Raw genomic sequence first — 44,927 nt, forward strand, 5'->3', positions numbered from 1 at the left:
CGACCAGCCGAGCGGCCGGACGCGCAGCGGGGCGCCGACCCGCGGGGAAGCGAGGCATGGCGCGGGGTCCGCGACGGCCGGACGGGAGCAGGTCTGGCAGCCCACAGGCCAGCAGGACGAGCGCCCAGAACTGGACGTAGTGCCAGAGAGAGTCGGGTGTGTGGACATCCGGCGACGTCAGGACGGTGACCACAAAACGCAGCGAGTCCAGCAGCAGGAAGCCCACGACGCCGAGGGCGGCGAGCAGCGCACTGCCCGTGAGCGCGCGGATCAGAGCGGCGATACCCGCCGCCAGCACAGCGATGAGGCTCAGGGTCAGCCAGCCCTCCAGATGGAAGGTCAGCCAGCGGAAGGAGGAGGGTGCCGCCGCGTGGAGACTGACCGCCAAGATGACGGTGTCGACCGTGGCAGCCAGCAGGGCCAGACCGATCCGCTGCCACAGCAGCATCGGGGCAGATCCGAGGCGCGGCGGCAGGGAGCCGGGGGCCGGTCCGGCGCCGAATCCGAGATTGTCGGGCGCCGGGGCTGCCGGGTGCTCCGGCGGCCGGCGGTGCGGCTGGTCGGTCATCGGCTTCTCCTCGGGGAGTCGTGCGTGCAGCGTGTCCCCGGACCCTAGCCGGAGGTCCTCACAACCGGCTCACATCGCAGGCCCATGCGCGAGGAGCTGCCCGGCAGAGCCGCCGTCCCCGGTAGGATTGCCCCGATGACCACACCGCCTCTGGACCCGTGGACCAACGGGACGCCCGCCTACCGACGCACGCTGCTGCTGGGGATGGTCTCCACCTTCCTCGGCGTCGTGTGCGTGGTGCTGGCGGCCGTCGCCGTCGGGCCGGACCTCGAGCCGACCCTGCGCGGGCTCGGGCTCGGGCTCATCGGCCTGGGCATCATCAGCCACCTGATCGCCATCCTGCTGCGCAAACGGCAGGCCAAGCAGATCATCCAGGCCCGGGCGGACCAGTCGAAGAAGAGAGGGCGCTGACGCGTTGAGCATCACCACCGAGGCGGAGGGCCGGGTCTACCCGCGGCCGCGCCGTATCAGGTCAGCCGGGAGGCGATCCGCGAGTTCGCCGTCGCGGTCAAGGCCGAGCACCCCGCCCACCATGACGTCGACGCCGCCGCGGTCCTGGGTCACCGTGACCTGGTCGCCCCGCCGACCTTCGCCGTCGTCGTCGCCCAGCGCGCGGAGGCCGCCGTGGTGGCCGACGATGAGGTCGGCATCGACTTCTCCCGCGTGGTGCACGCCGACGAGCGCTTCACCCACCACAGCCCCATCCTGGCCGGCGACACGCTGCACGCCCAGGCAACCCTGGACCGGATCCGGGTCATGGGTGCCGGGGCGATGGTCACCACCAAGGTCGAGATCACCACCGCCGAGGGCGAGGCGCGCAGCACCGTGACCTCCTCCCTGCTGGTGCGTGCCGAGGAGGAGGACGCATGAGCACCCCGGACACCACCACCCCGGACATCAACACGCTGGAGAAGGGCCAGGAGATCGGCAGCCGGGAGGTCCGGCTCTCCCGTGCGGACCTGCTCCGCTACGCGGCCGCCTCCGGCGACCACAACCCCATCCACTGGAACGAGCGCTTCGCCCGGGAGGTCGGCCTCGACGGTGTCATCGCCCACGGCATGCTCACCATGGGCCTGGCCGTGGACCTGGCCACCGACTGGGTGGGCGACCCCGGCCGGGTGGTCGACTACCAGGCCCGCTTCACCAAGCCGGTTCCTGTCCCGGATGCCGAGGCCGGACCCCCGGACACACCCACCGCCACGCTGCTGATCAGCGGGAAGGTCGGAGCGGTCGACGTCGGGGCCGCCACGGCGCGCGTCGATCTGACGGTGAGCCTGGAGGGCGCCAAGGTCCTGGCGAAGTCCCAGGTCAGCGTCCGGCTCTGAGGATCACGCCTGATCACGGGCCCGAGGATCCCGTCCGCGGGCCGGTCAGCACCGTATAATCGCCACACGGATTCGCCGCGCCCGCACCGGCGCGGCCCACGAGCACCAGCGAACAGGGGACCTCTCATGCCCAGCACCACGGAGATCGAGACCGCGGAGGGCGCCGTCGCGCCCGTCGCACGCCCTGCCGCCCCGCGGCGCACCCACGTGGCCAGAGGGCTCGGCGTGACGGCGATCGCCGCCCTGGCCCTGACCGCCTGCGGCGGCGAGGATGAGGGAGAGGGCGACGTCGAGGCCGAGCCGCAGGTGGAGACCGAGCTCGACCTCGAGGTCGGTGAGGTTGAGCTGATCTCCGAGGGCACCTTGACCGTCTGCTCGGACGTGCCCTACCCGCCGTTCGAGTACTACGACGCCGACGGCGCGGTCGTCGGCTTCGACATCGACATCGCCGAGGGCATCGCGGAGGTGCTCGACGTCGAGCTCGAGGTGGTGCAGACCAGCTTCGAGGGCATCCAGTCCGGTGTGGCGCTCAACGCGGCGTCCTGCGACCTGGCCATCTCTGGGATGACGATCACCGAGCAGCGCGCCGGCAACATGCTCTTCTCCGAGCCGTATCTGGACGACAACCTGGGTCTGCTGGCCGCCTCCGACGCGGGCATCGGCTCCCTGGAGGACATCGACGACTCCATCACGGTGGGCGTGCAGGCGGACACCACCGGAGAGACCTACGCGGAGGAGCAGGGGTACCAGATCCGCTCCTACCCCGATTCCGGGCTGCTCATCCAGGGGCTGGAGTCCGGCCAGGTGGAGGCCGCCATCGGCAACATCTCCATCCTCGGCTACCAGGCCGGTGAGCACGAGGGCTCCGAGTTCGTCGAGGAGATCGACACCGGCGAGCAGCTGGGCATCGCCGCCCAGTCGGACAACCAGGACCTCATCGACGCGGTGGACGAGATCCTCGCGGAGATGGAGTCCAGCGGCTTCATGGCCGAGGCCGAGGACCTGTGGTTCGGCGGCGGCGAGACTCCCGAGGAGGGTGACGTCGACGAGGAGGACGCCGAGGAGGCTGACGACGCTGACGACGAGATCGATGACGCGGACGACGCTGACGACGCCGATGACGCTGACGCCGACGAGGACGACGACTGACCCGCATGGCACTGACGACCCGTGACCGAGCACGGCTGAGCCTCGGGATCCAGGCCGGCCTCTTCGTCGCGGTGCTGATCGCTCTCCTGTTCATCATGGACTGGAGTGCGATCCACCGCAGCTTCTTCGACATCGAGCGCATCGGCCCGATGTTCCCCGACATCATCACCGTCGGGCTGGTCAACACCCTGCAGTACACGGCGGTCGGCTTCGTGCTCGGCCTGCTGGGCGGCACGGTGCTGGCCCTGATGAAGCTCTCCAGCTTCCCGGTCTACCGGTGGCTGGCGACCGCCTATATCGAGTTCTTCCGCGGGATCCCTGCGATCCTGGTGTTCCTGGCCCTGGGCTTCGGCGTCTCGATCGCCTTCGGCTGGAACCTGACCTCCCTGCAGATCGCCGGCTCGGCGCTCGGCCTGGTCGCCAGCGCCTACATCGCCGAGACCCTGCGCGCCGGTCTGCAGGCGGTGCCGAAGGGCCAGGTGGAGGCCGCACGGGCCCTGGGCATGCCGGCCTGGCGGGCGATGGTCTCCATCCAGATCCCGCAGGCCTTCCGCATCGTGCTGCCGCCGCTGACGAATGAGGCGATCCTGCTCACCAAGGACTCTTCGCTGATCTTCGTGGTCGGGCTGACCGCGGGCGCGGCCGAGCTGACCAAGTTCGGACGCGACGGCATCAACATCTACCAGGCGGGTCTGACCCCGCTGGTGGCCGCCGGCGCCTGCTATCTGATCATCACTGTGCCGCTGTCCATCCTGGCGCGCCGCATGGAGCACCGCTCGCCGAGGAAGAAATAGGGAGGCCCGATCCGCATGACCGAGCCTGAACTGGCCGAACATTCCTCTGCGGAGGACGGCCCCGCCGGGGTGACCATCACGGGCCTTCACAAGGCCTACGGAGACAACGAGGTGCTCAAGGGCATCGACATGTCGGTGCGCCCCGGGGAGGTGGTCTGCCTCATCGGGGCCTCCGGGTCCGGGAAGTCCACGCTGCTGCGCTGCGTGAACCGGCTGGAGGACCCCAACGCGGGGACCATCACGGTGGGCTCCTTCGAGGCCACCGATCCCGACGTCGACCTGGACGCCATGCGCCGACACATCGGCATGGTCTTCCAGCAGTTCAACCTCTTCCCGCACCTGTCGGTGCTGGAGAACTGCACGATCACCCCGCGCCGGGTGCTCAAACAGCCGAAGGAGGACGCCGAGGCGGAGGCCATGACCCAGCTGCGCCGGGTCGGGCTCGAGGAGCTCGCCCAGCGCCGTCCGGACCAGCTCTCCGGAGGCCAGCAGCAGCGGGTGGCGATCGCCCGCGCGCTGACCATGCGCCCGGCGCTGATGCTCTTCGACGAGCCGACCTCCGCCCTGGACCCGGAGACGGTCGGGGATGTGCTGGCGATCATGCGGCAGCTCGCCGAGGCCGGGATGACCATGATCGTGGTGACCCATGAGATGGCCTTCGCCCGGGAGGTCGCTGACCGGGTCGTGTTCATGGACCAGGGACGTGTGGTCGAGGAGGGCCCCGCCGCCGAGGTCATCGGCGACCCGCAGCAGCCCCGCACCCAGGACTTCCTGCGCCGAGTGCTGAACCCGACCGACGTGGACATCCGGGACTGATGCGGCAGACCGTCATGCGCCGGTTCAGCGACCACACCACCGCCCGAGTGGGCGGCACCGCAGGGGAGTGGGTCGATCGCCGGCACCGAGTTCGAGGCCCTGCAGACGCTCTCCCGCCATCCGCTGCCGTCCGAGGAGGACCGCGCCGCCGGCGGGGACACCCTGCTGGTGCTCGGAGGCGGCTCCAACCTGCTGGTGGCCGACGACGGCTTCGCCGGCACTGTGCTGCAGCTGGCCTTCACCGGCATCACCGCGGCACCGGTGAACGACGACGACGGCGACGTGCTGGTCACCGTCGCGGCCGGACATGAATGGGACGACGTCGTCGCCTGGACCGTGCAGCGCCGGTATGCGGGCCTGGAGGCCCTCTCCGGGATCCCCGGGGCCGCCGGGGCGACCCCGGTGCAGAACGTGGGCGCCTATGGGGCCGAGGTGTCCCAGACGCTGGTGGACGTCCGCGCCTGGGACCGGCTGCTGGGCGAGGTCGTGACGCTGAGCAACGAGGAGCTGGACTTCGGGTACCGGGACTCGGTGCTCAAGCGCACCACGCTGCACGGTTCGCCGCGTTACGTGGTGCTCTCGGTGCGGTTCCGTCTGACGCACCGAGGTGAGGCCACGCGGTCGTCGCCGGTCCGCTATGCGGAGCTGGCGCGCTCCCTGGGCCTGGACGTCAACGCGGCGGAGGATCAGCGGCGTGCGCCGCTGGCCGACGTGCGCACCACGGTGCTGGCCCTGCGGGCCGGCAAGGGCATGGTCCTGGACCCCGAGGACCACGACACCTGGTCCACCGGTTCGTTCTTCACCAACCCGATCGTGGGGGAGGATGTGCTGGCCACCCTGCCCGAGGGGGCGCCGCGCTTCCCTGCCCTGCCGGATGTGGACGGATCCCCGCGGGTGAAGCTCTCCGCGGCCTGGCTCATCGACCGCGCCGGCTGCCAGAAGGGCTTCGGGGCGGAGCTGGTGGAGGGCCGTGCGTCACTGTCCACCAAGCACACGCTGGCCGTCACCAACCGTGGTGAGGCCTCCACAGCGGACCTGCTGGCGGTGGCTGGAGCGGTCCGCGACCGGGTCCGGGAGACCTTCGGCATCGAACTGCACCCCGAGCCGGTGCTCATCGGCTGCGAGCTCTGAGCAGCGCTTCGAGGAGAGTTCTGAGCAGGGCTCCTGGCTGCGGCTCTCGGAGCGCGGTCGTCACTGCCCGACCACACGACACGGCGCCTGCTTCGCTGAGGAGGCAGGGCGCCGTCGTCGTGTGGTGGCGCGGGGTGCCGGAGAAAGCGCCGAGGCGTCAGCGGGAGTGGGGCGTCCTCAGAGCTTGCCGACCGCGATCAGCAGCATGCGGCGCAGCGGCTCGGCCGCACCCCAGAGGAGCTGGTCGCCCACGGTGAAGGCGGAGATGTACTCCGGGCCCATCTCCAGCTTGCGGATGCGGCCCACCGGGATGGTCAGCTCGCCGGTGGCGGCCACCGGGGTGAGCTGCTCCATGGTGGCCTCCTTCTCGTTGGGGACCACCTTCGCCCAGTCGGAGCCGGCGGCGATGATCGACTCGATCTCAGAGACCTCGAGGTCCTCGCGCAGCTTCAGGGTCAGTGCCTGGGAGTGGGAGCGCAGGGCGCCCACCCGCACGCACAGGGAGTCGAACGGGATCCTCTCCCCGCGGCGCTCCACCCCGGGGGCCAGTGAGTCGCCGCGGCCCAGGATCTTGTTGGTCTCCACCCCGGCCTTCCACTCCTCCTTGGCGACGCCGTTGCCGAGGTCCGCGTCGATCCAGGGGATGAGCGAGCCGGCCAGCGGCACTCCGAACTGGGAGGCGTCCAGGCCGCCGCGCTGGGACTCGAGGACCTTGCGGTCGATCTCCAGGATCGCGGAGGCCGGATCGGCGAGCTCCTCGCCCACGGCGCTGTGCAGGTCGCCGAACTGGGTCAGCAGCTCGCGCATGTGCTTGGCGCCGCCGCCGGAGGCCGCCTGGTAGGTCATCGCCGTGCCCCACTCGACCAGGCCCTCGGAAAACAGTCCGCCCAAGCCCATCAGCATGCAGGAGACGGTGCAGTTGCCGCCGATGAACTCCTTCACGCCGGCGGCCAGGCCGGCGTCGATGACGTCCCGGTTGATGGGGTCGAGGGTGATGATGGAGTCCTCGGCCATGCGCAGCGTCGAGGCGGCGTCGATCCAGATGCCGTCCCATCCGGCCGCGCGCAGCTTCGGGTGGACGGCCTTCGTGAAGTCGCCGCCCTGCGCGGTGACGATGATCGGCAGCTTCGCCAAGGTGTCCAGGTCATAGGCGTCCTGGAGCGTGTCCTCGGCCGGCTGCACGCCGTCGAAGCTCGGGGCGGGCCCGCCGGCGTTGGAGGTGGAGAAGAACACCGGGGAGATGTGGTCGAAGTCCCCCTCGTCGAGCATGCGCTGGATGAGCACGGAGCCGACCATGCCGCGCCAGCCGACGATGCCGACGGACGGGGTCGCGCCGGTGGCGTCGGAGAGGGCCGAGACTGCGGGGGATGTCGTAGAAGCCATGCCTACCAGGGTAACGAACTCGGTCCGTGAGACCGAGTGGTGAGCATCACGTCCGGCTCATGCGGCGTCATCATCCGGGCCGACCCCGGCTCGAGTCAGAGGCCGCGGCGCCAGCTCCAGATCAGCCAGGCGGCGACGACGGCGGGCACCACCACGAACAGGAACCCGCCCAGCAGCATGCCGATCAGGTAGACCCCGAGGGGGTCGCCTGCGGCGAATCCTGAGGAGGTGTCGCCGATGTACTGCGCCGCGGCGCCGATCACCACACCGACGGCGACGAGCAGCAGAAGGACGCCGAGCAGCAGCTTCCACAGCTTGCGGTGGGGCGCGTCGGCGCTCCAGTCCTCCGCCTCGCCCAGCCCTGGCATCGTGCTCATGACACGACGGTAGGCCGCCGGTGGGTCAGTGTCACGGTTCCCCGGCCGCCGGTCCGGCGCCGGAAGGCTCAGTCGCTGTCGGGATCCTCTTCGCCGTCGTGGCGGCAGAGAGTCTCGAAGCGGTAGCGCTGCCCGTCGGCGGCGGTGTGCCAGCCCTCTGCGGGGTCTGCGGCGCAGAGCTCCCAGCGCGACGGCGGCAGCTGCGGGGCGTAGGTGTCGCCGTCGACGTCGAGGTCGATGACCGTCACCACCGCGGCGTCGGCGAGGTCCTGCTCCACGGTCTCCGCGTAGATGCGCCCTCCACCGAGGATCCAGACCTTCGCAGGCGGCTGCCCGTCGGCACCCGGCGAGCAGGCCAGATCGAGGGCGGCGTCCAGGGAGGACGCCGTCTCGGCGCCGGCGGCGGTGATCGTCGCGGCCCGGTCGGCGTCACCGGTGATGACGATGTTGCGCCGTCCCGGCAGGGGACGGACGGACTCCGGCAGCGACTCCCAGGTACGACGCCCCATCACCACCGGGCGGCCGCGCGTCTGGGCGCGGAAGTGCGCGAAGTCCTCCGGAAGGTGCCACGGCATGTCGCCGTCGCGGCCGATCACGCCGTCGCGGGTCTGCGCCCAGATCATCCCGACCCAGGGGCGGGCGGCGGACTCGGGCGTCGTCATACGGCCACCGGTGCGGAGATGGTGGGGTGGTGCTGGTAGTCGAGGACCTCGAAGTCCTCATACTCGTAGGCGAAGATCGACTCCGGAGTGCGGCCGATCCGCAGGCGCGGATACGGGTAGGGGGCCCGGGAGAGCTGCTCGGTGACCTGCTCCACGTGGTTGTCGTAGATGTGGCAGTCCCCACCGGTCCAGATGAACTCTCCAGGCTCCAGGCCGGTCTGCTGGGCGACCATCAGGGTCAGCAGGGCATAGGAGGCGATGTTGAACGGCACACCTAGGAACAGGTCCGCGCTGCGCTGGTACAGCTGGCAGGACAGCCGACCCTCGGCCACATGGAACTGGAACATCACATGGCAGGGCGGAAGGGCCATCTTCTCCACCTCGGCCGGATTCCAGGCAGTGACCACGTGGCGGCGCGAGTCCGGATTCGTGCGCAGCGAGTCGACCACCTGCGCGATCTGATCGATGGAGCCGCCGTCGGGAGTGGGCCAGCTGCGCCACTGCACGCCGTAGACCGGGCCCAGCTCGCCGTCCTCGTCGGCCCACTCGTTCCAGATCCGCACACCGCGCTCCTGGAGCCAGCGCACGTTGGAGTCTCCGCGCAGGAACCACAGCAGCTCCAGCGCGACCGACTTGAAGTGCACACGCTTGGTGGTGATCAGGGGGAACGAGTCATGCAGGTCGAAGCGCAGCTGCCGGCCGAAGACGCTGCGCGTTCCGGTGCCGGTGCGGTCCGACTTGGGCGTGCCCTCGGCCAGCACCTCGGCCAGCAGGTCCTCATACGGGGTGGGGATCGCGTCGCTCACGGTGCCCAGCATACCGGCCGACGCCGGAGGCGCGCCGGGTGCGGACGGGCCGACGTCGACCGTCCCGCTCAGCTCACCGGCGCCTGGTGCTTCCGGTACTCCGGATAGCGGTGCAGGTACTGATCGATGTAGCTGCACTCGGAGAGGAACGCCCACCCTTCGGCGACGAGCTCGTCCAGCAGCAGCGTGACCAGGCAGCGGGCATAGCCGCGACGGCCGAACTGCGGATCGATGATCGTGTGCTGCAGGCGCTTCACCTGCCGGCCGCCGATGGTCTCCTCGGTGTAGCCGATGAACCCGATGAAGGTCTCGACGCCGTCCAGGGTGTCCCACAGCTCGGCACGGCCGCGGTCCTCATCCCGACGAAGCACCGCAGTGGGGTGGACGTTCTTCTCAACGCTCATACGGTGAGACTACCGTCACGTTCGACCGGCTGTCAGTCCTCGAACGGCTCGTAGACCTCCACGGAGACGATCTCGCCGCTGCGGTCCACCGCCTGCTGGGCGACCAGCACCGCGCCTGGCTTCAGGAAGGGGTCGGCCTCCGGCATGGCCTGGAGCAGGCGCTCGTCGTGGATCCAGCTGCGGACCTCCCCGAGCACGATCGGCAGCACCGGACGGTGGGTGCACAGCACCGTGGGCTGCAGGACCTCCAGGCACTTGCGGGTGCGGTGGAGGGTCTTGCGCGGATCCTCTTCGGCACGCTTCTCCGTGAGGGACTTGCGGTGCTTGAGCTTGTGACGGTGACGCTTCACATAGGGCGCCACGGTCTCCACGCAGCGACGCCACGGGGAGGTCTCGATCAGCCGCGGCCGCCAGGCGGTCAGCAGCCGCTCCACGGCCTTGGCCTGGCGCTTCCCGGTGGCCGCCAGGGGGCGTTCGCCCTCGGCGCGGGACCAGCTGGCCCGAGGCTTGGCCTTGGCGTGGCGCAGCACCACGAACGGGCTGGTGTGCAGCCGCAGGTCCGCATGCAGCCGCTCGAGCTCGTCCAGCGGCTCACGGTCCGTGACATTGGTGAGCATCTCGCGGGCGGTGTCCACCGAGACCCACCGGACCTCGTCGGTCTCGGAGCCGTCCGGCGTCGGGGTGCCCTCCATGATCCGGGCCGCCCAGTACCAGACCTCCTTGGGCTTGGCGCGCCCGTTCTTCCTCACGTCGTAGCGGGTGATCGGCAGCGGCACGCCCAGGCGGACTTTGAGCCCGATCTCCTCGGCGACCTCCCGCACGGCACATTCGGGCAGGGTCTCGCCGGGGTCGAGCTTCCCCTTGGGGAAGGACCAGTCGTCATAGCGGGGCCGGTGGATGAGCAGCACCTCCAGCTCCCCGCGGTGCAGGCGCCAGCAGAGGGCTCCGGCGGCGAGGATCTGGGCGTCGGTGCCGTCGTCGGCGTGGGCCGGCGTGCGGCGGCGGGGGACTCGGCGCAAGGGACCTCCTGCGGCGGCGGGCGTCTCGTCGGAGTCGGTGAGGCTGGCAGGGACGTCACCGGAGGTGGTGCCGGTGCTCTCGGCGCGGGCGCTCGGCCGGGGGTTCATCGGATGGATGCTCGCTGTCTCACGCAGTCGGGATGGGTCAGGCGGGCTCCGCACCGGGCTCGGTCACCGGGGCGTACATGGTGTCCACGTCCCAGCGGGTGAACCCGAGCTTGCGGTAGAGCTCCACGGCGGCGGTGTTGTCCGCGTCCACGTAGAGCATGATCGCGCCCAGCCCCTGCGAGCGCAGATGCTCGATGCCGGCCAGCGTCAGAGAGTACCCGAGTCCGCGGCCCTGCGCATCCGGGACGACGCCGACCACGTAGACCTCGCCCAGCGGTTCGGCTCCGCCGTCCTCGCCGGGGTGGACCTTGGTCCAGTGGAAGCCCAGCAGCTGACCGTCCTCCTCGGCGAGCAGGAAGCCGGACGGATCGAACCAGTCCTCGGCCATGCGGGCATCGAGGTCCGCCCGGGTGAGGCGGCCCTGCTCGGGGTGGGTGGCGAAGGCGGCGGCGTTGGCCCGCAGCCAGTCCTCCTCGTCACGGCCGGGCTCGAAGGCCCGGATGGTGACGCTCTCCGGCAGGCGGGGGGAGGGGACCTCGTCCAGCGAGGTCAGGCGCATCCGCCACAGTTCGCGGACCGGGGCCCAGCCGTAGCGGGTGGCCAGGCGGGCGGCGGCGTCGTGCTCACCGTGGGCCCAAGCCCGCTGGACGCGTCCGGGCTGCGGAGCGAGGACGTCGTCGGCCAGGGCTGCGGTGAGCTGCCCGCCGATGCCGTGCTGGCGGCAGTTGGGGCGGACCACCAGCTCGAGGACGTCGGGGGCGTCCTCGGCACCGAGGACGACGACGCCGGCGCCGGTGAGCAGATGCTGATGATCGGTGCGGTGCTCGTCCGGGGCGGCCCAGGCGTAGGCGATGCGCAGCGGGGCCTGGGGGTCGCCGGAGTCGGCGGCCTGGTGCAGCTCCACCAGGGTCTGCTCCGAGAACGGCGGATTGGCGTCCGCCTCCTCTGCGGCGCGGGCCAGTTCGACCAGGGCGTCCACCTGGTCTGCGGTGGGGGCGCCTCCGCACAGTTCGACGGTCGTCTCAGGGGCGGTCTGGGTCTCCTGGGGCCTCATGTCTCCACTGTATCCGAGGACGGGCGCCGTATCGGAGGACGGGTGCCGGGGTCTCAGCCGAGGAGGGCGCCCTTGGCAGGCTGGCCGATCGGCCGAGGGGTCAGCCGAGTGACCTCCACCGGGCGGGCGAGGGACCCCTCCAGGTCCCGGTTCAGCTCCGCCACGGGCTCGCCGGCTCCGTGGGCGTCGAGCGCCTCCGCGGAGTCCCAGTGCTCGATCATCAGCAGCGTGCCGTCCGGGGCGTCCTGGATGCAGTACAGGTTGCAGCCGGGCTCCTCGTGGACGCGGGGGATCGCCTTCTCGAGGGCGGCGATGACCTCGTCGCGCCGACCTTCGGCGGGGTGGAAGGAGGCGGTGACGACGACGGGCTGGGCAGTGCTCATGGGGGAGATCCTCCTGGACGTGGGCGGACGGGGACTGGTGGTCTGTGGTCAGGCGTCGGCGTCGTCGTCGCTGTCCTTGCCGGCGTCGGCGACCACCAGCCGGTAGCCGACGTTGCGCACCGTGCCGATCAGCGACTCGTGGTCCGGGCCGAGCTTGGCGCGCAGGCGACGGATGTGGACGTCCACGGTCCGGGTGCCGCCGAAGTAGTCATAGCCCCAGACGTCGTGGAGCAGCCGGTCGCGGGTGAAGACCTGGCCGGGGTGCAGCGCCAGGTGCTTGAGCAGCTCGAACTCCTTATAGGTGAGGTTCAGGAGTCGCCCGTCGATGGTGGCCATATAGGTGGTCTCGTCGATGGTGATTCCCCCGGCGCGGATCTCTCCGGTGGGGGCCTCCTCCTCGACTTCGACGGCGGCCAGCCGGATCCGGGCGTCGACCTCGCCGGGGTTCGCGTCGGCCAGCACGAAGTCGTCGATCTGCCAGGACTCGTTGAGGGTGGCCAGCCCGGCCTCGGAGACGATGACGATGATCGGGGTCAGCATCGAGGACTTCACCAGCTGGCACAGCGAGCGGGCGTGGGCCAGTTGGCGACGGGCGTCCACCAGGGTGATGTCGGCGTTCGGCGCCCGCACGATGGAGGAGGCTTCGGCGGGGAAGACGCGGACCCGGTGGGTCAGCAGCTCCAGGGAGGGCAGGGCGTCGTCGGGGGCGTCAGAGAGCAGCAGCACCTGAGCCATCCGGGTCCCTCCCTCGCGTGAGTCGTCTCCCAGTGTGACCGCCGGCGCGTCGTCGGCGCCGACTATGACGTCGCCGTCTCGTGCGCCTGGGACCGCACGACGACGAGTATATCGGCACCGCTGGTCAGCGGCCCGCGGGCCGCGTCACGGAAGGACCGCGGGCCACCTCTGGCAAGATGGCGTGATGTGAAGTACTTCCCGGTGGCCGCCTCGGCCCTGCTCTCGGCGATCGCCCTGGTGGCGGGTTCCTGGGCGGGCACCGCCGCGCTCACCGCGGTCGTCTGCGCCATCTGCGTGATCCTGGCCCTCGGCTGGCCCCAGCTCATGGGGGTGACGGCGCGGCGCTCGCTGTCGGCGGTCATCCTGCTGGCAGGCGTCGTCGCCGCCCTGGGTGCGGCCATCGTCAACGAGGTGGAGTCCCTGTTCTTCTGGTCCTCGGTGGCGTTGGCCTTCGGGGTCATGGCGGTGTTCGTCATCCAGGTGCTGCGCGGCACCGGCCGGCCCCACCGGTTGGAGTCCACCCTGGGGGCGAGTGCGGGTGTGGTGATCTCCACGACGGCGGCCGGATGGGTGGCCGGCCTGCGCTATCCCGCCGAGCTGGTCGGCCTCGCTGATGGTGAGGACGCCCTCGGCGTGCTGGCGGTGCCCGGGCTGGCGCTGTTCGAGGACTGGGCCCTGTTGGACGTCACCGGCGCGGGGGGCGACCTGTCGGTGGTCGGGCTGGCGGGGATCAGCCTGGCCGTGTCCGTGCTGATGGCCTGCCTGCCGGTGCGAGACGCCGTCGCCCTGCCGCTGGTGCTCCTCGGCGGTTTCGCAGGATCTCTGGGCACGGCGCTGCTCTGGGGCGAGCTGACCCTGCTGTTCTCCGGACTGCTGGGTCTGGTCGCGGGGGCGCTCATCGCGGCGATGCGCCGTTTCCTGATCATTCAGGGGGCGCCGGCGCCACGCTGTCCGCGATGGCGGTGGGGGCGGCTCCGATCGCCGGCATGGGAGCTCTGGTCTACTTCACCGAGCGTCTGCTGTTCGTCTGAAGCCGCCACGGGCTCCACGGGCTCCACGGGCTCCACGGGCTCCACGGGCTCCACGGGCTCCACGGGCTCCACGGGCTCCACGAGCGTCGGACGGGGCGCAGGTCATCTGCGGTCGGGCGCGGCGCACGGGGCCGGCGTCGGAGGTAGACTCTGCGGCATGGAATTCGCACTGCAGAACGTCTCGCTGCTGGCCCTGGAGATCTTCTTCATCGGGCTGCTGATCCTGGCGACGCTGGTCATCGCCGGCATCTCCTGGACCGTCGTGTCTCGCCTGTACAAGGGGCAGCGCTGACCCTTGGCACCTATGGAGCTGCCCACTGACCTCACCCCTGAGCTGGCTCCCCTGTACTGGCTGCTCGGCAGCTGGGAGGGGCAGGGCCGCCTCGGCTCAGGGGAGGAGTCCGACCCGACCTTCACCCAGCACGTCACATTCCGGGACTCGGGGCTGGAGTTCGTGGAGTACCGTGCCGTGTCCTGGCTCACCGATGAGTCCGGCGCCCGGCTGCGCCCGCTGAGCGTGGAGACCGGCTTCTGGTCCCTGGACCGTCCGCGCGCCGACGCCGACGTCGGCCCCGGGCTGAGCCCTGCCGACGTGGTGCCGGCCTACAAGACGGCCTCCGAGGTGGAGGACCTCGTCAATGACGACGGCTCCTACCCGATCACGGCGACGATCTCCCACCCTGGCAGCCTCACGGAGCTGTACTACGGCCAGATCAAGGGTCCGCAGCTGCAGATCGCGACCGACGCGGTCATGCGCGGCGAGCACGCTGCGGAATACGGCGGGGCCACTCGCATGTTCGGCCTGGTGAACGGCCAGCTGTTCTGGCGCTGGGACACCCGCGGCGTCGACGGCGAGATGGAGCCCCACGCCTCCGCGATCCTGGATCGCCGGGCGACGGCGGCCGAGTCGGCCGACTGATCACCCCGCCGAAGGAGCATCCCCGTGAGCACCGAGAGCACCAGTCCGCTGTTGGCCCGTGAGCGCGGTCGCCGCAGGAGGCGTGGACGCCGCCGTCGCCGCCCACTACGGCGACCCGACCGGCGAGCAGCGCGCCCTGGACCAGGGCCGCGCCGTCGTGGACCTCTCCCATCGAGCGGTGGTCACCGTCACCGGGCCGGACCGGCTCTCCTGGCTGACCACGCTGTCCTCCCAGCAGGTGGCGTCGCTGCCTGCCGGGCAGTCCACCGAGCTGCTGCTGCTCGACGTCTCCGGGCGCATCGAGCATGACGCCGCGGTGATCGACGACGGTGAGACCGCCTGGCTGATCACCGAGGGCGGCCACGGCGCCCAGCTGGCCTCCTGGCTGGAGTCCATGAAGTTCATGCTGCGCGTGGAGATCGCCGACCGCACCGGCGAGGTGGCGGTGCTCGGCTCCACTACGGCGCTGCCGCAGGACCTCCCCGGGGAGCTGCCGGTGCGCTGGGAGGATCCGTGGCCGCGACTGGGGCCCGGTGCGGCCAGCTACGCCGCCGTCGACGAGGCCGACCACCCGGGCTCCGACTGGTCCTGGCACCTGACCCTGGTGGAGCGCCCCCGGCTGACCGACGCCGTCGACGCGCTGGAGGTCCAGGGCCTGCGCCTGGCCGGAGTGCTCGCCGCCGAGGCGCTGCGCATCGCCTCCTGGCGGCCTCGACTGGCCACCGAGGTGGATGAGAAGGCCATCCCGCACGAACTCGACCTGATCCGCACCGCAGTGCATCTGGAGAAGGGCTGCTACCGGGGGCAGGAGACGGTCGCCCGGGTGCACAATCTGGGGCACCCGCCGCGCCGTCTGGTGTTCCTGCACCTGGACGGCAGCGAGCACACGCTGCCCGCGGCCGGATCCGCCGTCCTGGCGCCGGCCGACGTGGACGCCGCCACCGCGGAGAGCCTGTCCTCCGAGCGGTCCGTGGGCACCGTGACCTCGGTGGCCCGGCACCACGAGATGGGTCCGATCGCTCTGGCGCTGCTCAAGCGCCGGGTGGATCCCGAAGCCCGCCTGGTGGTGCGTGACACGTCGCAGGCCGAGGCGGAGGTTGAGGCCGAGGGCAAGGTTGAGGCCGAGGGCGCCGGCGATGCCGCCGCACCCGTGCAGACCTTCTACGCCGCCGCCCAGGAGCTCATCGTGCGGCCCGACGCCGGCAAGACGGTCGGGCGTCCGCAGGGCGACTTCCTGCGCGGCCCCCGCTGAGCCCCACACACCGCGGGCGGCGGCCGGGTCCGGGCAGGACCCAGTCTGCGCGTCGCCTCAGTCCAGCAGGACTGTGGTCTGGGAGCCGGCCTCGCTGAAGCCGAGCCGGATGGCGGCCCGATGTGAGGCCTCCGTGTCCATGGCGGCGCGCCACTGCGGGACGAGGCCGTCGACGAACGCCTCCTCCACCGCCACGGAGGCGATGTAGCGTCCGTGGCCAGACCCGCGGTGGGCCGGATGGGTGAGCACACCCAGCTGAGCGATCATCTGCTGCCAGACCTCCCGGCCTGCGGCGGCCAGCACCTGCTCCCGGGAATCGGCCCCGGCAGAGCCCTCGCTGTGTCCCGGTGCACCGGGAGCGGACGAAGGCCGCTCCTCCACCAGGGCGGCCGCCCAGCCGGCCTCCGCGAGCCCAGAGGCGGCGACGTCGTCGGCCGGGGAGGCGGCCATGAGCCCGGTGACATGCTCCGGTTCGAAGGAGACGGCGACGTCGGCGCGCGGTCTGATCTGCGGAGGCTCCTCGCAGTAGAGCAGGTGGGCGGCACCCAGCGCTCGGGCGCCGGAATGATGTGCGCGCACCAGAGACAGCAGTGTGCGTTCCCGGGCCAGCTCCGCATCGCTGTACCGGCGGGCCTCGCCGATGACCTCGGCGGGTCCGAAGATCACGGTGCGGTCGAACAGCCGGACGAACGTCACCGCCGCGGCGTCCTCGGCCACGGCCTCCACCCGTACCCGGGGGTCGCCGAGGTCGAGGTCGGTGTCCTCGAGGTCCAGCATGCGGCACCAGGCCAGCTTGACGATCTGCCGGGTCTGCTCGGTCAGGGACATGCAGGCCACTCTACGCGCCGCCCGGGCGGACGCTGATCAGGACCGGTGCTCGTCAGCCGGTGCTCGCCGGCCGGCTCAGCGGCCGAAGAGGATCTTCGCCTCCTCGTAGCGGGACTGCGGGACCTCCTTGAGTCCGTCGAGGGCGTCGGCGAGGTCCACCTTCACGATCTCGGTGCCCCGCAGCGCGGCCATATGTCCCCAGGCCTCCTCGTGGACGAGGTCCAGGGCCTTCATGCCGAAGCGGGTGGCGAGCACCCGGTCGTAGCCGGTGGGGTTCCCGCCGCGCTGGATGTGTCCCAGCGTGGTGTTGCGGGTCTCGATGCCGGTGGTCTCCTCGATCTGATGGGTGAGCCACTCTCCGATGCCGCCCAGGCGCGGGCGCCCGTCGGCCTCCTGGCCCTTGCCGGCCAAGGCTTCCTCGGCGCCTTCGGGGATGAAGCCCTCGGCGACGACGACCAGCGGCGAGCGTCCCCGCGAGTGGACCTGCTCGACCCATTCGTTGACCTGGTCCAGGCTGACCTTCTGCTCCGGGATGAGGATCGCGTGCGCACCGGCGGCCATGCCCGAATGCAGTGCGATCCAGCCGACGTGGCGACCCATGACCTCGGCCACCATGCAGCGGTGGTGGGACTCGCCGGTGGTGCGCAGTCGGTCCATCGCGTCGGTGGCGATGGAGATCGCGGTGTCGAAGCCGAAGGTGTAGTCGGTGGCCTTCAGGTCGTTGTCGATGGTCTTGGGCACGCCCACCACCGGGAGACCGTCGGCGGCCAGTCGGCGCGCGCCGGCCAGGGTGCCCTCGCCGCCGATCGCGATGACCGCGTCGATGTCATGGCGGCGCATCATCTTCCGGATGTTCTCCGGGCCGCCCTGCGGGTGGTTGTACGGGTGGGTGCGGGAGGTGCCCAGGATCGTGCCGCCGTCGCGCGCCAGGCCCCGGACGTCCTGGCGGCCCAGCTCCATGTAGTCACCCTCGATGAGCCCGCGCCAGCCGCCGCGGAAGCCGACGAACTCGTCGCCGTAGCTCTTGATGCCGTGCAGCACGGCTGACCGGATGACGGCGTTGAGGCCGGGGCAGTCTCCGCCTGAGGTGAGGAGTCCGATGCGCATGGTTCAGCTCATCCCTTTCCTGGTGTGATCAGTGGTGAATGACCTGGCGCCCTCGGCAGGTGGATGTCTCCAGTCTATGGTGTGATGCCCGCGACGCTCACATGCGGCGGCGACGGCGGTGAGCCCCGCGGGCGTCCTGTGCGTTCCACCGGCACCGCTGGCGCCGCTGGCACAGGACCGGGGGGTGCTCAAGCGGTGCCGAGCAGGCGCTGGATCCGCTCCAGGCCGCGGGCGAGGTCGTCGTCGCCCAGGGCGTAGGACAGGCGCAGGTACCCACTGGGCCCGAAGGCCTCGCCCGGCACGACGGCGACCTTCGCCTCCTCGAGGATCAGCTCGGCCAGCTCGGCAGAGGTCGTGGGGGTGCGTCCGGCGACCTCCGCCGGCCGTGCACCGTCCGCCAGCGCGTCCCGGACGTCCACATAGGCGTAGAAGGCGCCCTGCGGGGTCGGGCAGGAGAAGCCGGCCACCGCGTTGAGGCCCTCCACCATGGCGCGGCGGCGCCGGTCGAAGGCGACCTTCATCTCCTCCACGGCGTCCAGAGGCCCGGTCACCGCGGCGAGGGCGGCCATCTGGGAGACGTTGGCGACGTTGGAGGTGGCATGCGACTGCAGGTTCGCCGCGGCCTTGATGACGTCGGCGGGGCCGACCATCCATCCGACGCGCCAGCCGGTCATCGCATAGGTCTTGGCGACGCCGTTGAGCACGACCACCTGGTCGGCCAGCTCGGGCAGGGAGGCGATGGAGGTGAAGGGGACGCCGTCGTAGGTGAGGTGCTCGTAGATCTCGTCGGTGACGACCCACAGGCCCTTCTGCGCGGCCCAGCGGCCGATCTCCTCGGTGGCCTCGGGGGAGTGGACGGCACCGGTGGGGTTCGACGGCGAGACGAACAGCAGCACCTTGGTGCGTTCGGTCAGCGCGGCCTCCAGCTGCTCGACGGTCACCTGGTAGCCCTGCTCGGGGCCCGCGAAGACCTCGCGGGGCACGCCGCCGGCGAGCCTGATGGCTTCTGGGTAGGTGGTCCAGTACGGCGTCGGCACGATGACCTCGTCGCCGGGGTTCAGCAGCGTGGCGAAGGTGTTGTAGACGGCCTGCTTGCCGCCGTTGGTCACCAGCACCTGGCCGGGCTCCACGGCGAAGCCGGAGTCCCGGGTGGTCTTCTCCGCCAGCGCCTGGCGCAGCTCCGGCAGCCCGGCGGCCGGGGAGTACCGGTGGAACCGCGGCTCGGAGGCCGCCTGGACGGCGGCGTCCACGATGTAGCCTGGAGTCGGGAAGTCCGGCTCCCCGGCGCCGAACCCGATCACATCCTCTCCGGCTGCCTTGAGGGCCTTCGCCTTGGCGTCGACGGCAAGAGTGGCGGACTCGGCGATCGAGCCGATGCGGTCGGAGACGCGGGAGGACGGAGCGGTCATCGGGTTTCCTTGTCTGTCGCGAGCGTGGACGGTGTCGACACTGACGGGCAGGCAGGGCGCCTGCGGGTCACCACACTACCGGCAGCGCGCCGCCGCGGGTCAGGGCGGAAGCGCCCGGTTTGCCGTGGCAGGCGGTATGCCCGTAAACTTGTCCATCGGTGTCTTGTGCACCTGGCACGGCCGTGCCCGTCGAGGTCCCCTGTTCCGCAGTTTGCGGCCCGGTGGTTCGATGGGAGAATGGTCAGGTCAGGTCCGCCGTGACCCGAAGGGCAGTGGCGCAATTGGTAGCGCAACGGTCTCCAAAACCGTAGGTTGCAGGTTCGAGTCCTGTCTGCCCTGCGCTGAGCGTCGTCGACACGGCCGCTCAGGCATACAGCATCGATCACACGCGTCCCTTCGACCAGATGGAGCCCTCCGTGACCCAGACGCCTTCCACTGATGTGCAGGGGTCGACGCCTGACGGAGGCGATCCGAAGGGTCCTTCGGGAAGGTGTGGCTGTTCCTGCGGCAGGTCGTCGACGAGCTCAAGAAGGTCGTCGTCCCGACTCGTCGCGAACTGACCAACTACACGCTGGTCGTCCTGGTCTTCGTGATCATCGTGATCCTGATCGTCTCCGGGCTGGACTGGGTGTTCAGCAACGGCGCGGAGTGGATCTTCGGTGACGGCTCCACGGAGCTTCCCGCAGACGTCCCGGTCGAGGGTGACGGCGCCGGCGAATGAGCTGACGTCGCCGACGTCGGCCGGGCGAGCGATGACGTGAGAGACGAAGCGACCGAGGCATCCGTCGCCAGGACGGGCCGCGGCGAGCACCACGGAAAGCAGGAGAACAGTGTCTGACCAGGAACTTTCGCAGCACACCGAGCTGAGGCCGAGGAGGCGGCGGTCGAGGCCGTCGAGGCTGACGACGACGTCGCCGTCGAGGAGGCTGACGCCGAGGCTCCTGCCGCAGAGGCTGAGGAGGCCGACGCTGAGGCTCCGGCTGAGGAGCTGCGGCTGACGAGGCTCCGGCGGAGGACGCTCCCGAGGAGGAGAAGTCCTACGAGGAGCGCGCCGACGAGCTGCGTGGCAAGCTGCGTCGTCAGCTGGGCGACTGGTACGTCGTGCACACCTACGCCGGCTACGAGAAGCGTGTGAAGTCCAACCTGGAGACCCGCATCCAGACCCAGGACATGGAGGACTTCATCTACGAGATCGACGTCCCCATGGAGGAGGTCGTCGAGATCAAGGGCACCCAGCGCAAGATCGTCAACCGGGTCCGCATCCCGGGCTACGTGGTGGTCCGCATGGAGCTCACAGACGCCTCCTGGGGCGTGGTGCGCCACACTCCCGGTGTGACCGGCTTCGTGGGCAACGCCCACGACCCGCACCCGCTGACCCTCGACGAGGTCTTCGACATGCTGGCCGAGCACCGCCTCGGCAAGCCGGACGCCCCGAAGCGGATCGAGGGCGACTCCGAGGACTCGGCCGCCGAGGCCGCCGCTCCGGCGCAGAACGTCACCGTCGATTTCGAGATCGGCGAGTCCGTCACGGTCAACGACGGTCCGTTCGCGACCCTGCCGGCATCGATCTCCGAGATCCACCCCGACAGCCGCCAGCTGGTGGTCCTCGTCTCGATCTTCGAGCGGGAGACCCCGGTGACCCTGAACTTCAACCAGGTCGACAAGATCTACTGAGGTTCCCGGCTCCTCGCCGAGCGGGGTCGCCACAACTTCACAGACTTTCGACGTCGCGGATTGCTTTGGTCCGCGGCGTCGAGCCGGTCATCGCCGCCATGGTGACCAACCCCTCCGTCCACACTCCTGTGGCGGCAGGGACACGTACGACATGTAAGGACGCTTCACATGGCCCCGAAGAAGAAAGTCGCCGGCCTGATCAAGCTGCAGATCCAGGCAGGCGCCGCCAACCCGGCCCCGCCGATCGGCCCTGCGCTCGGTCAGCACGGTGTCAACATCATGGAGTTCTGCAAGGCCTACAACGCCGCGACCGAGTCGCAGCGCGGCAATGTGGTGCCCGTGGAGATCACGGTCTACGAGGACCGCTCCTTCACCTTCATCACCAAGACTCCGCCGGCCGCCGAGCTGATCAAGAAGCCGCCGGTGTGGCCAAGGGCTCCGGCGTGCCGCACACCGAGAAGGTCGGCAAGCTGACCCAGGCTCAGGTGGAGGAGATCGCGCAGACCAAGATGGAGGACCTCAACGCCAACGACCTGGCGGCCGCCTCCAAGATCGTCGCCGGCACCGCCCGTTCCATGGGCATCACCGTCGACGGCTGACACCGGCCTTCCGGCTGAACAGAACATCGTGGGAAAGGGCCGGGCGCGGCCCGTCACACCACACCTGCTAAGGAGAACATCGCAGATGGCACAGCGCAGCAAAGCATACAAGGCCGCTCTCGAGAAGATCGGCGAGGACACCGTCTACTCGCCCGCCGAGGCCGTGTCCCTGGCCAAGTCGACCAACCCGTCGAAGAAGGACACGACCGTGGAGGTCGTCTTCCGGCTCAGCGTCGATCCCCGCAAGGCCGACCAGATGGTGCGCGGCACCGTCAACCTGCCGCACGGCACCGGCAAGACCGCCCGCGTGGTGGTCTTCACCCAGGGTGACAACGCCGCCAAGGCCGAGGAGGCCGGTGCTGACCACGTCGGCGCCGACGAGCTCATCGCCAAGGTCGCCGACGGCTGGACCGACTTCGACGCCGCCGTCGCCTCGCCCGACATGATGGGCAAGGTCGGTCGTCTGGGCAAGATCCTGGGTCCGCGCAACCTCATGCCGAACCCGAAGACCGGCACCGTCACCCCCGACGTCGCCAAGGCCGTGGCCGACATCAAGGGCGGCAAGATCGACTTCCGTGTCGACAAGCACTCCAACCTGCATTTCATCATCGGCAAGACCAGCTTCGACGAGAAGCAGCTGGCCGAGAACTACGCCGCCGCGCTGGACGAGATCCTGCGTCTGAAGCCGTCGGCGTCGAAGGGCCGGTACATCCAGAAGGCCACCATCTCGACCACCTTCGGTCCGGGCATCCAGGTGGACCCGAACGTCACCAAGGTCGTCGTCGACGCCTGAGCATCTTCGTCGCTCCGCTGAGCCGCTGAGGTTCAGCACCCACGCAGCACACTGACACAGCAGAGCCCCGATGCACCCGGTGCATCGGGGCTCTGCTGTGTCTGGGGCTGTGTCTGGGGCTGTGTCTGTCTGCTGCGTCTTCCTGTGTCCGCGGGGCTCCGTCAGTCCTTGACGCCCACCCAGTGGAGCAACCCGGCCAGTGCGGCGGTCACCCCGGTGCCCAGGGTCGGCTCCAGGACGGGCCCGAAGAAGGGGGAGTGGTTGGTGGGGCCCTCGGGGTCGCCGTCGGCGGTCCCGCCGAAGAACCAGAAGACCGACGGAACGCCGATGGACTCGCCCAGCCAGCCGAAGTCTTCGGAGCCCATCTTCGGGCCGGTCTCGGTCACGGCCTCCTCGCCCAGAGCCGAGCCCAGCACGGACAGCAGAGTCGTGGCCTGGTCTTCGTCGTTGTGGTTCAGCGGGAAGTCGTAGATCTCGCTGATCTCCGGCTCCTCAAGGTCGGCAGCCAGCGCCTCGGCACCGATGATCCGACGGATCGACGACAGCACCTTCTGACGGACCTCTCCGGAGAGCGTGCGGACGTTGATCGTGAACTCCGCCTCGGCCGGGATGATGTTCTCCTTCAGCCCCGCATGGAAGGTGCCCACGGTGACGACGGCGGGATCCTGGGGAGCCAGCTCCCGGGAGACGATGGTCTGCAGCCGGGTCACCATGGCGGCCGCCGCGACGATCGGGTCCCGACCGTTCTCCGGCTGGGATCCGTGGGTCTGCCGGCCCAGCACCCGCACTCGCAACGAGTCGGCCATGGCCATGGCCGGTCCTCGGCTGAGCAGGACGGTGCCCGCCTTCGCCGGTGAGACGTGCTGGCCGAGCACCACCTCCGGACGGGGAGCGCGGTCCCACAGTCCGTCGTCCACCATCGCCCGGGCCCCGGCGGCGGTCTCCTCTCCGGGTTGGAAGATCAGCACCACGGTTCCGGACCAGCGCTGCCGCTCGCGCACCAGCAGGCGGGCCGCGGTGATCAGCGCGGCGACGTGCGTGTCGTGCCCGCAGCCGTGCATCACCGGCACCTCCGTCCCGTCGGGCAGGACTCCGCGTGCCGTGGAGGCGTACTCCAGACCCGTCTGCTCCTCGATGGGCAGGCCGTCGGTGTCGGCGCGGAAGGCCACCACCGGGCCTGCGCCGTTGCGCAGGATGCCCACCACACCGGTGCCGCCGCAGCGGAAGTGCTCCACCCCGAGGTCGCCGAGGATGCCTTCGATCCGCGCGGCGGTGCGGTGCTCCTGCATGCTCAGCTCCGGCTCGGCGTGCAGCGTGCGGTACAGCTGGTGCATCTGCGTCCGCTCGGCGGCGGCGAGGGCGAAGCCGGCCAGCGTGGGGGCGGGGTTCTCGGTCATGGGGCGGTCCTCCTGGGATGGGCGGTGGGAAGGGCGGTCAGGTGGGTGGTCAGGTGCGCGGTGCAGGTGTCGAAGCGCCGTGAGGACGTCACTGCGGGCTGCGGGCATCCTCCGGGAGCTCGCCGTCTTCGGCGGCGGCGGGCTCGGGTCCATCCTCCTGTGCGGGAGCCGTTCCTCGGAAGACCCAGGAGCCACGACGGTGAGGAGCACCGTGATGGCCACACCGTAGGGTCCGATGGCCGGTGCCAGAGGGACCGCCACGAGGATGACCAGGCAGGCGATGATCAGGGCGAAGGCCGTGCTGCGTGCCTGGCGCACCGTCACCACGGCCTGCACCACCACGGCGCCCAGGATCGAGGGCAGGATGTAGAGCTGGGTGACCTCCATGACCGACTCGGGGATCACGCGCAGCAACCAGGTGCCGAAGAGCCCGACGAACAGCAGCAGAGAGACGATGTGGACGCTGGCCGCGCCGCAGATGGCGGCCACGGCCGCGAGGTCGCCGTGCCTGCTGCCGGGCCGCACGTCGATGCGGTTCTGCGCGACGACGGCGGCGGGCAGCAGCTTGTTGGAGATGTTGCCGATCATGAAGGCCTGGTACATGGCGGCCTGACCGAGGATCGGGAAGTACGTGATGGGCTCGATGATCGCGAAGGCCAGGAACACGGCGGCGACGGCCAGGTAGGCGGTCATCAGCTGGCCGCCGGTGATGGAGAAGTCGCCCAGGCTGAGCAGCAGCATGGGGGCGGCGAGGGAGACGACCAGGCCCGCGCCCATCGTGAGCCGACCCCACCGTGCGGTGGTCCTCTCGAAGTGAAGCATGGACTGGTCTGCAGTGCTCATGGTGGCCTCTCTGTCAGGGAAGTGGAGGGTGCCGGCGGCCGGAGTCGGGGCGCTCAGCCGAGGATGCCGTGGTGGGTGAGGTAGACGACGCCGAGTGCGACGAGGATGGCCAGGCCGAGGGCCCATTCCTTGAGCCAGCCGACGGACCATCGGCGGGCGATCAGCAGCATGAGGGCCATCGCCGCGCCGGAGACCGCCATGGCGACGACGTGCATGGACGACTTCGGCACCTCGGTGACGGCGATGGCCAGGAACGCGCCCAGCAGGGCCGCTCCCGGAATGATCCGCATGGCGCGGGGGCTGATGGAGCTCAGCTTCTTGCTGCCTCGGGAGAGCACGGGGGTGAGGATCAGGGTGAACAGCATCCAGGCGCTGCCGGAGACGCACATCACGAAGAAGGCCACGACGAAGACGTCCTGGGTCCAGCCCGCGCCGCCGAGGTCTGCCCCCATCGTGGAGGCGGCGATGGTGGCCGAGGCGGTCTCCGTGGCGGCGGAGCCGACCAGGCCGATCCTCATCAGCACGGCGGGAGTGCCGAACAGGGTGAGCAGGGCGATCGCCACGAGCACTACGGCCAGCGACGGTCCCACGGAGGCGGCGGCGCCGGAGCGGAAGGCACGGTTGAGGTCCTGCCGAGAGAGGCCCACGCCGTCTCCGGCCGTCTTGGCGGCCCGCAGATAGATCCAGGACTGCACGGCGATGATGCCGAAGATGACCAGGGCGCTGCCCCAGAGCCAGGGTGAGTGCGCCACCGCGGAGATGTCGGCGGTGGCCACGGTGTGCATCGGGGAGATCACGGAAGGCCCTCCTTCGGATGTCGGACGGTGCGTGCCGGGGCGGCGTCGGTGCCGGACTCTGCGGTGCCCCGTCCATGGGGTATGCCTCGAGTGTGAGAAGGATCACTGGCCCAGGCAAGGGTGGACGGAATGCGACGCAGGTCGTGTCTCATTCCGTCAGGGGTCGCCGTGGGCGGAGTTGTGCGTCACCGTGGTGGTCAAGGACACACTCGACGCCATGAGCCCCGTCCCGGGCCGGGCGCCTCGCTGAGGGAGGAACGAACCATGGACGAGCTGCTGGAGCTGTCCGCGACCGAGCTGGTCCGCCGGACCACGCGGGGGGAGCTGAGCGCCCGCGAGCTGACCGAGGCGCATCTGCGCCGGATCGAGGCGGTGAATCCACAGCTCAACGCCGTGGTCACCCTGGACCCGGAGAGAGCGCGGCGGGAGGCCCTGGACGCCGACGAGCGGCGGGCGGCAGGACGGCCGACCGGCCTGCTCCACGGTCTGCCCATGACGCATAAGGACACTCACGACGTCGCCGGCATGCGCACCACCCATGGGTCGCCGCTGTTCGCCGAGAACGTCCCCGAGCGTGACGACCCGCTCGTCGCGCGTCTCCGTGCGGCCGGCGTGGTCTCCTCCGGCAAGAGCAACGTGCCCGAGTTCGCCGCCGGCTCCCACACCTTCAATGAGGTCTTCGGCGCCACCGGCAACCCCTTTGACCCCACCCGCAGCGCCGGGGGCTCCTCCGGCGGAGTGGCCGCCGCCGTCGCGTCCCGGTGCCAGCCGCTGGGCGAAGGCAGCGACATGGGCGGCTCCCTGCGCAACCCGGCCTGCTGGTGCAACATCGTCGGCTTCCGTCCGTCTCACGGCCTGCTGCCCGGCACCCCGCCCCACAGCGTCGAGTCCTGGTTGGGCCGCAGCGGACCGATGGCCAGGACCGTGGAGGACATCGCGCTGTTCATGCGCGCCGCCGTCGCCGGCACCCCGGAGCTTCCCGGTACTCCCTTCCTGACGCCCGAGCGGTTCGCCCTCACCGGTCGGGAGCCGCACACCCAGGACCTGCGCGGTGTGCGGATCGGCGTCACCGTGGACCACGGGGCGGACATCCCGGTGGAGCCGGCCATGCGGGAGGCGCTGGACCGTGCCGTGGCGGTCTTCGAGGAGCTGGGGGCCGAGGTCGTGGAGTCCCGCCATGACTTCTCCGCCGCCGACGAGGTCTTCCATGTGGTGCGCGCCCTCGACTTCGCCGGCGCGCTCGGTGGGCTGGTGCGCGAGCATCGCGCGCAGATCAAGCCAGAGGTGGTGTGGAACGTGGAGGAGGGCCTGGCGCTCTCCGCCGAGCGGATCCTGGGCGCGCGCGCCTGTTGGCCGATCTGCGTCGGGCGACCCGCGCCTGCTTCAGCGAGGTGGACCTGCTGCTCAGCCCCGGGGCCCAGCTGACGCCCTTTGAGGGCTCCCAGCGGTGGCCCTCGACGGTCGACGGCCGCCCCATGTCCACCTATCTGGAGTGGATGCGCTCCGCGTCCGTCCTCTCCGCGGCCGGTGTGCCGACCATCGCCCTGCCGGCCGGTTTCGACCCGGGCGGCCTCCCCACGGGGATCCAGCTGAGTGCGGACCACCTGCGGGATCCGTGGCTGCTGGAGTACGCCTGGGCCTATGAGCGGGCCACGGGCTGGTCCTCGGTGGCCCCTGGCATGCTCAACAGCTGACCTCCGCGCTTCCGGGCGCCGGCGACCATCGACACGTCGAGGGCCTCCACATGGCTGGCCCAGGTGCTCTCGGTGAGGAGCCGGTACAGCGCCGCCGGGTCGGGCACGGTCACATCGGCCATGAGCTGGCAGCTCCCGGCGACGACGGCCACGTATCGGGCGCTCCGTTCGGCCGCCACGGCGGTGGCCACCTGGTGGATCCGGTGCGGCGCCACGCGCATCCACAGGAGGGCTTCGGTGTGCAGCCCGGCTTCCGCCGGCTCCACCAGGGCGCGGATGCTGACCTGGTTCTTCTCCTGGAGGAGGTCCAGACGCCGGCGGACCGTGGACTCGGAGACTCCCGCGCGGCGGGCCATCTCGTCCAGGCTCATCCGGGCGTCGCCCTCCAGTGCGTCGATGATCGCCAGGTCCACCGGCGAGTCGGGCTCCGGGGTCTCGCTTTCGGGGAACGTCTCCGAGGGGCCGCGGGTCAGCGCTCGGGACTCGGCCTCGGTCAGGACTCCCAGCCGCCACCCGCGGATGGTGCGGAAGTACCTCAGGATGGGCAGCGTCTCGGCCCGCGCGAGCCCCGGCGTGATGGAGGCGTCCAGGGAGTACGCCGGTGAGCGGGGGCGCCGGTGGATCTCGGCGACGACGTCGAAGGCGCCGGAGAGCACATAGGTGAAGGTCGAGTCGGGACGAAGGGCCAGGGCTTCAGCGGCGGTGAGTCGGGCGCCGGGGTGGCAGATGCCGCGGACCAAGGTGCTCGACCCCTCGTGACGGACCCCGGCGACCACGACGCCGCGCGACTCCAGCAGCGCAGTGCCCCGGCGGGTGATGAGCCGTTCGTGCTCGCCCAGGACCCGGGCGATGCGTCGCCAGCTGGCCCGCGGGTCGATCTGCAGGGCCTCGGCGATGCGTCGCTCCAGGTCATCGAGCACAGGCGCTCCTCCTCCGCGGCGGCCGATCGGCCGTCCCATCGATGTCAGAGTCGAGCGTACCTCCCGTGGTGCTGACCCTGTGACGAGGATCTCCCTGACGCTCCGGTAACGTGGCCCGGGAGCTCGCCGAGGGGAACGGAGAGGAGCGCGCCTCATGGACACTGCCGCACCGGCCACGCCAGAATCCAGCATGTCGCCCAGCACGTCGCCCAGCCAGTCCCCGGCCGTGGCCTCGACGATGGACGCTCACCAGCTGCATCGGCTGGGCCTCTCCGGGGAGGCGGCGGAGGCCTATCTGACGCTGCTCGCTCAGGGGAGCCGCCGGGTCATCCCGCCGGAACCCGTGCGCGCCGAACTGGCGGCGGCAGGGCTGCTGGGGGAGTCGGGGGACGACGGCGTCTGGCTGCTCAACGATCCGCGCCAGGTCCTGCGGGCAGTGGCTCGAAGGCACCGCCGTCAGGCGGAGGCAGTGCTGCACCTGGAGCACCAGCTCGGCTCCCTGTGGGACCGACCCACCGAGTCCGGCACGGAGATCGTGGAGGTCCTGCACGGCCGCAGTGCGGTGACGCAGGTGGCGGACTCCTCGCAGCTGGCGGTCCGGCATGAGGTGCGTTCCCTGGACCGTGGACCCTACTCGCCCTCGACGGCGGGGGAGATGTGTCCCATCCAGCGGCAGATGCTGCCCCGCGGGATCCGGTATCGGACCGTGTACGGCGAGGACGCCGCCGCGGCCCCGGACATCCGACGGGCGATCGGGGAGTCCGTGGATCTGGGGGAGGAGGCCCGAGTGCATGCCGCAGTGCCGATGCGCCTGCGCCTCATGGACGACGATCTCGGGCTCATCGTGCTCAACGAGGAGGAGCGGGTCACCGGTGTGGTGGTCCACCCCTCGCCTCTGCTGGACGCACTGATCGGGCTCTTCGACTCGATCTGGCGACGTCGGTGCCCCTCGGGGTGGCCGACGACATCCCGCATCTGGACGACGTCGACGGTCAGACCCGGCAGCTGCTGCGGCTGATGGCCTCCGGACTGACCGATGAACATATGGCCCGGGAGCTGGGGATCAGCCGGCGGACGCTCTCCCGCAGGGTCCAGGACCTCCTGGAGCGCACCGGGGCGCGGACCCGCTTCCAGCTGGGGGTGCAGGCCGCGCGTCGCGGCTGGCTGGTCTGAGCCCTGCCTGACCTCTCCCTGAGGACCTGAGTTCGCGGGGCCCGACGTCGGCCGCCCCGGTGTGGAGCGGTCAGACGCGGGCGAGCCCCTCCCCGCCGACGGCGGGAAGGGGCTCGACGCGAGGGGTCACCGGGTCACTGGCCGTGGTGCTGCTCCAGCAGCATCTCGCGGACCATCCGGTTGGCCTCCTTGACCGCGTCGGTGCGCATCTTGACCTTCACCGACTGCTGGGCCTCATGGATGTCCCCGCCGACCTGGTATGCCTGGTCCTCGCCGGGCAGCGGAAGCGCCCCGCAGACCACGTTCTGAGGCATGGTGCCCTCCAGGAAGAAGGCCTCCACCGGGTCGTCCACGCAGGTGGTGCCATAGGGGAAGATCCCGTGGGTCCCCTCGTTGTTCACGCTGATCAGCGTGGTGTTGGGCATGATCTTCGCCGAGCGCTCACCGGCCTCGTAGGGGGTGGCGGCGTCGAACTCGGCCTGGAGGATCAGCGTGTCCGGGTGGGTGCGCTGATGCGGCTTCGGCTTCTCAGTGACCGCCGGCCAGTGGGCGCACAGCGGGGCGCCCATGAGCGGGCCGATGTAGGGAGCCTTGTTGTTCAGGTCCGCCACCCAGGCGTTCCAATAGCCTTGGGACTGGTTCCACTGGCCGTCCTGGCACCGGATCGCGTTGAACGTTCCGGAGAACGCGACGGTCTCCCCGGTCACGGCGGCCTGTTCGACCTCGACCAGGCGCTGGACCTCCTCGCGGGCCTTCTCGAAGAGCTGGGCCTGCACGACGGAGGCCTCTGCCTCGTCGACGGCCACACCGCCGGAGGAGGCGATGAAGTCCTCCAGCTGCGCGGAGAGCTCCTCGGCGCCGTCGGCCTCCGGGGCGTCGAGCGCGATGAACGTGGCGATCGCGTCTGCCGCACCAGGGTATCCGGCGGTGGAGTACATGGCCGGGATGACGATCTGCGCGGTGATCAGCGCACCCAGCGGGTCACGGGTGCCGCCGGCGTTCTCCCAGGCGCGGCGGATCTCCATCGGGTCCTCGCCGAGCTGGTAGGTGTCGTGGTTGCGGGCCATGTAGGGCAGCAGCATGTCCTGGAACTGCCGGTCCCGGCTGCGCGGCTGCAGGTCCCAGGTCTCCTGCAGGGACTTCCGGGTCAGGTCCGTGGCGGAGTCGAGCAGGAACCTGTGGGAGTGGCTGGGGAAGAGCGTCTGGTACCAACTGCCCAGCCAGGTGCCGTACGAGTAGCCCACGTAGCTGATCTGGTCCTCACCGAGCAGGGCTCGGATGAAGTCCATGTCATAGGCGGTCTGCTCGGTGGTGATGAACGGGGTCAGCGGATTCTCCAGGCAGCCGTCCACTGCGGCGGCGGAGTCCTCCCAGGCGTCATGGGAGGCGTCCGGCTGATACTCGCAGATGAGCTGTGTGGATTCGCCGACTCCGCGCGGGTCGAAGCCGACGAAGTTGAACTGCTCGGCCAGCTCGGGTGAGCGCATGGCCATCGCGGCTCCCCAGGGCAGGCCCGAGCCGCCGGGTCCGCCCGGGTTGACGAGGGCGATTCCCTGGGAGAGGTCGGGGTCGGCGGTGTCGGTGACCGACACGCGAACGGTCAGCGTCTCGCCGTCGGTGGGGTCGTGCCAGTCGCGGGGGACGGTGACGTCGGCGCAGGCGAGTCCCTCGATCTCCTGCAGTGCGGCCTCCGTCTCGGGGGCGACGCTGGGGAACGTGCAGTCTTCCCACTCGAGGTCCTGGTCGAGAAGATGGGCGCCCAGCTCTCCGGCGTCGGGGGTGGGCGGCGTGGGGGGATGCGGGGACGACGACGTCGCCGGCACCGGGTGCGGCGCTCGCCGCGGGGGCGAGGGTCAGAGTCAGCGCACCCGCGGCGAGCATCGCCGCCGCACGGGTGGTCATGGATGGAGTGATCACAGATGTTCTCCTGGTCGAGTGACAGGTGATCACCATGCTCTGCGCCGCACGTCTCGTTGAGAAGAGGAACAGTGTGGCGTACATGTGCCATGACGCGGATCCGCCACCACGACTGACGGTGGCCGACTCCGCCGGGGCTCCGCCACCCGAGAGGTGTGCTCGGGGGTGGTGCGCTTCAGTCGCTGACCTGCGTCGCTGGAAAGAATCCTGACAAAACCTTGAATCCTCCTGAACGCTTCGCTACTGTCACAGGAGTCTCCGTCGTCTGAGAGGTGGGGCGACGCATGGAGGCGCCTCGGTGTCCTGCGCCCAGGGCGCGGCGGCCTGCGGGCCACGCCGAGCAGCATCAGCAACCAGATGAACAGGCCTGCCGTCATGCGTGCGGGCCGAGACATGAGGGGTTCATGACCGAGGAACTGACCACGAAGAAGGGGCGACTGGCCGCGGCGCTGATCGCTGGCCCGGCGGTGACCGCCGGCATGCTGGGACTGGGCATGGCGCCCGTCTCCGCGGACACCGAGCAGGAGCCGGACTCGGCAGAGGTCGTCGAGGAGACTCAGGACGAGACCGTCGACGACGGCCAGGACGCGACCGAGGGTGGGGACCAGGACGCCGCAGACGGCGACGAACCGGTCTCCGACGAGGACGACGCTGACTCTGAGGGGGACGAGCCCGTCTCCGAGGAGGAGGGTGCGGGCTCCGAAGAGGGTGACGGTGAGGACGCGGACGCTGAGGACGCGGACGCTGAAGATGCCGGCGAGCTGCCGACCATCACGGTCGGACCGCGTGACGTGACCGGCCAGGAGGACGAGTTCTTCCAGGTCACGGCTGACCCTGCGCCCGTGCACGTGATCGATGAGGACGGAGAGCTCGAGGTCATCGGCTACGTCGCCCAGGGCGGCGTGCTGCAGCACTCCTCGGGTGACCTCGACGCGGATGACGACTGGTCCAGGATCTCCTCCTCTGACGGCATCTTCGCCGAGCACTTCGGGGTAGGAGTCGTGTACTTCTCTCCCTCGGACGTCGCCGCTGTCGCCGACGGTGCACCCGATGAGGACGCTCCTGAGACGGACGTGCCGGACGCCGATGTGCCGGTCCTGGAGTTCCCGCCGCGCGATGCCTCTGACTACCAGGACGAGGTCGTCCTCGTCGTCACGGAGCGGGCTCCGGTCTTCGAGACTGGCGGGGAGTGGGGTGAACCGATCGCCTACATCGCGGAGGGTTCGATCGTCCGCTTCACCGGCGACCTCGAGCGGGTCGACGAGGCCGGAGGGTTCGTCACCCTCACCGACGACCTCTTCGAGCGCGAGCTCGGTGTGGAGTCTGTCTCGATCCGCACCGACCACATCACCTCCGTCGACGATGACAGCGCGGTCTCCGACGGCCCGCGGCCGACGCCGACGGAATCGGAGGCACCCACCGTCGATCTGGACGACCCGGAGTATGACGGCGACCTGTGGAACCTTGCGGTGGTCACGGACCGCGCACCCGTCTATGGCTCCTACACCGAGGGGCTCAACGACGAGGTGCTGGCCTACATCCCGGCCGGGACGCTGATCCGCTTTGCTCATGCCGACTCGCCGGAGGATGTGGGTGAGGGACGGAACCCCGACCTCATCGGGCAGCGGATCATGGTCGAGAGCCCTGAGCTCGCGGATGCTCTCGACACCACCGACTTCTTCCTCTTCTATGTCCCCACCGACTTCCTGCGCAACGCGAACGACGAGGACGTCGAGATCTATGACGAGGACGATGAGGACGAAGGTGAGGTCACCCCGCCGGACGAGGATGAGTCCCCGTCGGATGGCGACGAGTCGACCCCGTCGGATGAGGATGACTCGGCGTCGTCCGAGGATGAGGGAGACGAGGAGTCTGCCTCCGAGGATGACGGTGACGAGCCTGTCGCCGAGGACGAGTCCACCTCTGACGCGGAGGAGGGCGTCTCCGAGGAGGATGACGACGACGATGCCGCCGAGGACACCGCTGCCGGCATCGACGTCGAACTCTCCGATGAGGGCGTGACGGTCACCGTCGAGGACTCCACGGAGGAGGAGGTCGTCTCGACGGCTGACACGAAGACCGAGGCGAAGACCGAGGCCCCGGCCGAGTCCTCCGGCGAGAAGCTGGCGGAGACCGGCGTCGAGGCCCGCACCGCCGGGACGATCGCCGGGGCCTTCCTGGCACTGGGTGCCGCGCTCATGGCGTTCGCCCACCGGGCACGCCTGGTGCGTCGCCGCGGCTGAGCGCCTGCCGCCCACCTGCTGAGGAGCGGTCCCTCTCCCGACGGAGAGGGACCGCTCCTCGCGCGTGCGGCGCCGTCGGGGCCCGTTTTGCTCCGGCGCCGTCGGCTGTGTAATATGAGCGCTGACCAAAGACCGCCGGTCGTTGTCGTCGTGTGGAGAGCAGTGGCGCTGAGCTCCACGGTCGTCGAGCAGCATGCTCGATGTGCGGCGCAACTGTAAAGACCCTTCCGGGCGACCTGCGCAGGTGCACCTCGAGCCGATCTCCCCATCGGGAGGCCCGTGTTCTCACGGCGTCTCTGCTGGGAGTCATCCGAGCCCCGTGCCTGCGCACCGGGGCTTTTTTCATGCCCTGGACCTCTGGAAGGACCTGGCCGGCTCGATTGATCGGAAGGAGTGCCATGGCGAATCCTGAGAAGGCTGCCGCCGTTGCCGAGCTCGCGGAGCAGTTCCGCAGCTCCAACGCCGCAGTGCTCACGGAATACCGCGGCCTCTCCGTGGGCCAGCTGCAGACTCTGCGGCGGTCCGTGCGGGAGAACGCGAACTACGCCGTGGTGAAGAACACGCTCACCGAGATCGCGGCCAAGGAAGCCGGCGTCGACGCCTTTGAGGGCAAGATGTCCGGTCCGTCCGCGATCGCCTTCGTCCACGGGGACCCCGTGGACGTGGCCAAGGCGCTGCGTGACTTTGCCAAGGACAACCCTCAGCTCATCGTCAAGGGCGGCTACATGGATGGCGCCGCTCTCGATGAGGAGGGTGTGAAGAAGCTCGCGGATCTTGAATCCCGTGAGGTTCTGCTCGGCAAGCTGGCCGGGGCGCTCATCGGCGCCCAGACCAAGGCTGCTGCCACCTTCCAGGCCCCGATCTCCAAGATCGCACGGGCAGCCGACGCGCTGCGGGCCAAGCAGGAAGAGGCCGCCTGAGCCGAGTGACACGACGGTGAGGTCCCGGAGGCGTACCGGGGGCCTTGCCACATCGCTCCGCAGGAGCGGTGGTGACCACCAAGATCCGCATGTGTCGACGTCGTCGGACCGACGGCGCGGCACGCCAAGACAGAGAAGGAGCGCCAACCATGGCGAAGCTGAGCAACGACGAGCTGATCGAGCAGTTCAAGGAGATGTCCCTCATCGAGCTCTCCGAGTTCGTGAAGCAGTTCGAGGAGACCTTTGACGTGACCGCCGCCGCTCCGGTGGCCGTCGCCGGTGCGGCCCCGGCCGCCGGTGGTGGCGAGGGCGAGGCTGCTGAGGAGCAGACCGAGTTCGACGTCATCCTCGAGGCCGCTGGCGACAAGAAGATCGGCGTCATCAAGGAGGTGCGCGGTCTCACCTCCCTCGGCCTGAAGGAGGCCAAGGAGCTGGTCGACGGCGCCCCCAAGGCTGTCGTCGAGGGTGTCGACAAGGAGGCCGCTGAGAAGGCCAAGGAGGCCCTGGAGGGCGCCGGCGCCACCGTCACCCTCAAGTGATGGTCGCGGTCTGAGGACCGCTTCTCGCAGGTCACCTGATCTGCTCATACGACGGATCCCCGGGAGTCAGGCAGCACGCCTGACACCCGGGGATCCGTCTGTCTGCGGGCGCCGACGCGCTGACGCGGCACCGGCACCCTCTCCCCCTGGGGCGGCAGAGGGCAGTAGCATGTGGCTGACGAGGACCGATCGAACGGACAAGGGGGCGCGATGGCGTTGATCAGGACGAAGCAGGCTCTGGTGGGCGTGCTGGGCATCGGAGCACTGGCGCTGGCTTCCTGCGCGGTGGCCGATGACTCCGAGGGCGAGACCGAGGAGAACGGCGCCGCACAGGAGGAGACCGACGGCCAGGACGCCCCAGACGGCGGCTCCGGCGACGACGACGGCGCCGACACCTCCGAGGACGGCGCCGACGACGGTGCCGAAGACGCTGCCGACGACGGTGCGGAGGAGGAGCCCGAGGAGGACCAGGCCGCGGATGAGCACCTCGATGGGGAGCTCAGCGGGGACCGGGTGGACCCGGACGCCTTCGAGGTGCCGCTGGACGAGCAGAGCCAGGCCATCGGCGCCCGGGCCTGGCAGTTCGAGACTCCCAGTGGCCGGCACACGTGCAGCCTGGGGCGTTCAGGTCAGGCCGCGACTCCGGCCGCGGTCTGCTACATGAGTTTCGACGAGGACGTTCAGCCCGAGCCGGACGACCAGGGCCGTGAGCGCCACCCGTCCCTGCTGGAGTCCGACGTGGGGCTCTACGGCTACGAGGGGCCCGTCTACCCCCAGTTCGAGTCTTCTGAGGTGCCGACGCTGAACTACGGCGAGGTCCTCGAGGTCGAGGGGCTGGCCTGCACGGTCGGCGAGGACGCCATCACCTGCATCGCCGGGGACAACTGGATGCAGGTCTCCCGCAGCGGCTACGAGTTCTCTGATGACTCTGAAGAGTCTGATGGGGAGGACACCGGCGCGGAGGACGACGGCGCGGACGCCTGACCGGGTGGGGCGGTCACCGACCGCCCCACCTCACTCCGCCGCCTCCACCGGCGAAGCCGCCAGAGGTCCTGACCACGGTGCCCACCGAAGCCCCGAAGGAGTGCCCGAGGCCTCGCTGGTGGAGCATCCTGCCCCCCCCGGGTTCGGAGGAGGCCGCCAGAGTGCTGAGCTCAGCGGCACCAGCCAGCTCCTGGGCTGTGATCTCCGCCAGTGCCTCGCGGAAGCCGTCGACCTGGCCATGGAGCGCGGTGCCCTCGGCGCTGCGTCCCGGGATCCACGAGCCGAGCAGCGGCAGCGCGAACGGCACGTAGACCAGGACGAACAGTTCCGCGAAGCGGCTGGTGGTCACCGGCAGCAGCACCTCACGGCGGAGCCGACCCCATCGGCTGCCCACCGGGCGCCGATGCAACCCCCTGGCGTCCGCCTCACGGGCGATTTCGAATCCGGTGTCCTCGCCGTCGGCCGTGCCCTTCCGAGCACCGGCGGAGGCTGGCTCTGGAGCCCCGATGATGCGGATGTGACCGCGGGCGGTGTGGTCCAGCCGCGTGGCGGAGAAGTGCTCGTCCGCGCTCACCGAGTCCCCCAGGAGGCCCGAGAGCGCCGGGGCGTGGCATCTGGGGGCTCCTCCCGTCAGTGGGTCTTCTTCGGCGAGCCCTCCCAGGACGCGCGGGCGGTCGTCGATCTGGTTCGTCGGGTGTTCGAGGGACCGCCGGGCGCACCGACGGCCATCAGCAGGGTCTCCCCAGTGGCATCTTCGAGCCAGATCGCGTCCGGCGCCCCGGTGGGGCTGTCTGCGGTGAAGTCTCGATAGCCGTCCTGCCGGAAGACGTGCCCCGCGGGGAGGGTCCGCAGGCCGACAGCACGAGGGCGCCCGCGGTGAGACCCCCCCAAGCCAGGACGGCGAGGAGCGACGCATGCGATCACCGGGTGCGTGAGGTGACGTGCACGTCCAGCGTGGCCAGCGAGGTCTCCAGGAAGTCCGCGCCGAAGGGCGGCATGCCTCCGATCTCCGCGCGGACATGCGCCGGGGTGGCCGACCAGTCATAGGTCAGCCGGACCTCGGTGCCCGCGCCGTGGGGTGCGAGGTCGTAGCGCCAGATCCAGCCGCCGACGTCGAGCTGTCCTGCGGCGCCGTACTGGCCGGGCTCCCAGGCGATGGCCCGGTCCTGCTCGAAGAGGACCACTCTGTTGTGCATGACGTAGTCGCCGCCGGCATTGACGTGGTGCATGGCCATCCCGAAGATCTGTCCCACACGGGTCAGCGGTTCGGAGGAGATCGCCTCCCTGACCCAGTCGGAGGGCTCGGTGTACTGGTGCTGGTCGGGGTCGGTGAGCACGGCGAAGATCCTGGCGGCCGGGGCCTCGATCAGCCGGTCCCTGTGCAGGGCCTCCTCCGAGGCTCCGTGGGCCCGCCGCCGTCTCATGGCCGCTCATCCTCCTGCCGCTCATCCTCCTGCGGCCCGTCGTCCTCGCGGCCGCTCCCATAGAGCCGGGCGACCTCCTCGGAGCCCAACCATCCGCTGTAGGTGGGGTCCTGGGGCCATCCCTCCGGAGAGTCCTGCCACCGTTCCTGCCGTCCGTAGGGCAGCACGTCCACCAGCGCGAAGGTGTGGCTGAGCTGCTCGGTCCCGCGTCCGGAGGAGTGCCAGGTGCGGTAGACGTCGTCGCCGTCGCGGAGGAAGACGTTGAGGGCGAAGCCTCCGCCCGGCGGGGCGCCGACGTCGCGCCGAAGCTGCTGTCGGCGGTGGAGTACCAGGTCATCCGGTTGCCGACCTTCTCCCGATACGCCAGGGCATCATGGATCTCACCCTGGGTGACGATCACGAACCGGGCGTCGTAGTGCCGGAGAAAGTCGAGGCGGGTGAACTGGGAGGTGTAGCCGGTGCAGCCGCCGCACTGCCACTCGGCGCCCGGAGTCCACATGTGGTGGTAGGTGATCAGCTGGGAGGCCCCGTCGAAGATCTCCGCGAGCCGCACGGGGCCATGCTCACCGGCGAGCGTGTAGTCGGGCATCTTCACCATCGGGAGGCGACGACGCTGCGCGGCGACGGCGTCCAGCTCGCGGGTGACCGCCTTCTCCCGGGTGCGCAGTCGCTCCAGCTCCTGCTCCCAGATCTGCTGGTCCACCACCGGCGGCATGGCCCTGTCCATGATGCGCTCCCTGCGTTCGACGGCGACGCTCACCCCGCTGACCCCATGTCACTCCATGGCATCGGCGGGCTCTGAGGGTAGGCCGGACGCTTCGCGGGCTGTCAAGGATCGCAGGCCGGGACGTCTCCGCGAGCGCTCCGAACCATGGCCCGGTTCAGAGCCTGGCGCCGGGGCGGGGGCGCAGGCCTCCGACGACCAGGGCCAGTCCGGCCACCGCGCAGATGCCCAGGGCCACCATCAGCGGGTCGATCATGACGTTGAGCACCACGGCGGCCAACACCCACAGTGCCAGCATCAGGCAGATCAGGGCGAAGACCGCCTGCCCGATCCGGGGTCCGCCGCGCCGGCGTCCGGGGGACTTCCCGGGTGCGGTCGCAGCGGCCGGGGCGGAGGGAGACTCGGCGGAGGCCGTCTGCTGCATCTCGGCCCGCTCGTACCAGCGGGGGCGACGCTCGGGCTCCTTCCAGGTGAACTCCTGCTCGCTCTGGGCCCTCAGGGAGTCGGCCAGCAGGGCGTCGACGTCCTCGGGCTCCGGCGGCAGGGGGATGGTCGGTCGGGTCGGGGACGCGGTAGCGGATGCGGCGCCCGTCGGTGAGTCGGCCGGTGATCCGGCGGACTGCGGGGAGTCAGGGGGCTCTGGGGACGCGCGGCGGTCGGGGGAAGTGGTGCGGGGCTCGTCGTGGTCGTGGGTCATCGGTCGGCTCCTTCCAGGTCTGCGGCGGTCTCGGCCTGCGTCATGCCGCCCGGGACGGGATAGGTCTCGAACGCCGCCGCATCGGTCAGGTCTCCGGCACCGGCACCTGCACCAGCTCCGGCACCTGCACCGGCTCCGGCGGCGTCGCTGTCGTCGTGCTGCCCGCCGATGTCACCTTCGACCTGCTCCGCATAGGTGGTCGCGTCGTAGATCTCCACGCTGTTGAAGGCGGTGTTGGCCGTCAGCAGGATCTGCAGATCCGCATCCTCGTCACCGATCCGGTGCTCGGTGACCTCGGCTCCGCGGGAGCTGCGCTGCTCGTCCTGGGTATGGATGTCGAGCCGACCCAGCGCCTGACGGGACTGGACGATCAGCGTGGAGTCGTCGGGGATGACCACGGTGGTGCGGGCGAAGGCGGAGTTCAGCTCGGCGTGGACCACCTCGGTGACGCCAGGCTCGCCACGTCCGGCGAGGTGGCGCAGGTCCATGGTGGTGTTCGCGAAAGCTGAGTTCAGCGACTCGGCGTCGCTGGTGTAGCTGCCGAACGCCACGTTCGAGCCGCTCACAGAGGGTGCGCTGCCGGGATTCTGGTGGACGAAGAAGGTCAGCAGCATCGCCACGGTGGCCACCGTCAGCAGGAAGCCGTGCCCGCGCCTGCCGCGCAGTGCCCCCAGCAGGTGCAGCAGAGCCAGCACGGAGACCAGGCCCACCAGTCCGGCCAGCACCGCGGAGGTGCCGGAGACGCCCAGGACCCACATCGCGGCCAGCACGCCGGAGGCTGCGGCCAGCAACAGACCGAAGGCGATCATGCGCCGACGCCGGGCCTCTTCCAGGACTCGGGGGTCCCAGGCCACGGCGGCGCCGGCAGGCGCGTCCTGGTGCGGACTGCGGGGGGCGGACGTCCCGGCGGCGCCGGAGGTGCTGCCCGGACGCTTCCGGAGCCGCCTCCGGAGCCGCTGTCGGCGTCGGAGGCCGTCTCCTTCGGGTACCAGGCCGGGCGCCCGTCATCACGGACGGATGATGAGCTCCCGGCCTGCGCTTTTCCCTGGGCGTCGTCCTCCTTCACCTGCGCGGAGGCCTCCCGCGCGGCGCGGCGCGCCTCATGACGGGCGTGACGGGAGGCCCGGCGAGTCTCCCGGCGGGCCTCCCGGTCCGCCTCCCGCTGCGCCTCACGGCGGAATGCGGCGTCGTCCTCCGTATCCGCCCGGCCCGGACGAGGAGCCCGCCGGGGCGCAGTGCGGGCCGCCGTCCTCCGCGGTGTGCCGACGCATCAGGGTGTAGACCACCCAGGCGACCACACCGATGATCACCAGGTTCAGCAGGATCGCGAACGGCCCGGCCAGGCTCAGCGGGGTGAAGACGTTGAGCGCGCCGATGATCGCTAGGGCGGCGCCGCCGACGAGTCCGCCGGTGAAGTCTCCGCGCAGCGCCTGCTGCGTCGGGATCCGGCCCTTGGAGTCCGGGATCAGGATCCACGCCAGGCCGTAGAGCAGGATCACCGGGGAGAAGAACAGCACGAGGGCCACGACGCCGAGGCCACGCACCAGGGTGGCGTCCCAGCGGAGCTTCTGCGCCAGCAGCGCCATGACGCCGCCGGCCCACCCGGTGTCCGGACGGGTCAGGCCGGTGGAGCGGATCCAGTCGAAGAACTGGTGGCCGGCCTCAGGCCGGGGGTCCGGCGCCTCCGGCCGTGGCCGGGCGCCCTCATCGTGGGGAGTGGTCGAGTCATCCATGCCTCCAGCTTCCTCCGCCCCCGGGGGTCTCCGCTATGGGGGTCCACCCTGATCCGACCCTGATCCTTCCCTCAGAAGCCCGGAATTCCGGGCGACGACGGGTCTCAGGGTCTCCCGCCGTGGCAGGATGGAACCATGGTCACGGACACCGAACGGCCCCCGCTGCGCCGGGGCACCGGCACCCCCGTGGCCGGCGTGTGCCTGGGCGTCTCCCGGCACCTCGGAGTCTCCCTGCCGGTGGTCCGCGCGGTGATGATCGGCCTGGCCATCGCGGGAGGCGTAGGGATCCTCCTGTACTGCTGGCTGTGGATCTTCGTGCCGTCGAGGACGCGCCGGAGGCCACCGCCGGGGTGCGCGGCCTCTCCGGCCCGGCCGTGGACGGCGAAGGGCCGCCCGGTGCGGAGCCCGCGTCCGACGGCGCGGCGCGTGACGGGACCCAGGGAGCCGCCGACCCGGGGGAACGCATCCGCCGGGTCCTGGACTCGTTGACCAGCTCGCCGGAGGTGCTGCTGGGCGGCCTGCTGCTCGGTGCGGCCGCCCTGCTGGCGCTGTCCCTGGCCGGGGTCGAGATGAACTGGCGGCTCTTCGGGCCGCCCGCGGTGATCCTGGTCGGGATCCTCCTGGCCTGGTCCCAGGTCGACAAGACCGGCCGTGGCGGCGCCGACCACAGCACGCTGTGGCAGATCGCCGGTGGGGCAGGGCTCGTGGTGGTCTCGCTGCTGGTCATCGCCGGCGGCTTCGTACCGGGCGGGGACCTGCTGCTGGGACTCATCGTGGCCATGATGCTGCTGGCCGGGATCGCCCTGGTGATCGCCCCGTGGCTGATCCGTCTGTACCGCACCGCAACCACTGAGCGGGCCCGCGCGGCCGCGGAGGCCGAGCGGGCGGACATCGCCGCCCACCTGCACGACTCGGTGCTGCAGACGCTGGCGATGATCCAGAAGCAGCGTCACGACCCTGCGGCCGTGGAGCGGCTCGCCCGCAGCCAGGAGCGGCAGCTGCGAGGCTGGCTGTACCGCCAGCAGGAGCACGAGTCCGGCACGCTGAAGGACCAGCTCACCGCGGCCGCAGCCGAACTGGAGGAGATGCATGACGGCACGGTGGAGGTCGTCGCCGTCGGCGAGTCCCGGCGTCAGGACCACCGTGTGCTGGTGGCCGCCGTCCGGGAGGCGATCGTCAACGCGCTGAAGCACGCCGGGCCGGCGTCGGTGTATGTGGAGTCCGACGCCGCCCAGGACGCGGTCTTCGTCCGTGACCGGGGCCCAGGGTTCGACCTCGAGGGGATCGAGGAGGACCGCCTCGGAGTCCGGGAGTCCATCATCGGCAGGATGCGTCGGGCCGGCGGCGAGGCGCGCATCCGTTCGAACGGCCGAGGCACCGAGGTGCAGCTGTTCATGCCGGTCGACGCCGCCGTCGAGGAGGAGAACGGCCATGACTGAGCTGCATCGGGTGGTGATCGTGGACGACCACGCCATCTTCCGCGCCGGGCTGCGCGCCGAGCTGGACGGTCGGGTCGCCGTCGTCGGGGAGGCCCACGACGTCGACTCCGCGGTGCTGGCGGTGCGCGAGCACCTGCCCGAGGTGGTGCTCCTGGACGTACACCTGCCGGGTGGGACCGGCGGCGGGGGAGCGGAGGTGGTGGCGGGCTGCCGTGACCTGCTGGAGGACGTGCGGTTCCTGGCGATCAGCGTCTCGGACCAGGCCGAGGACGTGGTTTCGGTCATCCGCGCCGGCGCCCGCGGGTACATCACCAAGACCATCAGCTCGGATGACCTGGTCGACGCCGTCGCGGCCGTCGCCGGGGGAGACGCGGTCTTCTCCCCACGGCTGGCCGGGTTTGTGCTGGACGCCTTCGGCACCTCCTCGGTGGCCCAGGACGTCCGGGACGAGGAGCTGGATCTGCTCTCCGCCCGGGAGGTGGAGGTCATGCGGCTCATCGCGCGGGGCTACACCTACCGGGAGATCGCCTCGGACCTGTTCATCTCCGTCAAGACCGTGGAGTCCCACGTCTCGAAGGTCTTACGGAAGCTGCAGCTCTCGTCCCGGCATGAGTTGACCCGCTGGGCGGAGCAGCGCCGGATCGTGTGAGCGGCCGCCCCTCGTCCCGGAATCAGGCCCGTCCCCACCGGTGGGACGGACTCACCGGTCCGCCGCCTCCGGAGGCGCGCAGGTGGACTCCCGCATCATCAGCGAGGCGCCAGGGCGGCGCTGCGCGGGGCCTGGTCCACCGGGGCGCCGGATCCGGCGCCCGCGCGCCCAGCTTCCCCGCGATCCGTTCGACGGCCATCCGCAGAGCCAACGACCCCATCGTGAGCCGGGGCTGGTCGATGCTGGTCAGTCGGGGGCGCAGCACCGAGCACAGGCTGGAGCTGTCGTAGCCCACTACGCTCAGCTGGTCGGGCAGACGGATCCCGGCGTCCAGGCAGCGCCCCATCAGCTCCGCCGCGATCCGGTCGTTCTGGGTGAAGACGGCCGTGGGTCCTTCCCCGCGGAGGACCTGGGAGATCAGGTGGGCCTGTGCCCGGTCCAGGTGCTCGGGACCTTCCACCTGCGGGCCGACCTCCGGCACGCGGGCCCGCATCACCTCGGAGTAGGCGCGTCGGCGGTGCATCGCGGCCGTACGAGAGGACCCGGTCAGGTGCAGGATCCGGCGGTGCCCCAGGCTCAGCAGGTGTTCCACCGCCAGGCGTGCGCCGGCCGCATCCTGGTTCGCCACGGTGTCCACCCCGGGGACCTCCTGAGGGAGTCGGCCGACGACGACGATCGGCACCCGCTGGGCCACGGCCTCCAGATGCTGCGGGGGAAGCCAGGAGCTGACCACGATCACCGCTTCGACACCGAGTGCCAGCAGCGAGTCGAGCTCACGGCGCAGGCGTTCCGGGTCGCGGCGCCCATGGCCGATGACCAGGCGGATGTCCTGCTCGGCGGCCGCGTCCTCGATGCCGTTGGTGACGTCGCGGTGGTAGCTGCTGCCCAGATCTCCCAGCAGCACTCCGATCAACCCGGTCCGCCCCTGCACCAGCGACCGTGCCCACACATTGGACCGGTAGCCCAGCTGCTGAGCGGCATCGAGGATGCGGCTGCGGGTCGCCTCCGACAGTCCGGCCTGACCCCGCACGGCCAGGGACACCGAGGACTTGGAGACCCCGGCGGCGCGGGCCACGTCGTGGATGGTCGGGGCCCGCCCGGAAGGACGGCGGTCCACGGCGGTGCGGCGGGACGTGTTCATCGGGTGGTGCCCTCCTCGGAGGTCTCGGTGGTCGGCCTGGTCCTCCCAAGGGACCTGTCGCTCACTGTAGGCCGTCGCCACGCGGCTCCCCGGGGGATCTGGCACGTTCCAGCGCCGCAGCATGGAGCGTTCCAGAATCGTTCATGAACCGGGACCCGCCCGGTCACCCCCGCTTCGTACGGTCGCAGGGACCTGCCCACGACCTCGGAGGACCCGCATGTCTGCCCTCTCGGCGCTCGCCGACCCTGCGACCGCGTACGGCGCGGCCGAACCCGTTGACCGCCCACCGCAGGCGCCGCAGGCCCTGCTGCTGGACTTCGGCGGGGTCATCATCACCACGCATCGGCGGCCCAGCGGCGTCGCGGAGCTCGTCGCGCACCTGCGGGACCTGCTCCGAGCGGCCGGGACAGACCTCCAGGAGGGGCGTCTCGAGCAGAGCCTGCATGCCGGGCGGGCCGCCTGAAGCACTGGAAGCACGCCTCCAGCCGTCGTCGTCGGCCCCGGGAGCTGACGGTCCGGGAGCTCCTCGAGGACTTCTGGTTCGCGGATCTGCCGGATCCGGCACGCGCGATCCTGGTGGGCCACGGGGCCCAGCTGCTGGAGACGATGGCCCTGACGCTCACGGAGCACCGTCTGCGGGACGGCGTCGTCGAGCTCCTGGACCTCGCGGATGAGGCAGGGGTGCCTGTGGGGATCGTCTCCAACGCCCATTCCGGGCGGAGCCACCGCCGGCTGCTGGCGGAGCTCGGGATCGAGCAGCGCTTCGCCGTGCAGATCTACTCGGACGAGGCGGGGATCCGCAAGCCGCACCCGGACATGCTGCATCGGGCGGCGCGGGCACTGGGAATCTCGGTGGGGCGCAGCTGGTACGTGGGTGACACCCTGGATCGAGATCTGGTCGCCGGGCGTCGGGCCGGCGCGGGGGCGGTGGTCCTGATCCGCTCCCAGCATACGGATGAGCCGCCGTTCCCGGTGCGGGAGGTCCCCGACGCCGTCCTGGACACGCCCCGCGGTCTGATCGACCTCATGCGGCGGGCACTTGCCGACGAAGCCCACGACGGGGGCGCTGCTCACGACGGCGGCCCTGCCGCCGACGTGCTTCGATCCAGGGCCGGCGCCGTGCGCCCCGATCGTGCCACGCCCGTGCGGGTTCTCCTCCTGGACCACGGCGGCGTCGTCTCGGCCACAGTCCCGGCCGACCGGCCCCTGGCAGGGGTCGCGGAGGCGGTCCTGAGGACCCTGGGCCGGGCCGGCGTGGAGATCACCGTGGATGAGGCCCTGCACCTGGTGCGCACGGCGCATGGCCGGTACAAGGCCCACAAAGGCGCGCGGGCGGCGGGGAGGACGCTGGACGAGGTGACGCCGCG

45 protein-coding genes, 1 tRNA gene and 6 pseudogenes are annotated in these 44,927 nt (G+C 70.6%); 28 read left to right on the forward strand and 24 right to left on the reverse strand.

Going from position 1 to position 44,927, the window contains the following annotated elements; all coding sequences use genetic code 11:
- Positions 1-568, reverse strand: a 568-nt coding sequence (locus tag BCY76_RS09855) for a hypothetical protein (RefSeq protein WP_201791111.1), incomplete at its 3' end; no start/stop codon positions are given.
- Between the two features lie 135 nt (positions 569-703).
- On the opposite strand from BCY76_RS09855, the gene BCY76_RS09860 reads away from it, so the two are divergent.
- The 7 genes and pseudogenes from BCY76_RS09860 (at position 704) to BCY76_RS09890 (ending at position 5,783) form a co-directional block, all read left to right on the forward strand.
- Positions 704-979 carry a hypothetical protein gene (locus BCY76_RS09860; RefSeq protein WP_070159021.1) on the forward strand — a complete coding sequence of 92 codons (276 nt, stop codon included), beginning with the start codon at positions 704-706 and terminating at the stop codon, positions 977-979.
- 75 nt (positions 980-1,054) lie between these two features.
- Positions 1,055-1,438 (forward strand): FAS1-like dehydratase domain-containing protein, encoded by a 384-nt coding sequence (locus BCY76_RS09865; protein WP_442935356.1) that lies wholly within the window; start codon positions 1,055-1,057, stop codon positions 1,436-1,438.
- Positions 1,435-1,893: a MaoC family dehydratase gene (locus BCY76_RS09870; protein WP_070159020.1), complete on the forward strand. Its 459-nt coding sequence runs from the start codon at positions 1,435-1,437 to the stop codon at positions 1,891-1,893. Before BCY76_RS09865 ends, BCY76_RS09870 begins: the two co-directional genes overlap by 4 nt.
- Before the next feature lie 126 nt (positions 1,894-2,019).
- Positions 2,020-3,042 (forward strand): ABC transporter substrate-binding protein, encoded by a 1,023-nt coding sequence (locus BCY76_RS09875; RefSeq protein ID WP_070159019.1) that lies wholly within the window; start codon positions 2,020-2,022, stop codon positions 3,040-3,042.
- A gap of 5 nt (positions 3,043-3,047) precedes the next feature.
- Positions 3,048-3,836, forward strand: coding sequence for an amino acid ABC transporter permease (locus BCY76_RS09880; protein WP_070159018.1), 789 nt, complete (start codon positions 3,048-3,050; stop codon positions 3,834-3,836).
- Between the two features lie 15 nt (positions 3,837-3,851).
- Positions 3,852-4,652, forward strand: coding sequence for an amino acid ABC transporter ATP-binding protein (locus BCY76_RS09885; protein WP_070159017.1), 801 nt, complete (start codon positions 3,852-3,854; stop codon positions 4,650-4,652).
- Positions 4,652-5,783, forward strand: a pseudogene (locus BCY76_RS09890) (UDP-N-acetylmuramate dehydrogenase). The gene BCY76_RS09885 and the pseudogene BCY76_RS09890 overlap by 1 nt, the downstream one beginning before the upstream one ends.
- 177 nt (positions 5,784-5,960) lie before the next feature.
- Here BCY76_RS09890 and asd read toward each other — a convergent pair.
- The 9 genes from asd to BCY76_RS09935 form a co-directional block, all read right to left on the reverse strand.
- Complete coding sequence (asd, locus tag BCY76_RS09895) at positions 5,961-7,166, reverse strand: aspartate-semialdehyde dehydrogenase (protein ID WP_083277333.1); 1,206 nt, start codon at positions 7,164-7,166, stop codon at positions 5,961-5,963.
- A 95-nt stretch (positions 7,167-7,261) separates the two neighbouring features.
- Positions 7,262-7,543 (reverse strand): hypothetical protein, encoded by a 282-nt coding sequence (locus BCY76_RS09900; protein WP_139827724.1) that lies wholly within the window; start codon positions 7,541-7,543, stop codon positions 7,262-7,264.
- A 68-nt stretch (positions 7,544-7,611) separates the two neighbouring features.
- A complete protein-coding gene (locus BCY76_RS09905; protein WP_070159015.1) occupies positions 7,612-8,205 on the reverse strand; it encodes a dihydrofolate reductase in 594 nt (197 codons plus the stop codon).
- Positions 8,202-9,023 carry a thymidylate synthase gene (locus BCY76_RS09910; RefSeq protein ID WP_170922649.1) on the reverse strand — a complete coding sequence of 274 codons (822 nt, stop codon included), beginning with the start codon at positions 9,021-9,023 and terminating at the stop codon, positions 8,202-8,204. The genes BCY76_RS09905 and BCY76_RS09910 overlap by 4 nt, the downstream gene beginning before the upstream one ends.
- Before the next feature lie 56 nt (positions 9,024-9,079).
- Positions 9,080-9,415, reverse strand: coding sequence for a GNAT family N-acetyltransferase (locus BCY76_RS09915; RefSeq protein WP_070159014.1), 336 nt, complete (start codon positions 9,413-9,415; stop codon positions 9,080-9,082).
- Between the two features lie 32 nt (positions 9,416-9,447).
- Complete coding sequence (locus tag BCY76_RS09920; RefSeq protein WP_083277335.1) at positions 9,448-10,542, reverse strand: NUDIX hydrolase; 1,095 nt, start codon at positions 10,540-10,542, stop codon at positions 9,448-9,450.
- Positions 10,543-10,579: 37 nt separating this feature from the next.
- Entirely contained in the window at positions 10,580-11,596 is a 1,017-nt protein-coding gene (mshD, locus tag BCY76_RS09925; RefSeq protein ID WP_070159013.1) for a mycothiol synthase, read from the reverse strand.
- Between the two features lie 53 nt (positions 11,597-11,649).
- A complete protein-coding gene (locus BCY76_RS09930; RefSeq protein WP_070159012.1) occupies positions 11,650-11,979 on the reverse strand; it encodes a putative quinol monooxygenase in 330 nt (109 codons plus the stop codon).
- Positions 11,980-12,027: 48 nt separating this feature from the next.
- Positions 12,028-12,714, reverse strand: coding sequence for a response regulator transcription factor (locus tag BCY76_RS09935; RefSeq protein WP_070159011.1), 687 nt, complete (start codon positions 12,712-12,714; stop codon positions 12,028-12,030).
- A 186-nt stretch (positions 12,715-12,900) separates the two neighbouring features.
- Here BCY76_RS09935 and BCY76_RS09940 point away from each other — a divergent pair, with 186 nt between their 5' ends.
- From BCY76_RS09940 to ygfZ, 3 genes and pseudogenes are all read left to right on the forward strand, one after another.
- The gene (locus tag BCY76_RS09940) at positions 12,901-14,037 is read left to right on the forward strand and encodes a hypothetical protein (RefSeq protein ID WP_070159010.1); all 1,137 of its coding nucleotides are present in this window, start codon (positions 12,901-12,903) and stop codon (positions 14,035-14,037) included.
- 12 nt (positions 14,038-14,049) lie between these two features.
- Complete coding sequence (locus tag BCY76_RS09945; protein WP_070159009.1) at positions 14,050-14,664, forward strand: FABP family protein; 615 nt, start codon at positions 14,050-14,052, stop codon at positions 14,662-14,664.
- A 24-nt stretch (positions 14,665-14,688) separates the two neighbouring features.
- Positions 14,689-15,916: pseudogene (ygfZ, locus tag BCY76_RS09950) on the forward strand (CAF17-like 4Fe-4S cluster assembly/insertion protein YgfZ).
- 57 nt (positions 15,917-15,973) lie between these two features.
- Here ygfZ and BCY76_RS09955 read toward each other — a convergent pair.
- The 3 genes from BCY76_RS09955 to BCY76_RS09965 form a co-directional block, all read right to left on the reverse strand.
- Positions 15,974-16,744: a GNAT family N-acetyltransferase gene (locus BCY76_RS09955; RefSeq protein WP_070159007.1), complete on the reverse strand. Its 771-nt coding sequence runs from the start codon at positions 16,742-16,744 to the stop codon at positions 15,974-15,976.
- Between the two features lie 75 nt (positions 16,745-16,819).
- Complete coding sequence (locus tag BCY76_RS09960; RefSeq protein ID WP_070159006.1) at positions 16,820-17,851, reverse strand: 6-phosphofructokinase; 1,032 nt, start codon at positions 17,849-17,851, stop codon at positions 16,820-16,822.
- Positions 17,852-18,039: 188 nt separating this feature from the next.
- Complete coding sequence (locus BCY76_RS09965) at positions 18,040-19,260, reverse strand: pyridoxal phosphate-dependent aminotransferase (protein WP_070159005.1); 1,221 nt, start codon at positions 19,258-19,260, stop codon at positions 18,040-18,042.
- A 266-nt stretch (positions 19,261-19,526) separates the two neighbouring features.
- On the opposite strand from BCY76_RS09965, the gene BCY76_RS09970 reads away from it, so the two are divergent.
- The 5 genes and pseudogenes from BCY76_RS09970 to rplA all read left to right on the forward strand — a co-directional run bounded on the left by BCY76_RS09970 (position 19,527) and on the right by rplA (position 22,326).
- Positions 19,527-19,599: transfer RNA gene (locus BCY76_RS09970), tRNA-Trp, on the forward strand.
- Between the two features lie 151 nt (positions 19,600-19,750).
- Positions 19,751-19,981: a preprotein translocase subunit SecE gene (gene secE, locus BCY76_RS09975; RefSeq protein ID WP_139827725.1), complete on the forward strand. Its 231-nt coding sequence runs from the start codon at positions 19,751-19,753 to the stop codon at positions 19,979-19,981.
- A 150-nt stretch (positions 19,982-20,131) separates the two neighbouring features.
- Positions 20,132-20,934 (forward strand): annotated as a pseudogene (nusG, locus tag BCY76_RS09980) (transcription termination/antitermination protein NusG); the annotation flags it as partial.
- A gap of 168 nt (positions 20,935-21,102) precedes the next feature.
- Positions 21,103-21,533: pseudogene (gene rplK, locus BCY76_RS09985) on the forward strand (50S ribosomal protein L11).
- Between the two features lie 85 nt (positions 21,534-21,618).
- Complete coding sequence (gene rplA / locus BCY76_RS09990; RefSeq protein WP_070159003.1) at positions 21,619-22,326, forward strand: 50S ribosomal protein L1; 708 nt, start codon at positions 21,619-21,621, stop codon at positions 22,324-22,326.
- Positions 22,327-22,487: 161 nt separating this feature from the next.
- On the opposite strand, the gene BCY76_RS09995 is transcribed toward rplA, so the two are convergent.
- Complete coding sequence (locus BCY76_RS09995) at positions 22,488-23,723, reverse strand: amidohydrolase (RefSeq protein ID WP_083277334.1); 1,236 nt, start codon at positions 23,721-23,723, stop codon at positions 22,488-22,490.
- A gap of 896 nt (positions 23,724-24,619) precedes the next feature.
- A complete protein-coding gene (locus tag BCY76_RS10000; protein WP_311024524.1) occupies positions 24,620-25,363 on the reverse strand; it encodes a DUF5058 family protein in 744 nt (247 codons plus the stop codon).
- Positions 25,364-25,627: 264 nt separating this feature from the next.
- Here BCY76_RS10000 and BCY76_RS10005 point away from each other — a divergent pair, with 264 nt between their 5' ends.
- Together BCY76_RS10005 and BCY76_RS19320 are read left to right on the forward strand one after the other, a co-directional pair.
- Positions 25,628-26,788: an amidase gene (locus BCY76_RS10005; RefSeq protein WP_237090084.1), complete on the forward strand. Its 1,161-nt coding sequence runs from the start codon at positions 25,628-25,630 to the stop codon at positions 26,786-26,788.
- Positions 26,755-27,057, forward strand: a complete 303-nt coding sequence (locus BCY76_RS19320; RefSeq protein ID WP_237090085.1) for an amidase family protein — start codon at positions 26,755-26,757, stop codon at positions 27,055-27,057. Before BCY76_RS10005 ends, BCY76_RS19320 begins: the two co-directional genes overlap by 34 nt.
- Here BCY76_RS19320 and BCY76_RS10010 read toward each other — a convergent pair.
- Positions 27,003-27,977 carry an AsnC family transcriptional regulator gene (locus BCY76_RS10010; RefSeq protein ID WP_170922650.1) on the reverse strand — a complete coding sequence of 325 codons (975 nt, stop codon included), beginning with the start codon at positions 27,975-27,977 and terminating at the stop codon, positions 27,003-27,005. The genes BCY76_RS19320 and BCY76_RS10010 overlap by 55 nt on opposite strands.
- Positions 27,978-28,131: 154 nt before the next feature.
- Between BCY76_RS10010 and BCY76_RS10015 the strand changes: the two genes are divergently transcribed.
- Together BCY76_RS10015 and BCY76_RS10020 are read left to right on the forward strand one after the other, a co-directional pair.
- Entirely contained in the window at positions 28,132-28,995 is an 864-nt protein-coding gene (locus BCY76_RS10015) for a TrmB family transcriptional regulator (protein ID WP_139827726.1), read from the forward strand.
- Positions 28,995-29,150, forward strand: coding sequence for a helix-turn-helix domain-containing protein (locus BCY76_RS10020; RefSeq protein WP_139827727.1), 156 nt, complete (start codon positions 28,995-28,997; stop codon positions 29,148-29,150). Before BCY76_RS10015 ends, BCY76_RS10020 begins: the two co-directional genes overlap by 1 nt.
- 134 nt (positions 29,151-29,284) lie before the next feature.
- On the opposite strand, the gene BCY76_RS10025 is transcribed toward BCY76_RS10020, so the two are convergent.
- The gene (locus BCY76_RS10025) at positions 29,285-30,973 is read right to left on the reverse strand and encodes an alpha/beta hydrolase (protein ID WP_201791112.1); all 1,689 of its coding nucleotides are present in this window, start codon (positions 30,971-30,973) and stop codon (positions 29,285-29,287) included.
- A gap of 498 nt (positions 30,974-31,471) precedes the next feature.
- Between BCY76_RS10025 and BCY76_RS10030 the strand changes: the two genes are divergently transcribed.
- From BCY76_RS10030 to BCY76_RS10045, 4 genes are all read left to right on the forward strand, one after another.
- On the forward strand, positions 31,472-33,310 hold the full coding sequence (locus BCY76_RS10030) for a hypothetical protein (RefSeq protein ID WP_070159000.1): 1,839 nt from the start codon (positions 31,472-31,474) through the stop codon (positions 33,308-33,310).
- 398 nt (positions 33,311-33,708) lie between these two features.
- The gene (gene rplJ, locus BCY76_RS10035; protein ID WP_070158999.1) at positions 33,709-34,230 is read left to right on the forward strand and encodes a 50S ribosomal protein L10; all 522 of its coding nucleotides are present in this window, start codon (positions 33,709-33,711) and stop codon (positions 34,228-34,230) included.
- Positions 34,231-34,379: 149 nt separating this feature from the next.
- Positions 34,380-34,769 (forward strand): 50S ribosomal protein L7/L12, encoded by a 390-nt coding sequence (gene rplL / locus BCY76_RS10040; RefSeq protein WP_070158998.1) that lies wholly within the window; start codon positions 34,380-34,382, stop codon positions 34,767-34,769.
- A 210-nt stretch (positions 34,770-34,979) separates the two neighbouring features.
- Positions 34,980-35,753 (forward strand): hypothetical protein, encoded by a 774-nt coding sequence (locus tag BCY76_RS10045; RefSeq protein ID WP_070158997.1) that lies wholly within the window; start codon positions 34,980-34,982, stop codon positions 35,751-35,753.
- Between the two features lie 13 nt (positions 35,754-35,766).
- Here the strand turns inward: BCY76_RS10045 and BCY76_RS10050 are convergent, their stop codons facing one another.
- The 6 genes and pseudogenes from BCY76_RS10050 to BCY76_RS10080 all read right to left on the reverse strand — a co-directional run bounded on the left by BCY76_RS10050 (position 35,767) and on the right by BCY76_RS10080 (position 40,331).
- Positions 35,767-36,327 carry a hypothetical protein gene (locus BCY76_RS10050; RefSeq protein ID WP_070158996.1) on the reverse strand — a complete coding sequence of 187 codons (561 nt, stop codon included), beginning with the start codon at positions 36,325-36,327 and terminating at the stop codon, positions 35,767-35,769.
- Between the two features lie 346 nt (positions 36,328-36,673).
- On the reverse strand, positions 36,674-37,177 hold the full coding sequence (locus tag BCY76_RS10060; RefSeq protein WP_083277330.1) for an SRPBCC domain-containing protein: 504 nt from the start codon (positions 37,175-37,177) through the stop codon (positions 36,674-36,676).
- Positions 37,174-37,904: pseudogene (locus BCY76_RS10065) on the reverse strand (DUF899 family protein). Before BCY76_RS10065 ends, BCY76_RS10060 begins: the two are co-directional and overlap by 4 nt.
- Before the next feature lie 154 nt (positions 37,905-38,058).
- A complete protein-coding gene (locus BCY76_RS10070) occupies positions 38,059-38,598 on the reverse strand; it encodes a hypothetical protein (protein ID WP_085437601.1) in 540 nt (179 codons plus the stop codon).
- The gene (locus tag BCY76_RS18110; RefSeq protein ID WP_170922651.1) at positions 38,595-39,407 is read right to left on the reverse strand and encodes a hypothetical protein; all 813 of its coding nucleotides are present in this window, start codon (positions 39,405-39,407) and stop codon (positions 38,595-38,597) included. The genes BCY76_RS10070 and BCY76_RS18110 overlap by 4 nt, the downstream gene beginning before the upstream one ends.
- Positions 39,408-39,767: 360 nt before the next feature.
- Complete coding sequence (locus tag BCY76_RS10080; protein WP_085437602.1) at positions 39,768-40,331, reverse strand: PspC domain-containing protein; 564 nt, start codon at positions 40,329-40,331, stop codon at positions 39,768-39,770.
- Between the two features lie 135 nt (positions 40,332-40,466).
- Between BCY76_RS10080 and BCY76_RS20720 the strand changes: the two are divergent.
- The 3 genes and pseudogenes from BCY76_RS20720 to BCY76_RS10095 form a co-directional block, all read left to right on the forward strand.
- A pseudogene (locus BCY76_RS20720) lies at positions 40,467-40,595 on the forward strand (hypothetical protein); the annotation flags it as partial.
- 41 nt (positions 40,596-40,636) lie between these two features.
- Entirely contained in the window at positions 40,637-41,770 is a 1,134-nt protein-coding gene (locus BCY76_RS10090) for a sensor histidine kinase (RefSeq protein ID WP_237090086.1), read from the forward strand.
- Positions 41,763-42,419 carry a LuxR C-terminal-related transcriptional regulator gene (locus BCY76_RS10095; protein ID WP_070159398.1) on the forward strand — a complete coding sequence of 219 codons (657 nt, stop codon included), beginning with the start codon at positions 41,763-41,765 and terminating at the stop codon, positions 42,417-42,419. Before BCY76_RS10090 ends, BCY76_RS10095 begins: the two co-directional genes overlap by 8 nt.
- A 22-nt stretch (positions 42,420-42,441) precedes the next feature.
- On the opposite strand, the gene BCY76_RS10100 is transcribed toward BCY76_RS10095, so the two are convergent.
- Entirely contained in the window at positions 42,442-43,560 is a 1,119-nt protein-coding gene (locus BCY76_RS10100; RefSeq protein WP_170922652.1) for a LacI family DNA-binding transcriptional regulator, read from the reverse strand.
- Between the two features lie 217 nt (positions 43,561-43,777).
- On the opposite strand from BCY76_RS10100, the gene BCY76_RS10105 reads away from it, so the two are divergent.
- Both BCY76_RS10105 and BCY76_RS10110 read left to right on the forward strand, forming a co-directional pair.
- Positions 43,778-44,023 carry a hypothetical protein gene (locus BCY76_RS10105; protein ID WP_070158372.1) on the forward strand — a complete coding sequence of 82 codons (246 nt, stop codon included), beginning with the start codon at positions 43,778-43,780 and terminating at the stop codon, positions 44,021-44,023.
- Positions 44,024-44,166: 143 nt separating this feature from the next.
- Positions 44,167-44,927: HAD family hydrolase (locus tag BCY76_RS10110; RefSeq protein WP_139827728.1), on the forward strand; the 761-nt coding region annotated here is incomplete at its 3' end.

Source organism: Nesterenkonia sp. PF2B19, from assembly GCF_001758425.2.
Taxonomy (GTDB): domain Bacteria; phylum Actinomycetota; class Actinomycetes; order Actinomycetales; family Micrococcaceae; genus Nesterenkonia; species Nesterenkonia aethiopica.

Coding starts and splice junctions, on each gene's coding strand:
- BCY76_RS09860 (WP_070159021.1), top strand. CDS start 704: ATGACCACACCGCCTCTGGACCCGTGGACCAACGGGACGCCCGCCTAC.
- BCY76_RS09870 (WP_070159020.1), top strand. CDS start 1,435: ATGAGCACCCCGGACACCACCACCCCGGACATCAACACGCTGGAGAAG.
- BCY76_RS09875 (WP_070159019.1), top strand. CDS start 2,020: ATGCCCAGCACCACGGAGATCGAGACCGCGGAGGGCGCCGTCGCGCCC.
- BCY76_RS09880 (WP_070159018.1), top strand. CDS start 3,048: ATGGCACTGACGACCCGTGACCGAGCACGGCTGAGCCTCGGGATCCAG.
- BCY76_RS09885 (WP_070159017.1), top strand. CDS start 3,852: ATGACCGAGCCTGAACTGGCCGAACATTCCTCTGCGGAGGACGGCCCC.
- asd (WP_083277333.1), bottom strand. CDS start 7,166: ATGGCTTCTACGACATCCCCCGCAGTCTCGGCCCTCTCCGACGCCACC.
- BCY76_RS09900 (WP_139827724.1), bottom strand. CDS start 7,543: ATGAGCACGATGCCAGGGCTGGGCGAGGCGGAGGACTGGAGCGCCGAC.
- BCY76_RS09905 (WP_070159015.1), bottom strand. CDS start 8,205: ATGACGACGCCCGAGTCCGCCGCCCGCCCCTGGGTCGGGATGATCTGG.
- BCY76_RS09910 (WP_170922649.1), bottom strand. CDS start 9,023: ATGCTGGGCACCGTGAGCGACGCGATCCCCACCCCGTATGAGGACCTG.
- BCY76_RS09915 (WP_070159014.1), bottom strand. CDS start 9,415: ATGAGCGTTGAGAAGAACGTCCACCCCACTGCGGTGCTTCGTCGGGAT.
- BCY76_RS09920 (WP_083277335.1), bottom strand. CDS start 10,542: ATGAACCCCCGGCCGAGCGCCCGCGCCGAGAGCACCGGCACCACCTCC.
- mshD (WP_070159013.1), bottom strand. CDS start 11,596: ATGAGGCCCCAGGAGACCCAGACCGCCCCTGAGACGACCGTCGAACTG.
- BCY76_RS09930 (WP_070159012.1), bottom strand. CDS start 11,979: ATGAGCACTGCCCAGCCCGTCGTCGTCACCGCCTCCTTCCACCCCGCC.
- BCY76_RS09935 (WP_070159011.1), bottom strand. CDS start 12,714: ATGGCTCAGGTGCTGCTGCTCTCTGACGCCCCCGACGACGCCCTGCCC.
- BCY76_RS09945 (WP_070159009.1), top strand. CDS start 14,050: ATGGAGCTGCCCACTGACCTCACCCCTGAGCTGGCTCCCCTGTACTGG.
- BCY76_RS09955 (WP_070159007.1), bottom strand. CDS start 16,744: ATGTCCCTGACCGAGCAGACCCGGCAGATCGTCAAGCTGGCCTGGTGC.
- BCY76_RS09960 (WP_070159006.1), bottom strand. CDS start 17,851: ATGCGCATCGGACTCCTCACCTCAGGCGGAGACTGCCCCGGCCTCAAC.
- BCY76_RS09965 (WP_070159005.1), bottom strand. CDS start 19,260: ATGACCGCTCCGTCCTCCCGCGTCTCCGACCGCATCGGCTCGATCGCC.
- rplA (WP_070159003.1), top strand. CDS start 21,619: ATGGCACAGCGCAGCAAAGCATACAAGGCCGCTCTCGAGAAGATCGGC.
- BCY76_RS09995 (WP_083277334.1), bottom strand. CDS start 23,723: ATGACCGAGAACCCCGCCCCCACGCTGGCCGGCTTCGCCCTCGCCGCC.
- BCY76_RS10005 (WP_237090084.1), top strand. CDS start 25,628: ATGGACGAGCTGCTGGAGCTGTCCGCGACCGAGCTGGTCCGCCGGACC.
- BCY76_RS10015 (WP_139827726.1), top strand. CDS start 28,132: ATGGACACTGCCGCACCGGCCACGCCAGAATCCAGCATGTCGCCCAGC.
- BCY76_RS10020 (WP_139827727.1), top strand. CDS start 28,995: ATGGCCTCCGGACTGACCGATGAACATATGGCCCGGGAGCTGGGGATC.
- BCY76_RS10030 (WP_070159000.1), top strand. CDS start 31,472: ATGACCGAGGAACTGACCACGAAGAAGGGGCGACTGGCCGCGGCGCTG.
- rplJ (WP_070158999.1), top strand. CDS start 33,709: ATGGCGAATCCTGAGAAGGCTGCCGCCGTTGCCGAGCTCGCGGAGCAG.
- rplL (WP_070158998.1), top strand. CDS start 34,380: ATGGCGAAGCTGAGCAACGACGAGCTGATCGAGCAGTTCAAGGAGATG.
- BCY76_RS10045 (WP_070158997.1), top strand. CDS start 34,980: ATGGCGTTGATCAGGACGAAGCAGGCTCTGGTGGGCGTGCTGGGCATC.
- BCY76_RS10060 (WP_083277330.1), bottom strand. CDS start 37,177: ATGAGACGGCGGCGGGCCCACGGAGCCTCGGAGGAGGCCCTGCACAGG.
- BCY76_RS10070 (WP_085437601.1), bottom strand. CDS start 38,598: ATGACCCACGACCACGACGAGCCCCGCACCACTTCCCCCGACCGCCGC.
- BCY76_RS18110 (WP_170922651.1), bottom strand. CDS start 39,407: ATGATCGCCTTCGGTCTGTTGCTGGCCGCAGCCTCCGGCGTGCTGGCC.
- BCY76_RS10080 (WP_085437602.1), bottom strand. CDS start 40,331: ATGGATGACTCGACCACTCCCCACGATGAGGGCGCCCGGCCACGGCCG.
- BCY76_RS10095 (WP_070159398.1), top strand. CDS start 41,763: ATGACTGAGCTGCATCGGGTGGTGATCGTGGACGACCACGCCATCTTC.
- BCY76_RS10100 (WP_170922652.1), bottom strand. CDS start 43,560: ATGAACACGTCCCGCCGCACCGCCGTGGACCGCCGTCCTTCCGGGCGG.
- BCY76_RS10105 (WP_070158372.1), top strand. CDS start 43,778: ATGTCTGCCCTCTCGGCGCTCGCCGACCCTGCGACCGCGTACGGCGCG.